This window comes from Allosphingosinicella sp., from assembly GCF_036403745.1.
GTDB lineage: Bacteria > Pseudomonadota > Alphaproteobacteria > Sphingomonadales > Sphingomonadaceae > Allosphingosinicella.
On the sequence record NZ_DASWQI010000043.1, the window covers coordinates 114,475 to 172,145 of the forward strand.

At 62.0% G+C, this 57,671-nt stretch carries 47 protein-coding genes and 1 pseudogene (2 of these 48 only partly in view); 27 read left to right on the forward strand and 21 right to left on the reverse strand.

Annotated elements, in window-relative coordinates:
- Positions 1-143, forward strand: the final stretch of a protein-coding gene (locus tag VGC56_RS07215) for a hypothetical protein (protein ID WP_464124209.1). The gene continues 925 nt to the left of window position 1, outside the view; 143 of the gene's 1,068 nt are visible here — the last part of the coding sequence; the start codon falls outside the window, past its left edge; the stop codon is at positions 141-143.
- Here VGC56_RS07215 and VGC56_RS07220 read toward each other — a convergent pair.
- The 6 genes from VGC56_RS07220 to VGC56_RS07245 all read right to left on the reverse strand — a co-directional run bounded on the left by VGC56_RS07220 (position 140) and on the right by VGC56_RS07245 (position 7,996).
- Positions 140-706: a hypothetical protein gene (locus tag VGC56_RS07220; RefSeq protein ID WP_464124210.1), complete on the reverse strand. Its 567-nt coding sequence runs from the start codon at positions 704-706 to the stop codon at positions 140-142. The two genes, VGC56_RS07215 and VGC56_RS07220, sit on opposite strands and share 4 nt — an antisense overlap.
- 1,308 nt (positions 707-2,014) lie before the next feature.
- Positions 2,015-2,524, reverse strand: a complete 510-nt coding sequence (locus tag VGC56_RS07225; protein ID WP_464124211.1) for a Ros/MucR family transcriptional regulator — start codon at positions 2,522-2,524, stop codon at positions 2,015-2,017.
- Between the two features lie 286 nt (positions 2,525-2,810).
- Entirely contained in the window at positions 2,811-5,552 is a 2,742-nt protein-coding gene (locus VGC56_RS07230) for a hypothetical protein (protein ID WP_464124212.1), read from the reverse strand.
- On the reverse strand, positions 5,545-6,549 hold the full coding sequence (locus VGC56_RS07235) for a hypothetical protein (RefSeq protein ID WP_464124213.1): 1,005 nt from the start codon (positions 6,547-6,549) through the stop codon (positions 5,545-5,547). Before VGC56_RS07235 ends, VGC56_RS07230 begins: the two co-directional genes overlap by 8 nt.
- Positions 6,507-7,508 (reverse strand): hypothetical protein, encoded by a 1,002-nt coding sequence (locus VGC56_RS07240; protein ID WP_464124214.1) that lies wholly within the window; start codon positions 7,506-7,508, stop codon positions 6,507-6,509. The genes VGC56_RS07235 and VGC56_RS07240 overlap by 43 nt, the downstream gene beginning before the upstream one ends.
- A gap of 182 nt (positions 7,509-7,690) precedes the next feature.
- Positions 7,691-7,996, reverse strand: a complete 306-nt coding sequence (locus VGC56_RS07245) for a hypothetical protein (protein ID WP_464124215.1) — start codon at positions 7,994-7,996, stop codon at positions 7,691-7,693.
- Between the two features lie 278 nt (positions 7,997-8,274).
- Here VGC56_RS07245 and drmA point away from each other — a divergent pair, with 278 nt between their 5' ends.
- From drmA to VGC56_RS07275, 6 genes and pseudogenes are all read left to right on the forward strand, one after another.
- Positions 8,275-12,267 carry a DISARM system helicase DrmA gene (gene drmA, locus VGC56_RS07250; RefSeq protein WP_464124216.1) on the forward strand — a complete coding sequence of 1,331 codons (3,993 nt, stop codon included), beginning with the start codon at positions 8,275-8,277 and terminating at the stop codon, positions 12,265-12,267.
- An 8-nt stretch (positions 12,268-12,275) separates the two neighbouring features.
- Positions 12,276-14,027, forward strand: coding sequence for a DrmB family protein (gene drmB, locus VGC56_RS07255; RefSeq protein WP_464124217.1), 1,752 nt, complete (start codon positions 12,276-12,278; stop codon positions 14,025-14,027).
- Positions 14,024-14,518, forward strand: a complete 495-nt coding sequence (locus VGC56_RS07260) for a phospholipase D-like domain-containing protein (protein WP_464124218.1) — start codon at positions 14,024-14,026, stop codon at positions 14,516-14,518. Before drmB ends, VGC56_RS07260 begins: the two co-directional genes overlap by 4 nt.
- 10 nt (positions 14,519-14,528) lie before the next feature.
- Positions 14,529-15,053: pseudogene (locus VGC56_RS07265) on the forward strand (hypothetical protein); the annotation flags it as partial.
- A gap of 132 nt (positions 15,054-15,185) precedes the next feature.
- Entirely contained in the window at positions 15,186-16,580 is a 1,395-nt protein-coding gene (locus VGC56_RS07270) for an AIPR family protein (protein WP_464124373.1), read from the forward strand.
- A 192-nt stretch (positions 16,581-16,772) separates the two neighbouring features.
- On the forward strand, positions 16,773-18,491 hold the full coding sequence (locus tag VGC56_RS07275; RefSeq protein WP_464124219.1) for a peroxidase family protein: 1,719 nt from the start codon (positions 16,773-16,775) through the stop codon (positions 18,489-18,491).
- 70 nt (positions 18,492-18,561) lie between these two features.
- Here the strand turns inward: VGC56_RS07275 and VGC56_RS07280 are convergent, their stop codons facing one another.
- The 5 genes from VGC56_RS07280 to VGC56_RS07300 form a co-directional block, all read right to left on the reverse strand.
- Entirely contained in the window at positions 18,562-19,245 is a 684-nt protein-coding gene (locus tag VGC56_RS07280; protein WP_464124220.1) for a hypothetical protein, read from the reverse strand.
- Between the two features lie 153 nt (positions 19,246-19,398).
- Positions 19,399-19,887 carry a very short patch repair endonuclease gene (locus tag VGC56_RS07285; RefSeq protein ID WP_464124374.1) on the reverse strand — a complete coding sequence of 163 codons (489 nt, stop codon included), beginning with the start codon at positions 19,885-19,887 and terminating at the stop codon, positions 19,399-19,401.
- A 2-nt stretch (positions 19,888-19,889) separates the two neighbouring features.
- Complete coding sequence (locus tag VGC56_RS07290) at positions 19,890-21,182, reverse strand: hypothetical protein (RefSeq protein ID WP_464124221.1); 1,293 nt, start codon at positions 21,180-21,182, stop codon at positions 19,890-19,892.
- Positions 21,182-23,335, reverse strand: a complete 2,154-nt coding sequence (locus VGC56_RS07295; RefSeq protein WP_464124222.1) for an ATP-binding protein — start codon at positions 23,333-23,335, stop codon at positions 21,182-21,184. Before VGC56_RS07295 ends, VGC56_RS07290 begins: the two co-directional genes overlap by 1 nt.
- 123 nt (positions 23,336-23,458) lie before the next feature.
- On the reverse strand, positions 23,459-25,783 hold the full coding sequence (locus VGC56_RS07300) for a DNA cytosine methyltransferase (RefSeq protein ID WP_464124223.1): 2,325 nt from the start codon (positions 25,781-25,783) through the stop codon (positions 23,459-23,461).
- Positions 25,784-26,190: 407 nt separating this feature from the next.
- Between VGC56_RS07300 and VGC56_RS07305 the strand changes: the two genes are divergently transcribed.
- Positions 26,191-26,946 carry a hypothetical protein gene (locus VGC56_RS07305; RefSeq protein ID WP_464124224.1) on the forward strand — a complete coding sequence of 252 codons (756 nt, stop codon included), beginning with the start codon at positions 26,191-26,193 and terminating at the stop codon, positions 26,944-26,946.
- Positions 26,946-29,705, forward strand: coding sequence for a hypothetical protein (locus VGC56_RS07310; RefSeq protein ID WP_464124225.1), 2,760 nt, complete (start codon positions 26,946-26,948; stop codon positions 29,703-29,705). The genes VGC56_RS07305 and VGC56_RS07310 overlap by 1 nt, the downstream gene beginning before the upstream one ends.
- Before the next feature lie 181 nt (positions 29,706-29,886).
- Here the strand turns inward: VGC56_RS07310 and VGC56_RS07315 are convergent, their stop codons facing one another.
- The 4 genes from VGC56_RS07315 to VGC56_RS07330 form a co-directional block, all read right to left on the reverse strand.
- Positions 29,887-30,429, reverse strand: coding sequence for a hypothetical protein (locus VGC56_RS07315; protein ID WP_464124226.1), 543 nt, complete (start codon positions 30,427-30,429; stop codon positions 29,887-29,889).
- On the reverse strand, positions 30,429-31,025 hold the full coding sequence (locus VGC56_RS07320; RefSeq protein ID WP_464124227.1) for a C39 family peptidase: 597 nt from the start codon (positions 31,023-31,025) through the stop codon (positions 30,429-30,431). Before VGC56_RS07320 ends, VGC56_RS07315 begins: the two co-directional genes overlap by 1 nt.
- 124 nt (positions 31,026-31,149) lie before the next feature.
- Positions 31,150-32,430, reverse strand: a complete 1,281-nt coding sequence (locus tag VGC56_RS07325; RefSeq protein WP_464124228.1) for a hypothetical protein — start codon at positions 32,428-32,430, stop codon at positions 31,150-31,152.
- A 1,032-nt stretch (positions 32,431-33,462) separates the two neighbouring features.
- A complete protein-coding gene (locus VGC56_RS07330; protein ID WP_464124229.1) occupies positions 33,463-34,377 on the reverse strand; it encodes a tyrosine-type recombinase/integrase in 915 nt (304 codons plus the stop codon).
- 424 nt (positions 34,378-34,801) lie between these two features.
- Between VGC56_RS07330 and VGC56_RS07335 the strand changes: the two genes are divergently transcribed.
- Positions 34,802-35,686 carry a hypothetical protein gene (locus VGC56_RS07335; RefSeq protein ID WP_464124230.1) on the forward strand — a complete coding sequence of 295 codons (885 nt, stop codon included), beginning with the start codon at positions 34,802-34,804 and terminating at the stop codon, positions 35,684-35,686.
- On the opposite strand, the gene VGC56_RS07340 is transcribed toward VGC56_RS07335, so the two are convergent.
- The gene (locus tag VGC56_RS07340) at positions 35,655-36,221 is read right to left on the reverse strand and encodes a CDP-alcohol phosphatidyltransferase family protein (RefSeq protein WP_464124231.1); all 567 of its coding nucleotides are present in this window, start codon (positions 36,219-36,221) and stop codon (positions 35,655-35,657) included. The genes VGC56_RS07335 and VGC56_RS07340 overlap by 32 nt on opposite strands.
- A gap of 92 nt (positions 36,222-36,313) precedes the next feature.
- Between VGC56_RS07340 and VGC56_RS07345 the strand changes: the two genes are divergently transcribed.
- From VGC56_RS07345 to VGC56_RS07360, 4 genes are all read left to right on the forward strand, one after another.
- On the forward strand, positions 36,314-36,859 hold the full coding sequence (locus VGC56_RS07345; protein WP_464124232.1) for a P-loop nucleotide/nucleoside kinase family protein: 546 nt from the start codon (positions 36,314-36,316) through the stop codon (positions 36,857-36,859).
- A gap of 301 nt (positions 36,860-37,160) precedes the next feature.
- On the forward strand, positions 37,161-37,985 hold the full coding sequence (locus VGC56_RS07350) for a hypothetical protein (protein ID WP_464124233.1): 825 nt from the start codon (positions 37,161-37,163) through the stop codon (positions 37,983-37,985).
- Positions 37,986-38,394: 409 nt separating this feature from the next.
- Positions 38,395-39,585 (forward strand): SHOCT domain-containing protein, encoded by a 1,191-nt coding sequence (locus VGC56_RS07355; RefSeq protein WP_464124234.1) that lies wholly within the window; start codon positions 38,395-38,397, stop codon positions 39,583-39,585.
- A 142-nt stretch (positions 39,586-39,727) separates the two neighbouring features.
- Positions 39,728-40,663, forward strand: coding sequence for a hypothetical protein (locus VGC56_RS07360; protein WP_464124235.1), 936 nt, complete (start codon positions 39,728-39,730; stop codon positions 40,661-40,663).
- Between the two features lie 384 nt (positions 40,664-41,047).
- Here the strand turns inward: VGC56_RS07360 and VGC56_RS07365 are convergent, their stop codons facing one another.
- Complete coding sequence (locus VGC56_RS07365) at positions 41,048-41,326, reverse strand: ArsR/SmtB family transcription factor (RefSeq protein WP_464124375.1); 279 nt, start codon at positions 41,324-41,326, stop codon at positions 41,048-41,050.
- A gap of 116 nt (positions 41,327-41,442) precedes the next feature.
- Between VGC56_RS07365 and VGC56_RS07370 the strand changes: the two genes are divergently transcribed.
- The 3 genes from VGC56_RS07370 (at position 41,443) to VGC56_RS07380 (ending at position 43,960) form a co-directional block, all read left to right on the forward strand.
- Positions 41,443-42,252, forward strand: a complete 810-nt coding sequence (locus tag VGC56_RS07370; RefSeq protein WP_464124236.1) for a hypothetical protein — start codon at positions 41,443-41,445, stop codon at positions 42,250-42,252.
- 69 nt (positions 42,253-42,321) lie between these two features.
- Positions 42,322-43,206, forward strand: a complete 885-nt coding sequence (locus VGC56_RS07375) for a 3'-5' exonuclease (protein WP_464124237.1) — start codon at positions 42,322-42,324, stop codon at positions 43,204-43,206.
- Positions 43,207-43,315: 109 nt separating this feature from the next.
- Positions 43,316-43,960 (forward strand): hypothetical protein, encoded by a 645-nt coding sequence (locus VGC56_RS07380; protein ID WP_464124238.1) that lies wholly within the window; start codon positions 43,316-43,318, stop codon positions 43,958-43,960.
- A 515-nt stretch (positions 43,961-44,475) separates the two neighbouring features.
- Here the strand turns inward: VGC56_RS07380 and VGC56_RS07385 are convergent.
- Positions 44,476-44,682, reverse strand: coding sequence for a hypothetical protein (locus VGC56_RS07385; RefSeq protein ID WP_464124239.1), 207 nt, complete (start codon positions 44,680-44,682; stop codon positions 44,476-44,478).
- A 374-nt stretch (positions 44,683-45,056) separates the two neighbouring features.
- On the opposite strand from VGC56_RS07385, the gene VGC56_RS07390 reads away from it, so the two are divergent.
- Together VGC56_RS07390 and VGC56_RS07395 are read left to right on the forward strand one after the other, a co-directional pair.
- On the forward strand, positions 45,057-45,632 hold the full coding sequence (locus VGC56_RS07390) for an SOS response-associated peptidase (RefSeq protein ID WP_464124240.1): 576 nt from the start codon (positions 45,057-45,059) through the stop codon (positions 45,630-45,632).
- 36 nt (positions 45,633-45,668) lie between these two features.
- Entirely contained in the window at positions 45,669-45,929 is a 261-nt protein-coding gene (locus VGC56_RS07395; RefSeq protein WP_464124241.1) for a hypothetical protein, read from the forward strand.
- A gap of 76 nt (positions 45,930-46,005) precedes the next feature.
- On the opposite strand, the gene VGC56_RS07400 is transcribed toward VGC56_RS07395, so the two are convergent.
- The 3 genes from VGC56_RS07400 to VGC56_RS07410 all read right to left on the reverse strand — a co-directional run bounded on the left by VGC56_RS07400 (position 46,006) and on the right by VGC56_RS07410 (position 50,118).
- A complete protein-coding gene (locus VGC56_RS07400) occupies positions 46,006-46,506 on the reverse strand; it encodes a hypothetical protein (RefSeq protein WP_464124242.1) in 501 nt (166 codons plus the stop codon).
- Between the two features lie 778 nt (positions 46,507-47,284).
- Positions 47,285-48,586: a heme-binding protein gene (locus tag VGC56_RS07405; protein ID WP_464124243.1), complete on the reverse strand. Its 1,302-nt coding sequence runs from the start codon at positions 48,584-48,586 to the stop codon at positions 47,285-47,287.
- Positions 48,587-49,023: 437 nt separating this feature from the next.
- A complete protein-coding gene (locus VGC56_RS07410) occupies positions 49,024-50,118 on the reverse strand; it encodes a Vgb family protein (protein ID WP_464124244.1) in 1,095 nt (364 codons plus the stop codon).
- 304 nt (positions 50,119-50,422) lie between these two features.
- Between VGC56_RS07410 and VGC56_RS07415 the strand changes: the two genes are divergently transcribed.
- The 8 genes from VGC56_RS07415 to VGC56_RS07450 all read left to right on the forward strand — a co-directional run.
- Positions 50,423-51,871: an FAD-binding oxidoreductase gene (locus VGC56_RS07415; protein ID WP_464124245.1), complete on the forward strand. Its 1,449-nt coding sequence runs from the start codon at positions 50,423-50,425 to the stop codon at positions 51,869-51,871.
- 3 nt (positions 51,872-51,874) lie between these two features.
- Positions 51,875-52,255, forward strand: a complete 381-nt coding sequence (locus tag VGC56_RS07420) for a putative quinol monooxygenase (protein WP_464124246.1) — start codon at positions 51,875-51,877, stop codon at positions 52,253-52,255.
- On the forward strand, positions 52,252-53,643 hold the full coding sequence (locus tag VGC56_RS07425) for a hypothetical protein (RefSeq protein ID WP_464124247.1): 1,392 nt from the start codon (positions 52,252-52,254) through the stop codon (positions 53,641-53,643). Before VGC56_RS07420 ends, VGC56_RS07425 begins: the two co-directional genes overlap by 4 nt.
- Before the next feature lie 12 nt (positions 53,644-53,655).
- Positions 53,656-54,189, forward strand: coding sequence for a hypothetical protein (locus tag VGC56_RS07430; protein ID WP_464124248.1), 534 nt, complete (start codon positions 53,656-53,658; stop codon positions 54,187-54,189).
- Positions 54,189-56,087, forward strand: a complete 1,899-nt coding sequence (locus tag VGC56_RS07435; RefSeq protein WP_464124249.1) for a GMC family oxidoreductase — start codon at positions 54,189-54,191, stop codon at positions 56,085-56,087. The genes VGC56_RS07430 and VGC56_RS07435 overlap by 1 nt, the downstream gene beginning before the upstream one ends.
- 148 nt (positions 56,088-56,235) lie before the next feature.
- Positions 56,236-56,595, forward strand: coding sequence for a hypothetical protein (locus VGC56_RS07440; protein WP_464124250.1), 360 nt, complete (start codon positions 56,236-56,238; stop codon positions 56,593-56,595).
- An 81-nt stretch (positions 56,596-56,676) separates the two neighbouring features.
- Positions 56,677-57,090, forward strand: a complete 414-nt coding sequence (locus VGC56_RS07445; protein WP_464124376.1) for a phosphatase PAP2 family protein — start codon at positions 56,677-56,679, stop codon at positions 57,088-57,090.
- Between the two features lie 448 nt (positions 57,091-57,538).
- Positions 57,539-57,671: the beginning of a hypothetical protein gene (locus VGC56_RS07450; RefSeq protein ID WP_464124251.1), read on the forward strand. It continues 440 nt past the right edge of the window; 133 of the gene's 573 nt are visible here — the first part of the coding sequence; it begins with the start codon at positions 57,539-57,541; its stop codon lies off the right edge, out of view.

Here is a 57,671-nt window from a genome sequence, read left to right on the forward strand (position 1 = left end):
CTCCCACGTCGGATCAAGTTGCCCGATTGAGGGTCGAAGTCGACCGTCATAATTCCGGTCGGACTGGGGCCTTCTCGGATCCTGTGAGGAGCACGCCGCCGGCCGATTTGCACCGCATGCTCGCGCTGCTCGCCAGAGGCTAACCTTCCCAGTTCACGATCGGTGGCGGCGCTCCACGGGCGGCGTTGTGCGTGGTGAGTTGCTCCAGGATCACCTGACGTGCGTCTCGTGGGCTGAGCGCTTTGTCCTTCCGCGATCGGAGCAGCCGTTTCGGATCGATTGCACGACTGATCTGGTAGGTGACGTCGACCGATCCGAACCCCCGACCAAGAGCGCGAGCAGTAGCCGTGCGGGCGGCGCTTGGTCGAACAGCCACGTGCGCGGGAAGCTTGCCACCACTCAACTCCTTCGCGATGTCCTGATCCACGATGATCCGCCGAGCGATCGATAGCTGCGTTAGAGGTGGCACGATTGAGTCGAAGCTTGCGCCGTCCTGATTCATGGCTGCCGCAATAATGGCGCCGTTTTGGCCGTCCACCACGAGCATGATCAACGGAAAGACGACTTCGTCTTCGTGTTCCATCGGCAGTTTCACGTGGCAGCGCGAGATCACGACGTCATCGCTCCCGTGCTTTTGGCCAAGGTCACGGCGCGAGCTCATGACGATATTCCAGATTGTGCTCCTTGATGGTGCCTTCACGCCCAAGGAGACACATCGCGCCTTGACGGCACGGACGGCCTCAACATGAGGAACATCAGGTCCGAGCGCTGTCACGACCTCTCGAGCAGCATCCTTTGAGACCGTGGGTAACGTTCGGGGGGTGGGGGAACGAGGCGCTCCACGTGCGGTGCCTGCGCCCGCGATGGCGGTAGCCTGACCATGTTCCTTCCACGCTCGAACGAGCGCCAAGAACTGATTGACGCTTAGCCCTAGTGTGCGCGCGTGGCGGCGGCGATCGCTATCCATCGGTTGAGGAATTTGGACGTAAGATTTTACAGCGGCGACACGTCTCCTGACTTCCTCGATCCGCAACGGATCGACCCCCGTCATATCGACATCATCAAGGCTGCTCGCCGGGAAGATGGGCGCCGAGCCGGCTGTGGCACGGTAAGTCCGCGCGCCAACGGGACGTCGCGCTCGTAGCGGGCGCAGAGGGTCAATGCCCGAAATTTCGGGTTCTTGCATCTTCACTTCCTTTGTTGTTGTGATGGTCGCAGGAGGTCTTGCTTCTTGAGCGTACCGCTTTGCGAAGGCGATGCGCCGGGTGGTATGCGCGCAGCTCTGGCTAAATCGGGAGGCCGCGACGACGGGCTCAGCAAGTGAGCGCCAGATCTACTGGCCGAGTTGGGGTCTGCGTTGCCTCAGCCGAGACCTTCGCTCGTGCTCACGTCCATGGACGGCCATGGCCGCTCAGCCTTCTTGTGACCTTCCATGAGCGGCTCGCCGTCCGATCAGCACCGGTGTGCCCTCCAGAACCGGTCCCACCGGGCGACGGTGCCGCTTGCCATCATTGCGCAGGAGATGTCGACGCCGTCCGGCCGGTAGCACCAGGCGGCGATACGATTATAGGAAGTTCCGTTGGCGCTGCACCTCAATGTTCGCCCCTGAACCAGGCGGCGTAGAGCGGAAGTAGCGGCGCCGGCGGACGCTCGGGTGCAGGGATGCCCCGGTGCGCATGACCCGTCTGTCTCTCGCGCATCAATGCCAGCAACGCGGATTCGAGCACCATTGGTGCATCGGAAAGTGTCCCCGTCGTGCACGTAGCCGACCGTGCAATAGAACGCTCCAGGCGGTGGTGAGGCAAGGTGTGTTCGGGCGCTCACCTCCGGAGTTCCGGTGAGTGCCCAAGCCAGCGTGAACATCGCTGCAGAGTAAGGCACCCACGGCCTCCTTCGCGCCGCCCCGATCTGATCGACTTCGGAAGGCTCCGCGAGGCGCGCCTGAGGACGCGGAGCCGCGTTGGACCGTCGTCGCGGCTCGCGCCGCGGTCGCTGATCCAGCCGCGCCAGGCCTTTAGCCTTTCTTCGCAGTGCCGCCGCGGCCGCGCCGCGGCGGTGCCTCTCCGCCTCCCGCGGCGGCTCCTTTGGCGGCGCGTCCTTTTTGACCAAGGCCGATCTTGTGAGCCATTGCTCTGCGAGCAGCCGAATAGCTTTCAGAGACCATCGGGTAATCGGCACGAAGATTGTAGCGCTGGCGGTATTCCGCCGGCGTAAGGCCGTGGCGGGACAGGTGCCGCTTCAGCGTCTTGTACGGCTTTCCGTCGACCATCGAGATGATGTGATCCTTGGAGGCAAGCGACTTCCGGACAGAAACGGCCGGCGTAAACTCTTGCGTTGGCGGCGCCTCATCGACGGTCGCTTCCGGGATCGAAGATCCGCCAGCGAGCTCCGTCACCGTGGCATGCATCGTGCGCAAGAACTGGGGCACATCCTCAGCTTGTGCGCGATTGTTCTGATTTCCCAACCAGGCAATCGTCAACTCGGTCGCGAGCTCCACGGCATCCAGGTTTCGTTCGTCGGCCATTTGCTACTCCTGAGGCATTTCCCGCGCCGCATGCGCGACCCCGATGACTACGTCAATGGTAACAGCAGTATTCGAGCAGCAGAATTGGCACTGGTCATCGGCCATTCCCGGAGCAGCAGCCCGGCGCACGGCGCCAGCGCGGGAGCCACTCCGGGAACGGTAGGAGGTCTCCTAAGAGATTGTTCCTGGCGACGCCTTCCGCCTGCAAGCTCTGCTCCTACCGCCGAACGGAGATCCAAGTAATCGTCGAAATAGCCAACCCCGTTCAAAGATAGCGCATGCGTAATCAGCGACCGGCTACGTCTGCCGGTCCCAGAAGTCCCTCCAAGAATGTCGCCACTCTCTGATCGACCGGGAGGGTCAGATCGGGTCCAACGGCTTGCGAGGGAGGCGGCCCCCACCCGCGAACGAACCGTGCCCACCCGAAGAGGGTGAATCCGATAGCCGGCCGCCACCCTGGCGCCTTTTCCCACTCGTCGACCATCGCGCTGAGCAACGGCTCGTCCAGAATCCCGCCAATCTCATTCCTGCATTCCGAGGCGACCCTCTCCCATCCCAAGGTCGCGAACTTCGCGGCGAAGCATTCTGCGGCCGCGAAATTGATCGCGGCATGGCGCCGAAGTTGCACGATGCCGTCATCCTGAGCACGGGCTACGTGTGGCCAGAGGCTCGCGAGCAACTTGCATGCCGCTGTGAGCCGGGAGGCGCCAAATTCCAGGTCGAAACCGGCTGGCTGCCGTGCATCGGTGGCCCCATTGGCTCCGGCAAGCGCCCACGCGCAGGAAAACAGCTGAAGCGAGCTCAGTTCGGCAGCCGCCCGCAAGGTAGTGAAGCTTGCAAGGCCGCTCTCCACTTCCGTCTTGAGTATCTGCTCAACTTTGAGAAACTCCCGAGCTGTGACGTCGGACTGGCCGGCGTCGCGGATCGGCCCCGCGCCGAGGCGAAAGCGAATCGAAAGAGCGAGCAGATAATCTAGTTCGTCATGCTCGGATTTGGATGCGGTGCGCGCGCGTCGCCGAGCGTTGACTGCGCAACGGTAGGCGGTGTCCCACTTCTCTAAGTACAGCGCGATACAGGAATAGAGCGCAAAAAGGCGGTAGCCGCCTGAGTGAATGGCCCAGTCTCTTTCTTGTTCGAACGTCGGGGTCTTCGCCTCGTGCGCGGCACCGGATCCAGCCACGTTGATCCGCTCGAGAGCCTCGATAGCAAGGTTGACGCGCACACCGTCTCTTTCAAAAAACAGCTGCAACAGGAGCGGGACCCGCCTGCGAGCGGCGCGCCGCTGCTTTTCCGCCACACTTTCCAGCTCTGCAGTTATGTCGAAGAATCTTACGCGCACTGTGAGACTGGCATCGTCGAATTCCTCCACCATATCAGCCACGAACCGTGCCAAGGCCGATTCGTCGCCGGCGGCAACCTTGCGCTGAAGCTCCTGAATCGGCCGCAGGGAGTTTAGGCGAGCTGAGAGCCATGGCGAACCAAAGCCGATTGCAGCACGTTCAATAGCTCGGCCAAGCTCAGATATTTCCTCGAGCTCACGGTCGATTGCCGCGAGGTTCGGGGATGGATCTGTAAAGATGCTGAGGTTTACCACCTCGCTCAGGAGCTCCTCCCGAGACATAACGGGACCGCCCGCCTCTCCCGTTGCCTCTCGCTCAAGACGCGCGAGTACCTGCCGCAAGCGCAACGAGAAATGCTCGCGAGTGCGCCTGACGGTGTCGCCCTGAACGTGTGGTGGCGTCCCGCTTCGCTTGTTCAGCTGGCGGTTCCCTTCAGACGCCGCAGACAGATTCAGCTTCAGCAGCAATGGCTCGATCGCATCGCGAAGGCGCTTGAAAATATCTTCCTTGAGTGCAGCTTCCGAGCTGCCGTCCCCTTCTGCCATGTCGTGGATGTTCAGCAACGGAGCGTATTGCCGAGTGCTGCGGACAACAAAGTGCTCCCCATCGAGTGCAGCTGTGCAGTGCCACTCGCGGTAGGCCTCGATCAAAACAACATCAGACGTCACGAAGACGAACCGCCGGTCCTTGGAGTAAGACGCAGCGTTCGCGAATGCCTGCACAAGGGCTAAGGTCTGGGCATCGTTCCTAAGTGCCGCATCGGACCTTTTGTGGTTACGCTCCTGCGCCAGGGTCCGTATGCTCTTCAGCCAGAAAGCGGGCGTTTCCGACCGTCGAACATTGCTGTCCCCTTCAGGCTCATCCAGTTCCGCAGCGGTGTGCAAAAACTCCAATCGAGGAGACAGCTCGGAGTGGATTCGCTTCAGCTGACCAAACGGCTGCGTGACCCTGAGCTTCGCGAGCTCGTCGGCAAGGCGGCGGCTGAAGGCATAGCTCCAGAAGTCCCGCCCCGGCGCTTCGTATGAACCCGCAGACGGGGTTCGAACCTGTGACAACGCTCTTCGCAATTTCTCGAGGTCTTCTCTCAACACGGGAGGCTGTGATCGAAGATATGTGTCGACATCCTCGGTGGTCACGGGGGCCTCAGGAGCAGTGAGCGCCTTGAACGCCATGTCTTCGTCCAGTGCCAGGATTCTTTCTAGTTCCTCTGGACACCCGCCGCGCTGAAGTATCAGCGAACGGTAATATTCTACCAAGTAATCCCACCGCCTGTCCAATTCAGACAGGTGCTGACGGGACATATAGATTCGACCATCTTTCATCCCGGGAAGCGGGCTGCTGATGAGGTACTCTCCGGTGAGAATCATCGACTGCCGATTTATGAGAGCTCGCGTGTCCTCTTCGACTCGTGAAATTTGTTTTTTCCGCCAAAGACGGGTGTTGAACACTCCGACAGACTGCCGCCTGTCGCGGTAAATTTGTACCCTGTCCGCTCCTGTGCCCTGGTACTCATTCCACCCGCTGACAAAGAGTTCGAACACGTCCTCGTCGAAAACGTACACAATTTCCCCGCCAGAGGCGGCAAAGGCCCCGTCAGCTTCGTTCCGTTCCATGTCGAGGCAAAGGTCCAGCGCTGCCAGAGTCCAGGCGAGCTGCCGCTGCAGGAGATCGCGTTCGATGTCAGCCACAGGCCATCGCAGCCTCGAGTCCGGCGGGTTCGATTTCAGTCGAAAGACCACGCTTCCGACTCAAGGTAAGCGGTAACCGGCCCTCCGCCCTCTGGAGGTGCCCTCGCAGCCCCATGCGCCGATCTCCGGTCGGATAGCAATGCTCCAGGCGCATCGCGGGAACGAGTGCGTCCACTCCCTCGGCTGACAAGCCGGGCCGGTTTGAGACGATGCGCCTCAACTCTGCAGCGACGCGCTCTTTCCCGAAATGGCGGTTCAACTCATCAGCGATGGCCTCCCATATGTCGGGCGTGCTGAACGCCGTGTCCGCTCTCCAGAGACGCTCAAACGTCGCCAGTGCGGAACGGACGTCCTCTCGCGAAACGGCAATGCCATAGATCAGTGGGGCATCGTGACCTGTTTGTTGTGCGAGCACAGACTCGAAGTGAAGCCGCACGTCTTCGAGAAGGGTGATATCCACAAACTCGAGAATGGCATACGTCAGGGCTGGAACGAGTTCGTCGTCAGCCTCCGGGTCGAGCCACTGTTTTCCTAGAGCCGCGAGAATCGAGTGTACGATCTGCTCCGATGACCGGCACGGCAGCACTGAGAAAATGCGAAGTGCGAGCATTGGGACTTCAGCGGATTCCATAAAATGACGATCATTGAGCAGTCGTAGTATTCCTCGTTCCAGCGCCCTCTGAGTGGCGATCGCTTCTGCTGCGTTCCGCGTAGTTGGCTCATCGTAGAAACGGCCGAGTTCGTCCGGCAGTCTTTCCTCTGGCAGATCCCGCTCCACATCCAGCAGGATCGGTGCGAATGCCTCTCGCCGATCTGCCGGCCGAAAGTCAGAGTGCCAGATCCGCACGCCATCGGCCCACCATTCGGCCCAGCCAGCTTCAGACCAAGATGCCATGGCGGAGAGGGGCAGCGAACGGCGGGCGCTCCACTCAGGGAATTCAGGTGATGACTCCGTCACGAGATCGTCGCGTCCAACTCGCGGATGATGGTGCGCCATGACCTCCCGGCTCGGGTCGTGTCGGCGTAGTTCACGTGAGCGGTGACGTTCGCCGAGCGAGATTTCGGGATGGGAGCCGGGATTCCGCAGGCTATCGTATCAAGAACCTGATCCATGGCCACTCCCACAGCGACCAGTTCGCAGGAACCTGGGTAGCGTCGAGCGAGAGTGCAGTCCAGGTTGTATGTCAGTCCTGCCATGGGAGCCGCCGCCATGCGCCGACGCGGACGGTGGCGAAAGCGCTCATAGCCTCTCGCAGTGATGACATTCGGCGCATAGAGCGGAGTGTGTTCGCACCGGAATAACGCCAACGGCCGCGCGACTCGGCCGTTCTCGGCCCACAGCCCGAGAAGGTCCCTCAGCTGTTTAGTGGCCGACGGGGGAAGGCGAGCGCCGGATTGCGCATCGACGAGCGCCGCGACACGCTCCAGTTCGGGAGCCAACCACACGATGTGATCCCTCGCGCCTTTCAGGAACGCGCGTCGTGCTTCCGGTAGTTTCAGCCCTTCATTCAGGCTGAGCGCGCATCTCTCAAGGAAGGGCAAGTCAGCTCGGCGGTTCAGGATCTTCGTTTGGGAGACGAACCGCAAACTCGGATCAACAATCAAGGCGCCTGCGCGGATGAGGTCGATGTGGTAATGAAGCGGCCCCAGCGTCACGAAGATCGAGTCTTCGTAAACTGCGGTGGGTGTCCGCGTGTCTGAGAGCTTGTGCGCCCGCCCAGTAGCCGCATTTATGACGTCTCCCGCCGTGATGATCGCTGCACCAAGGGCTGCCCATGCGTCTCGTGGCGTGAACGGGCTGCCGGTCGCTATGGTTGACGCATCTAAAAAACCGCGGCCTTGGAGTTCGCTCTCTAGACAATCTCGGACTGCACTCGCCGCTTCGGCATCCACGTGCCCTAGTTGGACCGCGTCGAGCAGCGAGGCGAGGTGCGCTTGGACCAGGCAGAAAGCCATTGTGTTGTCAGCGCGATCCCACGCTGAAGAGGCCGCGGTGGTTATTCTCAAGAAATGCGAGAAGGTCGATGATCTCCCCACTGCAAAGTCCCCCGGCAAAACCCTGTGAGCCGCAGTCTGCCCAGGAAAGCAGCAACTGGCAATCGGCTTCGGGGCAATTCTTAGAAGCCGTTTGCTGAGGCTCACGAAAGAGTCGCGCGGGACCTTCTGGCACTAATTGGCGATCGATGCCTGGCCCGCTGGCGAGCTTCAGCCAACAACGCTGCTGCCGTGTAGCTCATGATATTCCGCTTCGCCCCGTTCATATCCCTCCAGGCAGCACTTCCGCCCATGCCCTCGACGATCAACTGCGCGATGTGCGGGACCATCTGTTGGAGCTCGGGCGAGAGTGTGCGCCATTTCTCAAGAATGCGCGACGCGTACGGGTCCAATGCGACGTTCGAACCAGCAAGAGCCTCGATGGGGGGAAATTCGCCACTCTCAGCCATGTCTAGGTTCGAACTCCTTTGTCGGTCGGATAGCGGGCTCGTGCCGCCAGACCCTTAGTGAACGAGCATCGACGAGGAAGCTGCGATCAACCTTCTGAGCTCCACGTCGAAAGCGCCAATTTCGCCGCCGCCGGTCCCGAAACGGGCGCGGGGACAGTCCGCCGGGGATGACCGAGTTTCGCCTGTTGAGCCCGTTTGCCCGCCTCGCAGCAAAACCGCTGGAAAGTCGCGTGGTTGTCCTTAGACTTGCCCGCAGGGGATGAACGTAGGGGGCACGCTTGGGTCTGCGCGCGAGGACACTGGTGGATCTGTGTGGGGAGGTGCTGGGCCCGAGGGAGGGGCCCTTGGAACTCTTGGCGGATGATCCCCGAACCGAATATGTCACTGGCGTCCTGCGCCCGGAGCCGATCGGAGGCACCTCTCATTCAGACGTGGATGGGGAAGCTCCAGAGCTGCTAGGCGATGCGGCCGGTGGCGAAGAGGATTCGAATGAGGAGTCGTTCGTTGGGACGGCGCCGCCGTCGCCGTCGATTGACCCAAGTCAGCCACCGAGATCCTTGGGGCTCTCCTTCGTCGTCGATGGTCCCTCTCCGCGGGTACGGGTGTGTGCGACCTGGGCACGCTACGCGGCGGAGGACGGTGGCTGGCGTCGTAGACCGGATGCCCTCGTAACGGACTGGCTCGACCTGGCCGTGCTCCAGAGGTCGTTTGAGCGGGACGGTGCCGAGCTGAGGGTTGAAACCAGCCTCCTTCGCAGCGGCGATCGGCGCGTGAGCGTCTGGTTGCTGAACATCAGGCGCGAGACGGAGCGGGGGCGTCAGGGTCCGACGGAGCACGTATTTCAGCCTCAAATCCGCGTCCTGTTGAGCGATGGTTCATCCCTGCTGCCGATGCGCAGTGCGACCGCTCGCGGCACGCGGGAGGAGGAGGATCTTGACCTGCTTTACGCCGGCCGGGAGGCTTTCGCGCGGGGCCACATGTGCGGTGCTACCTGGCGCGCCATCGATCCGGAGCGCCATGCACAAAACCTGGAGGCGGAGCGACCTAGTCAGGCTCCTTTTGCCTTTACCGACGCGCACGTCCTCCCACCGGATGAAGCGGCGGCTTTCTCGCCGCCCGATTTGCGAACCGAATATCTGCCTCTCCACTCCGTGCAAGCTCCGGAGACTGCATGGTTGGGCCGTCGAGGTGCTCCAGTGCTTGATGCGGGCACGCTCGCCGTCACTTGGGAGCCGCAAGCTGTTGAAGCAGCCCTCTCGCCCCTAGCGACGGGGTACCGCGAGTGGGTGGACGAACTCGGTCGGCGGGCTGATGCGCTGCCGGATCACTTGCGCGAAGCGGGCCGTGCGAACGCTCGTCTTTGCCAGACACTGGCAGATCGCCTGCAGGACGCGATCACATTGCTCCTGAACGATGAGGATGTCCGTCTGGCATTTTGTTTCGCGAACCGCGCGATGGCGATGCAGGGGCAATGGTCCCGTCACGAGCCTCTCGTGTGGAGACCTTTTCAGCTCGCGTTCCTTTTGATCACCCTACGCTCCACGGCGAATGCGGATGATGCGGGTCGTGAAGTCTGTGACCTCCTTTGGTTTCCGACGGGCGGTGGAAAGACGGAGGCCTATCTCGCGCTTGCGGCATTCACGCTGGCACATCGGCGTCTCCGCTCGACATCAGGCGGTGGAACGGGTGTGATCTCGCGCTACACGCTGCGCCTCCTTACGATTCAGCAGTTTCGGCGGGCGCTCGCGACTGTGACCGCGTGCGAGATGCTGCGCGTGGACGGCCTCGCCGATCCAGGCGGCGTAGTCGGCTGGCGTCCCCAAGGTTGTCCTCGCGTAGAGACCTTCCTTTGGGGAGGAAGTCGATTTTCAGCGGGTCTGTGGGTGGGCGGCAACGTCACGCCAAATCGTATGGATACGATCGCAGCACGCATCGACAACAGGATCCACATTTACCTCGGCGCGATCGACGTTCTTCGGGGTGCCAGACCAGGGTATCAGGGGCCGGACCAGTCGATAGTTCGCCAGCTGCAGGGTGGCCGGGTTCATCTCGGCGGCGAGCCGGCACAGGTAGTAAACTGCCCTTGCTGTCGGACCATCCTGGCAGTTCCGCAGGCGACCGGCGCCGGCGGTGGTCTCCGGGAAGGCGAGCACCGCCTTCATATTCCTCATGCTCTTGCGGGCCGAGCCGTGGACGCCTCGCGGCTTGTCGCCCCCGGCCAGGGGGTTGAGCTCGTCGGGGTCGAGACGACGGAACTGGGCGACGCCTTTGCAACCGCCCTTACCCTTCGTGTTTCTGAGGGCGCTGCCATCACTGCGGAGCGATTTGACGAATGGTGGGAAGCCGTGATCGTACCGTCACTGGTTCCGGGGGACCTCTTGTGCGCCCGGCCGGCTCGACCGGGCTATGCGCTGGTAAGAAGAGACGGCATTGCTTCTGCGGTGACGGGCTTCGAAGTGCTTTGTCCCCACCCCGGATGTGAGCTGAACCAGTGCGCGTGGGCCGAGAATGTGCCAGTGTTGCGCTCCGCCACCCGAGCAGCTGCGGCCTCGGATCGGTCATTCCGGTCAGCCGAGCACGCGATGCTACCTACGCTCTCCGGCTGGTGGCAGGACCCGCCGCTTCCTCTCGGGCGCATTTCCACCAGGGTTTTCGGCCGCATCCCGATCCCTGCGTGCACCGTGGACGAGCAGGTATATGCTCAATGTCCAGGGCTGGTGGTTGCAACGGCTGACAAGTTCGCGCGCCTCGCCTTCGAACCGCGCGCAGCGGGCATTTTCGGCAATGTTGAACGCTATCATTCGATTGAGGGCTATTATCGACCTGGCGGCTGGCAGCCGAACCAGCAGCAGAGTTTCCGGCCCGATCCCCCAGGAGGCCCAGGTGGCCACGCTGCGTTGTACGTCAACGTTCCGGGGTTCGATCCGCCCGACTTGATAATCCAAGACGAGCTCCACCTTATCGAAGGCCCGCTGGGGAGCATGGTGGGCCTCTACGAGGCTGCAATCGAGTCGCTGTGCAGCAGAACTGACGGAAGGGGGCCCAAGTACGTCGCATCTACCGCGACCGTTCGCCAGGCTGCGCCGCAGGTCCGCGCCTTGTTCGATCGGGAAGTGGCCCAGTTCCCCGCACCCGGTCTCTCCGCAGACGACTCTTTCTTCGCGCGGACATCGGAGCCGCACCCGCTGGACGAGGCCGGAGCGGGTCGCCTCTACGTCGGAGTCGCCTCTCCTGGAAAGGGCGCACAAACTCCGATCGTGCGGATCTGGTCGAGCCTTCTTCAGTCGGCGGTCACGACGAGCCAAGCCCCGCCCGAGGAGGACCCAGATCGGCTCTGGACGCTTGCTGGTTATTTCAACGCGGTCCGCGAACTCGCTGGCGCGGCGACTCTGTACCGTCAGGACATTCCCGACCGCATGCGCCGCCGCTACGGCGCCTCGACCCGAGCCACGGAGCCCAACGGATATATGGAGCTCTCCAGTCGGGTTGATTCCGTTGAGCTGCCTGGAATGCTCGATGCGCTGGAGATCCCGTTCGGCGTCGACGTCGTCTGCGCTACATCCATGTTCGGCACCGGTGTCGATATTGATCGCCTCGGGCTGATGGTTGTTCACGGGCAGCCGAAAACCACCTCAAGCTACATCCAGGCGACGGGCCGCGTTGGCCGACGCTCAGGCGCGCTGGTGGTAACTTTCTTGCGTGCCTCGCGTCCACGTGACCTCGATCATTATGAGTTTTTCTGCGGCTATCACCGGGCGCTGTATCGGCACGTGGAGGCGATCACAGTGTCGCCGTTCGCACCTAAAGCGCGTGATCGCTGCCTCGGACCGCTCGCGGTCGCGCTGCTGCGCCAGGCGGCCACCCTTGACGATCAGCCGGTGCATCCGAACTGGCGGGTCGAGCAGCGGCTTTCCGGCCAGCGGTACCACAGCGAGGCGATCAGGATGGCAGCGCATCGACGCGATGCTGATGTCAGGGCCATTGCCGCGATTCTAGAGCGGCGATCCCAGACGCAGCCGAACGACGTAAGGCCCGTTCCGGGTATCACCGCAATCGAGACTGAAGCCGAGTTGGATCGATGGCAGATGCTCGCGCGACGGGCGAACGGCCGCGATCAGCTGGTTTATTGGGAATCCGCGATGGTCAGGACTCCAGTCCGCGAGGTGGTGTTGGGGGATCCGCAGCATGCCGGAGCGGCGCTGGCTCAGGCATTCGAGAGCGCGCCGCAGAGTCTGCGCGCGATCGAGGAAACCACCACGTTCAAGATTTAGGTGCAGAGTTGGCCGGCCAATCAATTCGACGTTCGCAATTCATCACCACCTACGGTCCCGGAGCGATTCTGGAGAGCGTCGAGGGCCCACGGATCATTCTCGGCCTGGAATGGTCGGGTATCTTCGACGACGTAAGCCCGGACGATCACGAGATCGTCGAGCGCCGCCTTTCAGACGGCCTCTTGGACGGAGCCAAGATCGTGGCCGTGCCCTCCAACGCGGAACTCGGCGTGGAGGACAGCCGCGGCGTTTACCGCACCTCGCCTTTCCCGAAGTGGTCGCTGTGTGTTCGGCACTCTGTTCTCTATCGCAAGACCACTGGCGACGCTCGGACGTGCCCACAGTGCCGTGCAAGCGCTAATCAATTTGACGCCTGGCGTAAGGCCGGAGCGGAGAAGACGCGCTTCATTCAGGTCTGCCCATCAGGGCACATGCAGGATGTGGACTGGAACTTTGTGGTGTCGTCGATGGGTGGGCGGTGCAATGGGAGTTGCAGGCCGGATTATTTCGAATGGGAGGGCGGAGGCGGCGCACTCGGCTCAGTGCTCATCCGATGCCCGAACTGCCGGCAGGCCGCCAATCTTGGTCTGGCTTATGCCAGGGAATGGCGCTGTTCCGGTGACTTTCCCGAAGAATCGGGTGCGGCGCGTCCACCTTGTCAATCCCGAGGGCGAATCGTGCAGCGGGGGGCTTCGAACGTCTTCATCCCGGAGACGGTGACTGCGCTTACAATTCCGCCAGCGGCGCTGGAGCTTCACCGCCTGCTGGACAAGCGGCCTCTGCGGCTGCTCTTTTCGGTGATGCGGCCTTCATCCTTTGAAGCGCTTCGCGATTTGCTCGAGCAGGCGTCGCAAACGGGAAACCTCAGCCGGCATACGGTCGACGCCATCCTTGCACACCCGCCGGGTGAGGTGATGCGCGCTCTTGAGGAAGTCATGCGGCCCAACGATGCCCGCACAGAAGCAGAGATGCGGCTCGACGAGTATCATCGACTTCGTGATGCCGCGGCCGAGGGCTACCCGTTGCGTCCAGGTTCGGCGACGGCGCAGTTCGAGGTGGTCCGGGACGACGTCAGGATTTTCGATATCACAGATGTAGCGCGGTTCCGGGTGACGCCCGTGAGCCGCCTCCGAGTAGTCATGGCCCAGACGGGGTATCGGCGTCTCGACGGCGCGGCGGTCGATCGCCGCGCCTGGTTCGATCGTGACGCCTGGTATCCTGGCGCCGAACTTTTTGGTGAGGGGATTTTCATCGATCTCGTCGACGCCTCCGGCGTCCCGGCGCCGGTGCCGACAAGCGGGGATGCGGCCGCCGCCTGGTCCGCGGCGCCAGCCGCAGGTTGGGCGGCCGATCCTCTTCAGCTCGATCCGGCGTTCGTGTGGTTGCACACGCTCTCGCACCGGCTGATCGGCTCGCTTTCCCTGAGTTGCGGTTATTCGTCCGCAGCCCTTCGCGAGCGGGTATTTCTCGAACGAGCCCCTGGAATGCGGCCTCTTGGCGGCGTTCTCCTCTACACGGTTCAGCCGGGCGGCGACGGTACTCTCGGTGGGCTGGTGTCGCTTGTACCTGCCTTCCGCGCGATACTCGAAGGGGCGCTGAGCAATCTCGACTCCTGCTCGAACGATCCACTCTGCGGGCGCGAGCGGTTCGGGCGCGATCGGGTAAACGGCGCGGCCTGCTACGCATGCCTTTTTCAATCCGAAACCTCGTGTGAGCACCGGAACATGTCGCTGGACCGCAACGTGCTGCTTGCACGATGACGGCTGCGCTCTTCGCCTCTGGTTCGGAGTGGGTGGGCGCCGGTGTTCGCTCGATCGAAACGGGTTTGCACGACCTGTTCGCCGGCGCGGAGCGGCGCATTGTGGCCTCCGCGTACGCACTCGGAGGCGCCGCCTTCGATCTGCCGGAGGCGTGGGTGGCCGATGCGCTCTCAAGAGAGGTCAGCGTGCTCCTCGTGGCAAACCGCTGGGACGAGCAACCGCGCGCTGCTACGGGCCCCATCGAGCGCCTCGCTCGCTCTGATGCCCGTCTGGAGATATGGAGCTGGGACGGCCCTGAGTGGCACGAACTCCACGCCAAGGTGGTGGTGGCAGACGAGCGAAGGGCACTTATCGGCTCTCCAAACTGGTCGGGTAATGGCCTGCTGCGTAACCACGAGCTAGCGGTTCTCGTTGAGGGCGAGGCAGCGCGAGCGGCATCGCGCCTCGTCACAGTGCTGACCGGCTCGACATGGGCACATCGGCGGCCATAGGCTCATTTCCATGGCTGAGGACCTGACGGACGATCTGCGTCGGCTGCACGACGCGCTTGGAGAAGGCGCTGATGCGCCGACTGGCGATCGGTTGGCCGAGCGTTTCACGCGTCTCGTCGTCGATCATCTGATCGAGATTGGCAGGATTGACGACGGTCAGGTCGCGCTCTGGGAAGGACCAGCAGGCCGTGGACTTGGGCGGGTCACGGGCTATGGAATTGGAGGCGAGCGCGACACGTTGGACCTGATCGCGACGGAGCTAGGCTCGGCCGACGACCTCCGCACGCTCCGGGCAGAGGATCTCGATCGATTGGCAGGACAGGCCGGTCGGTTCGCGTAATTGGCTCTTAAGTCAGATGTCAGCGGCGATGCCAGCGGCGAAGCAGCGGCGATGCTGGCGGCGATCTACGCAGTTCGAGGCAGGCTCCGCCGGGTCCGCATCTTCATCGCAACGGATGCGGTCTCTGCTGCTAGGAGGATGCCGCGACGCACCGTCGCCGAACTTCCCGCGGAGATTGAGGTGTGGGATCTGCCCCGCCTCACCCGAAGCCTGTCGGTCGAAGGCCACGGAGAGCCGATCGACGTTGACTTCGAGAACTCTTCATTCGGCAGTCAGCCGTTTCTGCGCCTCGACGCCGGTACGGAACACTCCACGCTGCTCATGATGATGCCCGGCCAAATTCTGGCGGATCTGTATGAGGAGCACGGGGCGGGGCTGCTTGAGTTCAACGTGCGCTCCTTCCTGTCGGTCAGAGGCAAGGTAAACAAGGGCATCAGGGAAACGGCCCTCAGCGAACCTGATCGCTTCCTCGCCTACAACAACGGGATCGTGATCACTGCGGAATCGATTTACGAGCAGTTCGTGCCCGGTGTGGGCAAGGCAATCGCCAAGCTCGTCAACGTGCAGATTGTGAACGGCGGTCAAACGACAGCGACGATACACGATGCCGCTCGTCGCCTGGGTGCTGATATTTCCCGCCTCGCCGTGGCAGCGAAGGTGGTCATAGTCGGCTCCGGTGTGCGCGAGGAGATGGTCAAGCGCATCTCGCGCTTCGCAAACACGCAGAACCCGATGCAGCAAGCAGACCTCTCTGCCAACGAGCCGTTCCACATAGCTGTCGAGCGCTTGTCGCGCTCTACTTGGTGCCCGGGCGGTGATCGCCGCTGGTTCTACGAGCGGGCGCGAGGCCAGTATGAGGTCGAACTCAATCGTGAGGGCGACACGCCAGCCCGGCGGGCCAGGTTTCAAAGGCAGACCCCGAAGGAACTTCGATTCTCGAAGGTCGACGTGGCCAGATTCCTGAACGCCTGGGGCAGGAGGCCCCATCATGTCAGCCTTGGGGGGCAGAAAAATTTCACTCACCTGATGGAGGACCTTCGGCGGCGCAACGGCCTTGCCTGGGAGCCCGATCAGCAGTGGTATCAGGACGTGGTCGCGGTCGCCATTTTATGGCAGGCCGCGGAAAGAGTGGTTCGCTGGGAGGGGATTCCGGCCTTCCGCGCCAACGTCGTAGCGTATCTGGTCTCTTTGCTGTCTGCGCGATCATCGGGCCGTCTGGACCTGAAACGGGTCTGGAATGCTCAGGCTGTGTCGCCCGAGCTGGAGGCGATGATGAGAGGCTGGGCAGTTCCGGTTCGCGATGCGCTTACCCGCGGCGCGGACTCACGGCAGCGAAATCCCACGGAGTGGTTCAAGCGGGAGGAGTGCTGGACCGAGATGTCGGGAATAGAGTTGACGATGCCCATGCCGTTGCCGGCCGAGTTCGGTGCGGGCGCTCGAGCCGTGGACCTGATGCCGGATGCCGCCGGCGCGGCACCTTCGGCGGATCTCCTCGGGGCGATTCGTGTGAAGACTCTCGACGCCGGCCGGTGGACGTCGATCGCCGAATGGGGTTCACGCACTGGGCTGCTGCACTGGCGACAGTCAGGCATCGCGACGACGCTTTCCGGGATGGCAGCCCAGCAGTGGCGCAAGGAGCCCTCCGCGAAGCAGGTCGAGGCGGCCATCAGTATTCTGAACTTGGTCGAGCAGCATGCGCCGGAGTTGGTGCGTCGTCCGTAGTCCGGAGTAAGAGGAACCGCAGCCGCACTGAGAGTGGCCAAGACGGATCGGAAAGAACCCGGCGACGTTAGAGAGTGAAGTCGGATTGCAGGAGGCCTGCAATCTCTACTCCCGTCTCATGACCATGCATGTGACGCGAACGTTTTCTTATGGTAGAATACCCTTGCGTCGCAGATCTCGAGGAGGAACCAGATGTCCGGTCTGGAGAGCTTCGCGAAAAAATACATTCTACCGCTGATCGAGCGGATCGCGCCTCATTGGGCGGAGGGGCTAAAGGTCAATTTCGCCGTCAGCGCAGAGAAAGAGCGAAGGCCGCATCCTTTCAGCCTCTTCACCGGTATCGGCATGGGACCCCCCGATCCAGGTGCCACGGCACCAGTGGCGAAGCCCTTGGGACCCAATGCACCGGCCGCTGCGCCCTCGCTCCGGACCGCATCGAGAATACCGTTCGCTCCGTCGGGGTATGTGAGTTGGCCCGGCCTTGCCGACCGTCGGTATACGGGGCGGCACCTTCCACCTGCCCAACCCGGCTACGTGTCGAGCCTCCCGCGCGCCAAAGAGGTCGTGCGCACCGTCCTATTGCGGCGCCCAGGGACTTTCACGCCTTGCAGGAGCACGTCGGCGCTATTCTGCTTTTTTGCGCAGTGGTTCACCGACAGCTTTCTACGTACAGATCCGAATGACCGACGGAGGACTACGTCCAACCACGAGATCGATTACTGTCAAATCTATGGGCTGGACGAACGCACGACCTTGGCCCTCCGGAAGCGAAAAGGCGGCCGCTTGCGGCTGGAGAGGAACATGCTTCCTCGGCTTACGGACGAAGATGGAGTTGTGCGCAGCGACTTCCTCGACCTTAGTTATCTGCGCGATGAGGGAGGCGGGACTGGAGGGCCAGATCGCGGGGAGCGCCTCCGTCAGGCCCTGCAGGGTAGCTTGCCGGTGGCGGGTACGCCTGAGCGCTGGCGGTTCATGTACGCCTCGGGCCTTGAACGCGGAAACTCCACGATCCTTTACACGGCGCTGTCGACGATGTGCGTCCGCGAGCATAACCGCGTGGCAGGCGAACTGGCGCGGCTGCACCCTCAGTGGGATGATGATCGGCTATTCGAGACGGCCCGCGTCGTCATGATACGAAATGTCCTGCAGATTGTCGTCGAGGATTACATAAATCACCTCGCCAGAGGCTTCGACTTCAAGCTTGATCAGCACTTCGCGGAGCGGCAGTCGTGGTATCGCAGCAACCGCATCTCTCTTGAGTTCAATCTGCTGTACAGGTGGCACAGCCTCGTTCCCGAGAAGCTCGACTTGGATGGGCGGAGCTACTCACACGAGGAGTATCGATTCAACAACGCGCTGCTGGAAGCCCACGGTGTCGAACGGTGCATCAACGCGGCATCTACCCAGCACGCTGGCCGTATTCAGCTCTACAACACCCCTGAGTGGCTGTGGAAAGCGGAGATGGCGTCTCTCGATATGGCGAGGACTTTCGAGCTGCAGCCGTTTGTCGCCTACTGCGAGCATTTCAGCCGAAAGCCACCGGAGAGCATAGCGGAGTTGGTCGGCGGGGATGAACGAGCCACCGCCGACCTGACAAGGCTCTATGGCAGCATCGAACGCATCGAACTCCCTGTCGGCCTCATCGCCCAGGCGCGAGACCGCGGCGACGAGGATTCAGTTCTTCCTCCCCTAGTGCGCACGATGGTCGCCGTTGACGCGTTCACTCATATTTTCACCAATCCCCTGCTGGCGGAGCATGTCTATGATGCCGCCTTCGGAGGCGCAGCGGCAGATGTCGGAAAGCTCACGGAGGGAACCCGTGGAGTTGCCGGGCTGATGGCGCGCGCTGCGGCTCCGGACAAAACAGTGATCCCGTCTTTTGATGTCCGTGCGCCGCTTCCCACAGACTGAAAACGGCAGCCTCCGCCGCGAATTTTGGGATGCGGCGTAGCAAATTTGGTGCTTTAACTTCGGACGGCCTTCAGGACGGACGCGCGTCTCCTCTCCCTCCCGTGTAAAGGGCGAAGCAGACGACGAGCAGGATCACGCCGCCGATGATCTCGAAGGTCGAGAGCAACTGCGGCAGCCAGTGCGTCAACGTGAAGCCTCCACTACCGCTGGTGGTGATCGTAGAGGCGCTGATCCAGAGCACTTCAGTGACCTTGGTAGGCGCGTCCTTCCACATGTGGCCCGGAAGCAAAGCGTAGAGCAGCGCGTAATCGATGATCAGCTCCAAGTAGCTGTTCAGGGCCAACCACACGCGCCACGAGGCCGTCAGATCGCTGGCCGCGGGCTTTCCGGTCAGTCGATCCATCGCGTCTCGATAGAAGGCGATGAGCACTTCGGCACACCGCGACCAGAGGTACCATGCCCAGAGCAAAAGAGGACTCCAAGCGTGCACTTTCACGGCGCACAAGCTGTTCCCCAGGTAAATAAGCACAGCCACCGTGGATAATGAAATGATCAAGAACAATAGATTCAGTGCGACTAGAATAATAGAACGCCATTCCTTGTCGATGGGTTTCACGCGGTGCGCAATGAGGAAGGTTGGCGACACTAAGATCAGCAGCACGAGCAGTAACGCTCTTCCAATGCGGAGCGTGTGCGGATAGCGGGCCGCGACGTCCTTGATCAGCCTGTCGAGTTTAGATGTTTCCTGCGGCATCTCCCTCTCATTGCCACGGTCGGAAGCGCGACACGAGTGCGTTGCCCGCCATGCCCGCTTTCACGATGGACAAGGCGATACGTGTAGGCGCGGCCGGAGGGAGCCGGCCTCGGACCGACCGGGAGTGATTCACGGACGAGGGATGCCTTGAATTCACAAGCGGCCGCGCACTTCCAAATGTGCTTCCTCGCCCGCCAGCCAGCTCCCCAGCTCGTACAAGAGTTCGGCGGCTGACCATTGCCCACGCCCGACAATCGCGCATTCCCACACCGTCCCGACGCGCCATCCGCCATCGAGGAGGAGGCGAGCCTGCTCATGATCCCGGGACCGAGTCGCGCTGAGCTTACGAGTCCAGAACTCCCTCCGCGTGGCGGGGAGCACTCCATTCGGACAGTCGTGCGCGTGCCAAAAGCAACCATGGACGAACAAGACCGCCCGCCATCGCGGCAACACGAGATCTGGTCTGCCAGGCAGCGTCCGCTGGTGCAGCCGATAGCGAAATCCAGCACGGTGCAATAATCGCCGCACCAGCAGTTCTGGCTTTGTGTCCCGGCCGCGAATCCGGGACATGTTGCGGCTTCGCGCCTCACGGGTGAGCCGATCCGGTTCGGTAGCCCTGCGTAGGGCAGGGAGGCTTCGCATGCTCACTCTGGGAGCTTCACCACGCCCGGCCTGGTCTGGTACTCGCCCGCGTGCGCGATAATTGTCGTGAGTAGCTGCTCGCGGACGCGGAACAGCGGCGTGAACTTGGCGGGTGGCGACACGAGCGAGATTTGGAACCGCGCGTTGACCAAGAGTCGAACGGGGCCATCGGCCTCCTTGAGCAGGAGCAACGGCGAGGCGATCTCCGACTTTAGCTGCACGATGTCCTTGTGGGCGATGTCTGCAGGGACGATCAGCCCAAGGAGGTAAGGGAGGGGGCCGGGCTTCCTCTGCGCGAAATCGCAGACGGCGCCGACACGCACCAGCACGGGTGTGCATCGCACCCTGTCCGCCTTCTGGACGCGGAACACCTGACTCAACAACTCAGGGTACTTCATACCGAAGCGCTCGAGCATCGGACCGTCTGCACGTTCGTCGCCTGGCAGAAGGAGCGCCGCGCCCCAGTCGGTCGAGGAAACTGGTTCGGCCGGCGGAATGGCTACGTGGAGCATGCGGTTCATTCGACCGGCCTGAACGTCGTCAATCGCCGGGAGGGCCTGGTGTTTGGTTATTGCCGCGCCCCAAATTCCCGCCAACTCGGGTCTCGCCGGCGCATTCGCGATACGATCGGCGAGAATAGGGACCAAGGCCCCGTTAATGGCGCCGCGCCGATCCGGCTCCACGTTCGGCCTGCCGGCATACGCGACCGCCAGACGAGACAGCACGCCATCGAGCAGAGCGGAAAATCCATCCACGTCACGCTGCTCAGCCGGGATCAGGTCCGTAACGGCGGCCAGCGTCGCGCCTGCGGCCGCGAGCACATCTGCTTCCCACGCCACCAGCGCCCGAACCTGGGGCGAGGAATTCACGCGTTCGTGGACCGCCGCTGCAAGGCCGGGCTGCCCATCCAGGAAGTCGTTCTTGTCCAGGGTCAGGACCGCTAAAGGACGGAGGGCGGGATCGAGCCTCTCACGCAGATAATCTCGCAGCCCCTCGACCTTCTCGTCATGGGTTGTCCAGATGATGAGGAGGTACGGGCCTCCCGTCGCCGGATCGACATTCGCCCGCAGCATGCCCTCCAAAGCGGCATACTGGAGCATCGGCTGCGTGACGCCCTGGAGCAGGAAGAGGTCTGAGAACAGCACCCGTACGCCTGCGAACGCCGCACGGTCGAGGGGTTTGCCGGTATAATGAACACCGACGCACGGCGCCCCGATTGCGTGGAGGGAATCGACCAGCAGTCGCAGCTGGTCCCGTTCGTCGTCGACAATGACGTAGCGTCCCGAGGTGAACATCAGCCGACGCCTTTGAACACCAGGGCGGCAGCCGCCCCGTCGAACCCCTCTGGAGCGTCGATCTCGCTGGCGGGCAGCAGATCCAGACGGCCGTCGTTTATCTGCATGACCATGTTGGCGTAGTATAGCCCCAGGCCCATCCCGTCGGGTCTGCGGCTGAAGAATGGCTGCACGACCTCCTCGGGAGAGTCTCGAAAGCCGGTGCCGTTATCGGCGATTACAATCGCCGGCTGGCCGTCCCAGTCGGCGACTACATCCAGATAAATGGATCGACGCTCTTCGCCGCTCTCCTCCGGATGGGCGACCTTCAGCCAGTGGATGGCATTGTCGATCAGGTTTGTGAGAGCGCCTAGTGCCAGGTTGAAGGCGAAGACGCCCTTCACCTCATTGCTCTCGTCATGCAGCACCGGGCAGTCCAACCGGATCCGGTGATGGCGGAACCGCGGCAACAGGAGATCGCGCGCGCCGACCACTAGGTCGCGCAGCTTGTGAACGTCTCGCTCGTTCTTCCGGAGCAGGCGGGTGGACTGCTCGAGGACGGCCTGCAGCTGGCCCGACTGGGACCTCACCTGCTCCACTGAGCCGCCCGACGTGATCGTGCGGTGGAGCACTGCCACTCCTCGCTCCACCTCGTGGAAGACTACTGCGAGGCCGACATTGGACATGCCCGCGCGTAAGAAGCTGTCGCGAAGCTCGTCGTAATCGCGCTCGATGCGCCGGATGGACGGCTCGAGCTGATCGGCAACGCCGTGTTTCCGCGCCTGGCGGCGGAGCTGCTCGATCGGCTTCGTGATTCCCTTAGGACCGGTCGGCGCAGCGCCGATGCGTTGGCGCATTTTGACTTTGTCCTTCTGGCGCTCAGTCTCCGCTATCGCGACGGCGCCGAGCACCACCTGCTTGAGGCGCTGGTACGCGTCGTTCAGGACGAAACCCTCGCGGTTGGTCTTCTCGCGCAGCTCCGTGCTCTGCGAGAGCTGCAGGTCTACGGCTCCTACCACGATGTTACGGCTGATGTTCCGCGTCGGCACGTTGACGCGTCGTATGTCGAGGCCGAGCCAGTCGTCGTCCTCCTCGCCGTAGTTATAGACCCGGATGTCGTCCCGGTAGACGCGTACTCCGCCGTTCTGGTCGAGAAAGCGTTCGATCAGCCTCGTGTTCGGGTACTGCGACATCGTGGCTTTGTCCCGATCCCAGATATGGAACGTGCCCGACACGGGGCCGATACCGCTGAGTGTCGACTGGTCGGCGACAACCTTCGTCAACCGACGTCTGGGGCGTATGTCCGCTGGATCGAGGTCATCGGGCTGAGCTGGCGCGAGCACCTGAAGATGCTCGTTGCCGCAGGCTGTGCGCGCTTCGATCGCTGATCCCGCCAAGCCTCGGAACTCGTAGTTCCAGTCAACCCTGTTGCCGTCGAAGCTGAACGTGAATCGCCAGGGCGCCTGCTTCATCAGAGCGCGGGCGTCGGGCAGGTCTTCCAGCCAGTCCCGCCGGTCCGGCGCCTTTAATTTGATTTCGAAGACGTCATCGCGATCCCGGAACGGCGATGTGATCGACGTAAGCTGTCGCCACAGTTCTCGCAGGTCCCGGCGCGTCCACTCTGGCTCCCGCAGATCCTTGATTCGGATCCGCGTCCCTGTCCGGTCCCCCGTAAACACTTCCGGGTCGCGCTCGGTTACGGTGACCAGAGCGTCTTCGAGGAGTCGGTTCCGCATCAGTTCGCGCCAGTCGATTCTGACGACGCACTCCTTCTGGCCGGCGGCGCGCGTGACGAGTTCGATCCATTCGCCGAGTTTATGCACCGCGAAGCGGCCGACTCCCTTTTCGCCCAGAGGCAGCCGATGATATTTCGGGGAGCGACGGCCCTCGGCCCTTTGCCGCTCCCTGTGATCATCGGCTGGTACCAGCCAGATGTCACGAATGGTCTCGAAGGACATGCCTGAGCCGTCGTCTTTGACCTCGATCCGCGTGCTGCCAGCTTCCAGATCCAGGATGCGCACAGTGACCTTGCTGGCATCCGCATCGTAGGCATTCTTTACGAGCTCGAAGACGGCGAGGCGCGGTGAGCCGATGAGTTGGTCGCCGAGGATCTGAAGCAGGCGCGCGCGCGGTCGGAACGCTTCCGTCGCCGACCGTGGTTCTTGATCCGACAAATCCATACCCCTAGCGCGCCGCGATCGCGCAGTTCCTATTTCGCGGTCGCGAGGGTCGGGTGCAAGGGGCGCGCAATGTCTTTGCCGGCGAATGCCTGCGCACGGACCGCCGTGAACGCGGTCTCACGCCCGTATCGGTCGAACGGTTGCGCTTGCCTCGCGTCTGCGCAGCGTATGTGCAACTCGGCTCGCAATCAGCCGACTGAGCATGGGCGGCACCGCGTTGCCGATCATTTTGTATGCTTCGGTGAGTGCCGCGTCTCCGAACGCGAACCAGTCCGGGAACGCCTGAATGCGTGCCGCCTCGCGAACGGAGATCGTGCGGGCAGCCCAGGGGTGCACGTAGGCGTAGGTGTCCTTGCCCATATGGCTGACCATCGTTTTTGCCGGACGAGTGGGATCCATCCTGGCGACCCAATCCCCATGGTTCCCGTCGCGTTTTGCGAGATAGTTCGGGCCAAGGAGATGGTGAGGGGCACCGAGCCGCGTACCAATTTGCTCGAGCAGGAGCCTGAGTGGAAGCGCGCCATCGAGCCGCGCGTACAGCATAAGGAGGTCGCGCCGGGCGGGCAGATCAGCTCCATCGGCCCGAATGCGTTCGAGTAGCTCATCCGGAATTTCCAGCAGGGCCTCCAGCGTGCCGCGGAGCGCGCCCAGTGTGTCAGACTCGTCGGCCCGATAGTCCATCCAGCGCCGTCCTGGGCCCATCAGCGCGAACAAGGCGGCATCGTCGCGCCGCGGCACCCTGCACGCGTGACCGTCGACGGTAGTGGGTGGATGCGTGCTTCCCGGCTGGATCTGCCTGATCCAGGCGACGTAAGGATGTCTTGCCTCAACATCCGCTTCAAGAACGTGGGGCGAGCTCATCGCCGTCTTGGCGTTCAACTCGCCGCCCACCACAGAAGGGGAGGGTAATGCGGCTAGTGCCAACGACAGCGGCGCTTCCAGCGCCCGCGGTAGCTGCAGACATGTGGCAGCGTCCCCTTGTAAAGAATCGCCGCCGTCGCGCCGTCGGACACCGGCCATGAAATAGCGTTGCCGGTTTTGGGGGACCCCGTGCCGTGATGCGTCGATCACCTTCGTGGACACGTCATAGCTCACTGCGCCGTTTGAGATGCCGCTGATGGCGTCGACCAAGAGATCAGTCGCAAGGAAAGCTTCGTCGCCCACTTTTACTACAGACTTGAAGTGGGCGACGTTCTCAAACAGGAACACCTCCGGGTGAAGCGCGCCGAGCACCATCACGTACTGTTCGAACAACCTATTACGCGCGTCGCCAGCGGCGTCGTCGGAATGAGCATGGACGCGGGCATCGCGAAGGCTCCGAATTTTGCCGCGGCCGATGCGGCTGAAGCCCTGGCACGGGGGGCCGCCGACCAGAACAGAGACAGGTGCTGAGCCGGCGTAGAGGCAGTTAAGATCCTCCGCGAACCGCTCGTCGCCGAACAACTCCGTCCTCGCTTCCAGGCGATGAGCTCTCCAGCAGATCCACGCCTCTCGCACGTCACCCATAACCGGGAGTTCAAGAAACGCTGCGAATGAAGCCAGCCGACGAGACGAGGACGAGAGTTGGCCCCGGGCAGGGACATGCTCGCGGCCCAGTATTGCCTCGGCCTGCGCGTCCCACTCCGCTGCGGCGAGTGCAGTCCACTCGGATGGTTCCGAAGTCTTCTGTCTTGGTGTTGCCGCGCGCTCCGCCGCCGGCTCACTCCATATTACGCGCAACAGCGATGCCAGGGTAGAAGATGGGCGCGGCAGTCGCAGCCTGTCGTGAAAGGCGAGCACTGACGTCTGGTTCATCGCGCGCCGGTCCAGGCGTTCCACTGCCCCGGTCCACTCGGGTTGAGACCGGATTCGGTTCAACTGATCCAAGAACTGTCGGTCGATCGCCTGGACCGCATCGAGAAACAGCGGGAACCTGCCTCCCCGCAACCCGTGCAGCTCCTTACGAAGCTTACGATTGTCCATCGTGTCGGCAACGTGCTGAAGGTAAAAGGCGAGGAACTCTGGTCCGTTCAGAAACTCGGTCAGATCGGTGACGCGCCCCACACGCCCATCTCCGTGCCGGAGCAGCGCGGCGTTCCGATTGAGGGTGGCGATCGGCGCCGGCTGGTTGTCCAACGCGAGGATGGTGCGAAACTGCCGCCCGTTGTCCAAGAGGTCAAACCCCAAGCTCAGGCCGCCGCATCCGGAGAAAATATCGACGACGAGGCGAGGCATGGCCGGAGGAGGGGGAAGCGCTTCCTCATCAACGTCGACCGCGGTCTGCCGCTCCGCGGTCGGCAAGGCAAACACGTTGGAGGAGTAGGTTCGTCCGGCAAGCCAGTCCACGTACTTGCGTGCGGAATCGCTGCGGACGTGTTCACCTTTCAGGTGGTCCTGAAGCGTGGCGGCTCCGATCCCAATGAGCGTTGCTGCCGCCTTGGCGGACAGGCCGAGGGTCGCCATTCGCTCCCGGACTCGCGCCATGAGCTCGTTCTGCTCGGCGGCTGTGGCCTTAGCCATCAGTTGCTCGACCAGAGACCGGTGCGCGAGACCGCCATGAGTTTCCTCCCCTTCGTCTCGAGTCATAGCGGATGGACCTCTTCTCTGGAACCGGCAGCGTGCAAGCTGCTGACGTTCTTGCTGATGTGGATCGGACGCCGGAGGTTGCGCACGCCCACAGCTGTCCGGGCGGAGCGGGACTCCGAGTCCCTGGAGGATGTGGCCTATCTGCTCTACCTTGGGGGAGCGGAGCCGCCGTGGCGCGTAGTGAAGGAGAGCTGAAGGTGGGAGGAGGCGGTGGTCGGGGGCCGGGGATGCGGAGGAGAAAGGCCGGAACTGGCGATCGTCAGCTGCGCGAGCGAGCCTCTGGAATGCAAGCGCAGGACGGGCTGCCGCTTGTCCACGCCACGGCTGTCTTCACTGCGGGCGAGATTCTGAAGGCTGGTAAGCTGGAGACGAGCAGGTGCGACACTTTCGCACGCCAGATGCTGTATTTTTTCGCCCTACTGCCGCTCTACCGAAGCCCGCGCGGCGCGGACAAGTCGCACCAGCTCAATCGGTTTCCTGCGGTTTTCGTTCTGCGCCCCGAGGCGGCAGACCCACCATTTCACGTGTACCCGTTTGACACCGGCGCTGCCGCCAGAGGGTTCTTCGCGGATCAGGCCGACCCCCTTGTTCCGCTGGAGGACTACGAGCTTGAGCCGACGCTCTCCGCTGCCTCGCGGCACGTCGAGTGGGCCTTTGGCACACGCGAGGCATATTTCGACGGCCGGCTGCGCGGTGACATCCTCAAAGATGTGCCGCTGCACGAGGGCGTCACCCGAGGCTACGTCGACGTCGCGCGCATGGGTCGCGCTGGGAGCAACCAGCACGACAAGCGTGCTTCGGCCGTAGAGGTGGCCGTCGATCACGATATTGACCTGCAGGGCAACGTGCTCCTCGCAATTCTCCCGAAGCAGTTTCTCGAGGATCAGGCTGGTCCGAACGGCCGGGTGATGAGGCGACTGGCAGATCTCGGGATTCCCTTCGAAACGTACGATTGGCAGCCGAATACGACTCCTGATCAGTTCCAAGATGTCATCGCGACGATCGCTCGGGAGTGGTTCCGGGGAAGGGGCTGGCTGTAATGGCGGACGACTCGCTCGAAGAGTTGCTCGTCGCCGGCTACGTGCCGCTTTGTCGGTCGGGGTTCGCTCTACCATGCTACATGGTCCGCCCGCGGGCGAACACGTGGCACGTTGCCAGATGCTCCATCGAGGGCGATCACACGGGTAGCGTCTCGGGGTTCGAGCAGTATGACGCTCCTGGTGTCCTGTCGCTCCCGGAGGCGCTGCAGCAGTGGGTTCGCATCGGCGATCCGTGGTTGGATGTATTTATCTGGGGGGGTAAACCTTGGGTCGGCACGCCGTCTGAGCTGTGGGAAGAACTGCGCCCGAGCCTCAGTCACCTCGTGGACGCTATACCATTGTCCGTCCTCGACCTTGCACTCTCGGCCAATGAGGACGGGGTGCCCGAACTCGCCGAGGCGGCTCGTCGGCACGTTGAAGGTGTGCACGGCCCGGACGTCGCCCGCAGGTGGCGTCGGGATTTTCTTGTGTCCCAGTCGCGACTGGCGGTGCGGCGTCAGCTCGCATCAACCCTCGTCACACCAGCATTGGCGATGGAAGCTCACAACGTAGACGTCGTTCAGACACCCGAGCGCCTCAGCGTGTCACTCCCGGCGACCCTTCGCAGTTCCCTTGCTCCGGAGGAAATCGATCTGTTGCGGGAGCAGATCCGCCGGCTGGGCCGCCGCCTCGCGATGCCGATGGATCTCGCCGTCACGCAGATCGAAGCGGGAGCGTCGCCGCAGGAGCGGGATATCAGCTCGTCTACCGGCGATGGCGTTAGGCCGAAGGGTGAGGGAAGCGCGCCTGAACTCAAACTCTTGATCATTTCCTCGGGCCCTCGAGCTCGGGCGATCGCGCGTCATATCTCCCGGCCTGACTGGGCACCAGTCATCGGGCCGGGGATGGTTGCGCGGAAGTGGATTGTGCGGAGTGGGGGCGGACTTCTGTCAGATGCGCCGCACGGAGCATCAGTGATCGACGTGATGAGTGACGACCAGCTGGACGTCTCAGCTGCCGGCTATGGAGCCGTCGTCTGGCTCTTGGATGACGAAGTCGTTATGCAGGGGCGCCTCGAGGCTTTCGCGGCAGAGGTGATACATCACAAGGGGGCTGACGCGGCGGTCCATCTGCTTGCTCCGGCGCTGCCCACGCTCGAGCCTTCACGAGTTCTGGCTGACTTGGCGGCTGTGGCCCCAGTATCCTTCCCATGTCATGCCGTTATAGACACCTCGCTTGCTCGTTCGCCGTTTTGGACCGGGAACCCTTGGCGCGCGATCGATCGCCGGATTGCAGACACGATCGTCGGTTCGGCTCTGCTTTGCGCTACTCACTCGCGGCTCAGAGCGAAGCTTCTCCAGCTCAAGCCCGGCGGCGATTTGCAGGTAATTTCGCACGCGCTGGGGAAGGGGGACCTCAAAGGACGTGACCCGGAGCTGGGGCTCGTCTCCGAAGTTTCCCGGTTTGGGCTGGCCGCCCAAGGTTTCGACGCGTTGACGATGCAGTTTAACCTGGAGCCGCTCGCAAAAGCCCAGGACGGAGTATCCCGCGGGTACGCAGCTTTGCGGCCGTTCGACAGCTATTTCGCCAGCTTCGCAGAGGCGGTCGTGTCCAATATCGGATTGGCCGGGAATTCGGTACCGGCCGCCAGGCCGATTCGGCGATCCGACGTTCGGCTGGGCCCGGCTTCTCGGGCACGAGCTCCCTACCCGGAGAGGGTTGCACGCTCACTCCGGGCGCGGACCTTGGCGGCTCGTCTTAACGTGGGTGGCAGGGACAGCCTTATCATAACGGCCGAGGCGCCATCGCTGAAGGGGGTGCGGGCTGCTCTAGAGGAAGATTACACGATCGTGCGCTACACTGACCGGGAGACGATTTCCGAATTCATATCCGGAAAGGCATTCGGGCTGCCCCGTGAGCTACGGCTGCCGCGTCTGAAGCGACTGCCTGCCAATCGTGGCCTTGCAGTTCGCGGGGTAGATCCTCGCGATGTCGTTCGCTTCCCGGCAGAGGAAGTGGATGCGCTGCATTCCCTTTATGATACATCACAGTTATCAGGCTTGGTCCGCGGATATCGGCCCCGGATCGACGGCGGCCAGATCGCGGAAGTTGCGTTCCCGAGGGTCGCGGTTTCGTCGGAGATCGACTCAGCTGGTCCATGGGCTGCGAGGATCGCTTTTCTGCTTGAGGAGGCAGGAGAACGATTGGCCGTCGGCGGTCAGAAACGCCCGTCCGACCTTCGGATCGCGTGGACGGAACCGGGTCCGGGTGTGAGGCGATTCGTTCTTGAGGATGGGCGGCTGCCTACGCAGCTTGCAGAGCTTGAGCCCGGCACGGTTCCTGCGCAGCGGATGTTCATTCTTGACGGAGACGCAGCCGTCCCCATTCTCTTCGGTTCGCGACTTTTCACAATTTGGGCGCGCGCGACCATGTCTCGTTCCACGAGTTGGCTGTCGCGATTCTCGGTCAGCGGCACGTTCGAGACCATGCCGCTCCCAGATGCATTCCAGATCCATCGTGACGACGCCACCGGGTTGGCTCAACTCAGGCTGAGCAATCGGAACACCGAGCTGGAGCGCCTTGCGGAGCGGCATTCGAACCTCGATCTGATGCGGCGGGGTGGAGATCCCCAGAGGCCGATCGAAGAACGTCGGTCCATCCGTCAGGACTTCGACAGGGCTTTGTTCAAGGCAATTGACCTTCCAGCCGACGCCCGCGACGTGGACATCTTGGATCGCATGCTCACCCTGAACAGGAACCAGTCTGACTCGATCGCCTGATCTGCAGCGTCGAGAGAAGTGAACCCACGCCCCTAACCCCAAATCAAAGAAGGTCGTCGCAGAGTAGGAAGGATATGTGGACGCCAGGACCAGGGCCGGATCACTGCTTTGTTGCTGCCAATTATCCGTCGCGGAAGCCGTGGCAGATTACGCACGTGAATTGCTCAATCTTCAAAGCGATTTAATCTCGGCTTTGTTGCTCGGCACGAGAAGACTTGAGGAGGGCTGCGTTCATTGTGGCTCCGGCCCAGAACTCGCGCGCTGTTTGCGGTGAGGGCATTCCAGTCCAGACATCGAATACAAGGTCATCGATCGCGCGGCCTCTCAGGTACAGGGCGTTGATGCCAAGCTCGCGCCAGTCGAGGATCATAGCTTCGTATTCACCCTCCGGGTGGCTTGTCGCTTCCGCCGCGCAGCTGGCGCGAGCCAAAGCTGAAGCGGGTTCCCCCGTGGCAAACCGCATGACCAGCCAATGGTCACCATCCTCGTGGACGTCGGCTACTCCCATGAGTTCGCCGCTTCGGACCAAGTAGCGCCAGCCGTAGACTGACAGGCGGTCCGGGAGCTCCCCTCGCGATTCTGTCGCCGCCTCGAGCGGGACCGTGCACAGGGGAAGCGGCTTGTAGGCGTACCATGTGTCGGCGACGGAACCAGGAGCCGTCTGGAGGAACGCCGTCAGCGTCGCATCAGCAGACGATGGCGGAGAAGACATCGAAATCGACATTAAGAGTTCCTGATCGCCCAAGCATGAGTGTTGCGGCCGACGGAAGTGCCGGAATGATACTGCGCGATAAACTGGTCGTGGGCCACCCACTCCGCGCTTACGCTGTGTCCAGCTCGAGCAGACCAGGGGTCATACACGAGAACGTAGCGGGTGCCGTTCGGCGCCGCCCAGGCGCCCGCTAGACAAACGAAGTGACCGACGCCGCCGAAAGACATGCGGCAGATCACCGGGCGAGCTGCCGCAACTTCAGGCCGGACACTGTCGAAGGAGACGCCCGCGTTATTGGAGAGCAGCGACGTTCGAGTACCGCGTTCGGCAAGAACCACGGTCACGTCATGAGTGTTGTTGCATTCGGCTGAGCAATTGCCGGGCCCGATGCAGTGGCCACCTCCCGTGCGCCTCCTGTCAGGCGGAGCACAAGTAGCTCCGGGCCGGCTGGTGGCCACGTGTTCGGTCGCGATGGTCTCTTGCTCCGGTCGCCTCCCGTGCAGATGCGCTTCGATAGCCTGCGTCGTAGCCGACCAGCACCAGTTCGTTTCCTCCTGTCCCGCCATATCGAGCGCGAAAGCGTCCGGGTCAGCCTGAGCCGGTGCCATCCCTACCAGACTGAGAAAGTACCGGACCCTTGATCGTGGCGCTACGGTAGTAGCGGGGCCCAGGAAATGTGCGACCTCTTCCGGCAAGGCATGATCTCCGAATTTTAGAGGTACTCGACCTCAGCTATTCAAGCACCGAGGGGGTGCAAATGTCTGCCTCGCGGCGCGCCTGCCGCCGCACGCGCGCGTTCTGAATATCGCGCATGTTGGTGAGGGCGGTCCGGCAGACAAGAGTGCCGCTCTGAAGGAGGTCACCGCCCCGCGGATCGGTTAGGGTATAGCTTATGATCAGTGCGCCAGTTATGCCGACTGCGGGTGCTCCAAGGGCGGTCCATATGTTGGACCGTTTCAGAATACTCCCACCACCCTTCTCCACGGCCACGCGGAGAACCCATGGATTCCCTTGCAGGAGCGCGTCGGCGCGCACCGCTTCCGCGAGAGGTGTCTGACCTTTGTCGTCCCGTTTGAGCAACTTGGCTTCGAGAGCGTCTCCGGCAGCGAGAGCGGCGTCAAAGGCGGCTAATTTCTTGGTCAGCCATGGTGTCTTCTTTTCCTTTGCGAACCGCTCGCGGCATGCCTTTGCGGACGTGCGCGCGGACACCAGATCCGCCCAAGCCTCGGCAAGCGGGCTTCGCTGGGGTGTTGCAATGGATGCCGCAGGGAGAATGACGTTGTAGCCGGCGTCGACAAGGCGGCGCCCCGTCGATGCGACGAGCATGCGATGAGCGACAGGGATATCGACGCCGCTGATCTCCGTATCCGTCTTCAGGAGGCTGACCGCTGCACCGATTGCTGCGAGGGGGATAGCGCCGCCGCTGGTCCCGGTGTCTCCTGTACGTCCGGTGGAGCAGTATTGCGGCTGCGCCTTATCGATCAGTTTCTTGGTATCGGCGATCTGCAGAGCGATGTCGTCGGAGACATCAAGAGCCAGCACTTCATCCACCGGCACCAACAGAATTGGGTGGCGGTTAGAGCCGTAGGATGACGTCGAATGTCCTGCTGGAAGGGACGGCGGAGGCGGCGGAAGATTCGGGTCTCTCGGTGCGGGGTGTGTGCCTTGCGGGGAGGAGCGGGAATTTCCCTGCACCTTCGTGAGGTCCTCCGCAATCCACTGCGCCGCGGAGTCGAGCGTGGAGCTTGAGAGCATCCAGGCTTCGACAACGCCTGCATTCGTTCCGAGACTGGTCTTTCCTTCCGCGGTCGGCAAACCAAGCGCATCGGCCTGCGCCTTGAGGCGGGCTGTAGCCGCAGTGGTCGCCGCCGCCGCCGCGGTGTCCCGCGCCGCTTGAGCGTTGAGCTTCGCTGTTTCCTGCGCGAGCTGATCCGCGGCTGATGTCGATCCTGCGTCCTGGGCGGCGACGGAAGAGCCGCCGAGCAGCAGCGCTGCAAACACCAAACTTTTCATTCTGCGCCTCCCCCGATGGATCGCCGATCTCGTCGCCCAGGCCCTAATACGCGCGTTTGCCAGCGCGCTTACGACTCGCGACTGCCAACTGAAGATGCATCAAAACCAAGTTATCCGGAAGTCAGCATTTACACATCTTCGAAGGAGTGAAGCGTCTTTTGAACTAAAACGAGACGGTGGTGTCCCTCTTGCAGGCCGAACCATACCTCGGTCTGCTGGAACTGGCGGTGTCGACGACTGGGCCACATCTGCTCCATCGACTCCAGCCGAGTGCGGCCTGGTTCTGCCCCTTGTCTTGGTAAATGAGCAGCGTGTAACGACTCGCTTGTCCGAACCTGGGACCTCCGCTCACAAGAATCAGATCCCCGAGGCTACTCTTGGGCTGCGTCGGCCACGTCGTTAAGGAGAAGGTGGATTGCGCCGATCGGTTCGGCATGGCGGATCGTAGCAACGAGGAGCCGACGCTAGTGGCTCAGAGGTGCTCGTGCTGCGAATCGCATCCTACGGCTGGAGCTCTGTCCACGATTTTTCGGGCCTAAGTGGTGTCCTCGGCTACCTAAGTGCGCCAATGGCGCGTTCCTAAGCGGTGCGATCAACCAGAACGCACAGTGTCAGGTAGACCACCGCCACGGCGATGAGGCGCAAAAAGATTGGTTGGGCAAGGCTACTCAGCACGGCAAGCAGTGATTTCCCTGCTATCCGGATAGCAAAGGTCAGGCAACGAAGAGCCAGAGGCCAACCGCAATTTCCCGAGGCGTGAAGTGCATAAGGCCCACCTAAGCCGCTTTTGGCCGGAGTGAACAACCGACCTCGGCGCGCCGGCAAGTCGCAGACGTTCGGGTCTTAGCTAGCTGGCCGTATCCAATCCGAGGGGGAGTGCACGGCATCGGTTCGGCTTTCGAGGGCACCTTGCACGAACTCGGTGAAACCCGCGTTCGCCCGATTGCTCATTACCATCTCCACGGTCGTCGGAGCGAGCTTTCAGGAAATGCTTGAAAGCCGCCGGCAAACTTTCCGATACGGATGAATGCGCTACCTCCGTCTCGCCCCAGAGGAGGAGAGAACTGAGAGCAACTCAGCATTTTCCAGCGCCCGTCGCAAGCCATCGTCACCCGCATATGCATAGATGGCCGTGGTGGCGATATTCTCATGCCCGAGCAGCCGCTGCAGGAACCGCAGATCGACACCTTCCTCAAGCAACAGCGTTGCGCAGGTATGCCGCAGCATGTGCGGAGTCACGCGTGATGCGACGCCTGCTTCGAACGCGAAGGTGCGCAAGCTGCGCCGCACCGCCTGCGTCGACCAGACATCCCCGGGCGGCCCGAGCAGCGAGCCGGTCTCCTGGCGAGTAGCGAAGCGATCGAGGAGGGCGCGAAGCCGAGCATCGACCACGAAGACCCGCCGCTCTTTGCGGCCCTTGCCATGCACCAGCAGTGCGCCACTCTCCGCATCGAAATCACAGCGCCGCAAGCGGACGAGCTCGCCGACGCGGATGCCCGTCGCCATCACGAGCAAGACGGCAGCCGCAAACCGTTTGGTCTCTACTTCGACATATCGGCCGGAACAGGCGGTCCAAGCGGCTCGGGCCAAGCGCGATGCATCCGCTCGAGTGAGCGCCCGGGGCAGCGACTTCGCCCGTGGCAGTTGGAGCTCAAGCCGTGCAAAGGGTGACCGCCTCATCGCGCCCGTGCGCACGAGATCCTTATAGAAGCCGCGCAGGCAAGCCATACGGCGGCGTATCGTTCGCGGCGCGGCCGCCCGCTCGGTGCGCATAAAATCTGCGTAGGCGAGGACGGTCGCCTCCCGCTTCGGACACAGGCGTCGCGCGCTGAGAAAACGAGAATAGCTCCGCAAATCGCACTCATAGGCACGGAGCGTATGCTCAGAGGGGTCGCGCGTGGCCTTGAGCCGGCCCACATAGGCCACCGCTGCATCCTGGACGATCAATCTTGCTTCCTCGCCACGAGCATCATTGCCGTGCCCAACGGCGGGACTTCGCTCCGTAATGGAGGATGTTTGATAAACGCTTGACGGCTTTGCGCCGTGCGAAAGCTAGGGTACTCAGCTAACCGGTACGGACGGATAACTCCTGATTATGAGCACGACCCGAGCGGTGTCCCGTGCATTCTACAGGCACCCTGCATTTCTTCCACACCGCTTCCTGAAATCGGCGGGGATTCGCCGTTTTGGGAGCGCGAATGCGCTCCTCGTTCTGCTTACAGCGGCATGCCTCACTCTTTGCTCCGCTGCCGATCACTCGCTCACTTTGCCAAACGGCGGCTACGGGCTTCTCGAGCATCCGGGCATCTTCGGGTGGCTTCTAATCCAAGCGACGCTTCCAGTTACGATCTATCGGACTGTAAGGAAGGCGATGCGAACCCGCGGCAATTATCGGCGGCTATCTCGGGTTTCAGGTGATCTCGGTTTCCAAAAAGATTTGCTTGAGCCGCTCATAAGTTTCATCGCGATCGAGACGGAGCGCAGCAGAGTACTGTATTCTACCTTATTTACGTTTGGTTTCGCAGCTTTTGCCTGGACCATGTTCCAGAATCTTTGGCCCGGTAAACTCGCCCCACACGACTTCTGGGACTCAATCCATTACACTCGGGGATATACAGGGGCATGCGTCTACAAGTTTTATATGCATACGCTGCTCATCCCGAGTGTGCTACATATCTTTTTTGGAGTTGTATGGTTTCACGCATCCTTCCTAAAAGGTCTGGTGAGACGACGTTGCATTCGCATTCTCCCCTTCGCCACAGACCGATGCGGGGGCATCGCATTCCTTTCAGAGCTTATCTTGTCCCCTGCTATCACGGCCCTAGGTTTATCAGGCCTGGCATTCTTCGGAGTCGTCTATACACACCGGCAGGTAGATGCTTCGACGCTGATAGGCGTTCTAGCGCAATCAGCCGTCCTAATCCTATTTTATGCCATTCCCACGGTTCTGCTGCGCGGAGCCATAACGCGACTCAAATCCGACGAAATAGCTGAGATTAAGGAGCGGCAACGGTCGTATTACGCGGAGATCTGCGCCGGAAAACTCCGCGGTGCTGCGCTAAGGGACGCGCATGCTTACACCACTTACTTTGATGATGTGGTAAAAAAGGTCGAGAAAATCCCACGCTGGCCGCACCTTTACCGAATATTTGGCACTTTTGGTGCGACACTCACTCCAGCATTGGTGTTGTCGAGCCTCAACCTACTGACTCAAGCTTATAAGCTTATTGAAGGTCATCCTTTACCGAAACCATGATAGTGCCCCGTGATCGTAAAATAGTCCATGGTAAATACACCAGATAAAAAGATGCGATCACAGCGAATGGAACCTGGTCCAGAGTACTCACTGCCGTATAAGGTCGGCAGAGTAGGTTGATCGTCCCGCCACCTAGTATCAAATGAACTACCCCTCCCACCTTCGGATTGGACATCATCACACCACGGCCGTTGACCAGCACCATACGCATTGCGACTGAATAAAGCTCCCTCAGGAGAATGATCCCAAGGACTGGCAGGGCGACACCTCGGACCCCTGCATAGAGAAGGGAGAGCACTGTGATGTAGCGATCGCCGAAGACGTCCATCGCGCCACCAAAGCGGGACGCAACCTTATGCGCGCGCGCCAGGCGGCCATCGATAAAATCCGTTGCCCATGCGGCTGTATAGGCTCCTGCTACCAGATACCTAAGATCGGGAAATGGGCTGAGGGACACGAACAGAAAGGCCAGCACGACCCGCGCGGCCGTAAGGCCCTGTACTGTCCAGAACCAAGTTAGTCGACGCCATGCCATAATCAGGAGTTATGCATCGTATGGCAGAGGGTCCTCGGCGCGCCTCCTGGGAAGGCGCCGCAGAAGGCGCTATCGGATGCGACGAGGGCAGCATGCTGCGCCTGACGCGTCCGACGCTAATTGCTCTTATGGGTTACCCGGGAGCGGGAAAATCCACGCTCGCACGATGGCTGGCCGGTCGGTCTGCGGGGCTTCAAATAGTCTCCCGCGACACGATCCGAGCGGCGATGTTCGACCCATGCTCCTATTCGGACGCTGAGGAGCAAGCAGCCTTTGAGGCGACAGCCTTGGCCGTGTCGGCAGTGATCCAGCGCGGCCAGTCGGCGATCGCTGACGGGATGTGCTTCTACGACGTCGGCACTCTTGAAGTTCTAAGGGGAATCGCCGCTGCCAACAGAGTCCTGTTTTGGCCAGTCTACTGCTCAATTCGACTCGAGACGGCGATCACGAGGGTCGAAGAAGACCATCGGATGCGCCGACACCCTGTGGCGCACCGGAATGGCGAACTGGTGCGAAAGATCGCCGCAGAGTTCCGGACACTGCCGCCAGACGGGATGTTAATCGACATGGAGGAAGGCGCAGAAAAGGCGGGCAATCAATTGGTTTCCCTCCTGAAGGAGAGGATGGAAGCTCGCTAGTGGGCTGCGATGTCTATCGCGGCACCGTGTCTGCGGTCACGGAGTTGCGAGTCTTGGAAGTCGTTGGCCAGCTCACCTAGCCGGAGGCGACAACAAGCTCGCGGACGCGGTCGAGTTTTGGCCAATCCAGGCTAGTGACCGTGCATATGACCGAGCCGACAGAGGCGATCTCGAGCGAGGCGCACAGCGGCCTGCCCGTTTCATTGATCATCGGTTTCGGTGCGTCCACGGCTCTTCTCGACTCTGACCATGGAAAGGAAATATCAGTGCCTGTCTAGGACCTCACACGACAAGGCCGACGATGATGCTGCCGCCCGCCGGATTATTTTCTAGATCGTTAGTGCGCTTTATCAGGCTTGTCCGGGCACTGAACTCGGAGACAAGGCTGATGCTCATCGTGGCGCTGAGTGGGACAGCTTTCGTTGTGGTGAGCACCACAACCTCCTTCTTAGGAAGTAAGGAATTTGCAGAGGAGCAGCAGTCCCACAATGCCGGCTACGCAACTGGCGCAGCCGATACCTCTAGTGCGGCGAGTCTTCCCGCCAGTCGCAATCAGGCCGCCGCAATAGATAAGAATCGGGGGGCCAACGCTGATGATGCAGGTAATCGCGTAGGCGAGAAGCTTCGTAACCGCGTCAGCAATGCTCTCTTTGACAAGGGCGGCCTTCTGGCCGCCAGCGCCTTCTTCTTCCTGGCGCTGGGTACAGCTTTGGCAGTCTCCAGCGCGAACCGCGGGCGGCAGTCGTCCAGATGCCATTTGCTCGCCCAGTGCACCGCTGGTGCCTCTGGCAAGTTGAAATTCGCCGTTCGCAATCTCGGGCCCACTCTCGCGTTCCTGCGGGGTTACCGAGTGCTGACCGTAGAGGACGGGTTTGACCCGCGTAAGTTCGGGCGGTGCGCCGCAGTGGAACTCACGGCGCTCAGCCGCACGGTGGAGGTCGGGACAGAGGTAGAGCTCGAAGTCCCTTCCACCGCCTCCTCCGAGCAGAAGCCCTGGTTGCTGGTGGAGATTTCGTTCGAGGACGTTTTTCATACCTCCCGCCGCAGCTGGCGCCTCTTTTTCAAGGAGGGAGCAAGTTACGAGGAGGGAGACGACGGCGAGCTGCCGACGTGGTGGTCGGATTAGGTTCATTTTTGTTCTCCAAGAGGAATGTCGGCCGGGCGAGCGAGCCGAGCATCCTTGTGACGCGGCTATGCGTGTCGGAGCGGAGCGGCTCGCTCTAAGAATGGACTGGCCGAGTTCGTGATCTCAGCTGCCGGCAGCCATCATGGGTCAGCCGTGTCTCTGGCACGTGTGGGGAAAGTGCCGGCGATGGCTACTGTCAGCCTGGGGGTGGGAAGGACCCAGGAGGTTTGAGGGTATGCGCCGAGAAACGCGCTTCGATCGCCGGCACTGCCTCATCCTTGACGACGTCCAATCTCGTCCAACGGCGTTGACAAAATCCGCCTTTGGACTCGATGAAGGCACGGGGTTCGATTGAAAGTGGGGGAACGCGGTGCTTGCACGTTTCGGTTTGGCTGCAACCGCAGTGGGTATGATCTTGATGACCCTCCCGGCGTCCTCTCTCGCGCAGGACAAGGACGCTTTTCGAACAGAGGCTTCCGCGGCTGCGGCAAAGCTGCGCGCCTTGGGCGAACCGAAGGACCGCTGCTCGCTCGGAGCGGTTGTTGGTGAGGGCGCTGTAGTGACGCGTACGTTCGCTCCAACACCCCTTGTTCCCGGGGACCGGCTGACGTCGCTAAACGGCACAGAGCTGGCTGGAAAAAGCGTCGATGAGATCGTCACTGTGCTACGCGCGATTGGCCCGGCGGCGGTCATCCCAGCGCGTATCGACCGAGGCGGCAAAATCCTCGATGCCCAAGTCACATGCTCGAACTCGCGGTCGATGATGACTGCTCTGGTCGAGGGGCTGGACGACGCCGCCACCGGGAAGTTCGACGACTGCGTCAGCGTGTTTGCACAACGACCGGATCTCGGCACCTACGGCGCTGGCGTTAGGGCGAGATGCGCATCTTTGTCCAAGGACCGTAAGCGGTATAACCTCCCGCAGCTCGCCTACGATGCGATGCGGATGATGCTGGAGGACGCTCAGTGGGTGCCCAAGCCGCGGGCGGATCTTATAGGGCGCCTCCATTCGATAGAGGGTTTCATCACCCAAGGCCTCGGATCGTCGCGATACACGGAGCTGGTCGAGATCACTAAGCGCTGGCCGGGTGGAGAGGGAGTCTATGAGGCAGGCGCGCCTGACTGGCGATTGTTTCGGCGCAACGCCGAGGCGGCGCTGAGGGGGAAGCTCATCGATCCGGATTCTGCCAGGATCGAATGGCCGCACGGCTTTTTGTACGGAACGTGGAAGCCTCTCCTGAGCAAGCGCATCGACGGCTACTGGTCGTGCGGTTTGATCAACGCTCGAAACCGCATGGGTGGCTACACCGGTAGCACCTCCTTCGTAGTCGTGCTCGACCGTAGCGGCTGGGTGCAGTTCACCGACATCGGCACAGGCCGCGATTTCGACATCCTGTCCGCTCAATGCGCTAAGTCGGGTAATATGCTGCCCAGTCCGCCGCCGGAGTTGGCGGGCGCCGCGACAGCGGCGGCAACGACACCCTTGTCGATCGCCGATGAGTTGAAAAAGCTCGCCGAGTTGCGGGCGAGCGGCGCGATCACCGAGGCGGAGTTTCAGGCTGCAAAGCAAAAGCTGCTCGGGACACCGCGCCAGCCTTAACCGTTGGTGAGCGTTGAGGGCCACCAACCGAATCGCTACCTGGACGCCCTGCATGGCCGGTTGTGACCGCCGGGTCCGCATCAACCTTTTTTGCTGCCGACCCTGCCTGCGGCCGCCGACCTACTTTCGAAGGATCGAGTAAATGAAGATCATCCTTGCGTGCGACGAATCCGGCGCAAAGGGGTATGCGGACCAAGACGAGCAATTCCCCGGCCAAGTGGGCGTCTTCGCCGGCGTTTTCGTGCCCGAAGAACGGCTTGCGGCCGCCGAAGAGCGGCTCGAGGACGCTATCTCACCGTATCGAGGCAACGACGGCAAGCTCCACATCACGGACCTGCCTTCGGCACAGCAGGGCGGATTGCGGGCCGACCTGTTTGCCGCGATCCTCGATCTGAACCTCCCATGCTTCTGGTACGCAATCCATGTCGCCGGCTTTCACGATTTCCACCGAGCGAGCCAGGACGTCATCTCCCAAGCGCGGAATGACGTGGCGGCATTGGATTCCAATCCCAGGGTGAAGAGGGGCAGCCCGCGGGAGAAGCCGGAGTCGCTTCACGCCATGTTGTTCACTGGCCTCTACGCCCACGTCGTCGCCTATCTCGAGGAGCGGCGGCCTGGTCCGGTTGAGATCGAGGTGCGAACAGACAATGTCGATGCGCCGATAGCGATGCTCTTCCGGGAAAAGGCCGCGGGCCTCCTCAATACGGGCCCCCAGACGACCACCACCACCGGTTTCGACGTGCTCACAAAGACGGTGGTGCGGGGTGAGATTCGCTCGGAGGCGGGGATACCGCCCAGCTTACAGGTCGCAACCTCTGTCGACAGTCTGACCGTCACGCCGGTTGGCGATGAAGATCCCATCGTCGTTGCGGCCGACGTGCTGGCTAACAGCCTGTGCCACCTGTTTCACAATCGCTCCCCCGAGGAGCTCTACGGGGATCTTAACCGACCGTTGGCGGTCGAAAGCCATCCGCTCCGACAGGTGCTTGCCACGTTCCTGAACTGGGGTGGCCCCGACATCAGCGACCGGTTATTTCGCCATCCCGCGGCGCCACCACTCGAGGCCGACGAAGCGTAGGTCCGATGGCCAGGAAGATCGCCAACGGCCCCCGCCGCGGATCGCTGCATCGCCATTCGCTTGTATGTTCCCCGGCGACCAAGCGGGCGAGTGTTCGAGAGGAGACGATTTGGTCTGTCTTGGTGGGGTGTTGAGGCCGTTTATGCACGACGAAAAGAAAAGCCAAGCACTCGGATCACCTGGCCCTCCAGCCCGACGCCACTTCGCGTTAACCCTTGCTAGATGGATGCCACCCTGCCGACTCAATAAGTGCAGTCCGGCGGCCGTGATATGCTCCCTCAGGTTACGCAGCCTCTTGGTGCTGTGATCGCCGTCAGATCGACTGCCGCTGCGGCGGCTGGATCGGACGCACATAACCCGTTCGGCGTTCGAGGCTTAGAAAGCCTACGCTTGCGCAGCTTTAGCGCTGCATGTTTTCTCCAGAAATGCACAGAGGTCGGCGATCGCACCCGGACAAGCCGAATAGGTCACGACACGGCCCTGCTTCGAGGAAGTGAGAAGGCCAGCTCTCGAGAGGATGGCAAGGTGCGCAGACATCGTGTTTGGCGGTGTCCTTGTTCGCTCGGCTATCTCGCCTGCGGCGAGGCCCTCGGGCTGCTCGCCTGCTAGGATGGTAAAGACGCTCAGACGGGTCGGTTGCGCGAGTGCGCTCATCATCTGCATGGCTGCCGTCTTTTCCACGCCTCTAGAATAATAGAATTGTAGCGAGGATCAAGAAGCCTCTGCAAAATCTATTTTGTGCCAAATCCGGACACATATATTCCATACTTCGAGAACTGTTGAAATGGCTGTGGGGAGTGCATATCTGGATCGCCGCCGCGCTGCTCCCGTCGCCAGCGCGCGGACTCAATCAACAGGCGACAATGGAGTTCGCTATGGATGCGATGACCATTTGTCCTACTCAAGCCAGGGCGTCTGCCCGGCTAGCCAAGCATAGCCTCGTCGACCCGCTGGACCCCGACACCCCCTTTGACGAGGTGGTGATCACGACGACCCGGTCCTTGTGTCGGCTGGTGCTCGTCGCGGCTGAAACCGGAGGCCGATTCCAGCGAGAGGGCCAGGCGCACGACCCAATGGCCTGGCTCCTGGCACCACGCCGGATGTTCGGCGGCTCGCCAGCTTTCGAGGCTTGCCTCCAACGCGAGCATTTCATGCGCGCCCTTCTGTTACATGGATTGTCGCTCGGGCTGGATGCCGATCCTGACGAGATCGACACCCTCTTGGAGGATCCGACAGAAGTCCGGACTGGCGGTGGACGTAGCCGCGGCCGCGTCAGGTCCCGATCGGCAGCCCGCTTGAGCCTATACACGGCGAGCGTGCTTAGCTCGAACTCTGGAAGCATGTTTCAGGCGTTCCACGCCTCCGTCGCGCAGTCCTCAGAGGAGTTCCGCGCCAGGCTTAGACGAGAATTTGGTGCCCCCGCCGCGGAGCGTGCGGAGATCCGCGTCGGCTTTGATGCTGCAGCTCCGATGGCGATTGCCCTAGTGCCCGCGCCTGTTGCGGAAGTGCTTCGGAAGGTGGAGCGGAATGGCGCCTCGGGCGAGCATCGACGCTTCGCCGTGACCATCGAGCACCGCCTCGACGCCTGAATCCATCAGCTGACCAGAAGAGAAGCCCGGTGTTCCCGATGGGAGCGCCGGGGCGAGGGAGCTTGCGACATGAGCAACGGAAAAACGAACGGGCATATCCCGCCGTCCCTTACGCAGGACTGCCGGCTCCTAAGGCGGGTCGAGGTGCGCGACGGGTTCACAGGCGAGGGTAACCACGACGACGCCCCGTTTGTCGGCGTCGCTGTCGACGTTGAGACCACCGGATTGGACCATTCTGCCGATCGCATCATCGAGCTCGCGTTGAGGCGGTTTCGCTACGACCGTCAGGGCGTCATCCTGAACATTGACCGCCCCTACAGCTGGCTCGAAGACCCCGGGAGAGACATCCCGCCGGAAATATCTCGGCTCACAGGGCTCACCGACTCTGATCTCAAGGGGCGCGCAATTGACGATGAGGAGGCCGTACGCCTTCTGAGTGCGGGGACGCTCATCGTCGCCCACCATGCTCGGTTTGACCGGCGCTGGGTTGAGGCCCGGCTTCCCGGTGCGGCGGGTCTCGCCTGGGCTTGCACAATGGAGGGGATCGACTGGCGTGCCAAGGGCCTTGAGGGAGGCAAGCTCGGCTTCCTCCTGATGCAAGCAGGGTGGTTCCACGATGGCCATCGTGCCGGTGCGGACGTGGACGCCCTAATTCAGCTCCTGCGGCATCGTTTCGATGATGGGCGGACAGCCCTGGCCGTGTTGACTGAGAAGGCTGCCGAGCCAAGCTGGGTCGTCCGAGCCGTCGGCGCAGACTTTAGCGTCAAGGACCTGCTTCGCGGCCGTGGCTACCGCTGGGACGCGGCTCGGAAGGTGTGGTGGCGAGAGGTGGCGGACCAGCATCGCACGCCGGAGGAGTTCTGGCTGGCGGCGAACGTTTACTCTCCGCACGCGAATCCGAAGGCGCTGGGGCCGAGTTTCGAAGAGGTATCTGCGTTCACGAGGTTTCAATGACCCTCATGACCTTAACCGGACGGCGCTTGCCGGTAGCCTTCCCAGCCTCGAGCGTTGGTGCCCCTGCGGCACTTGTGGACGTAACGTGCTGTACGGGGAGTGCTTCGTCATGAAGCACCCTTTGCGTCTGATCATCCACGTGCCGCTCCGCGAAAAGCGGGACTACAGGCAGACGCTTGTTGGGTTCAAACCCGCGCTCTGCGTGACTCAAATCGGCCGAGTGATGGCTTACGACCTTCTGCCATCGTTCAAACCGCGGAAGGGGCAGGAGCATCGCCTTGTTCTCCATCTAGCTGAGCAGCTGAAGCAAGGTTGGACCCTAGCCGTGTGGGACGTGGAGAGGCTCTGGCGAGAGCTGGCGCTCGTCGTCGAGGACGTCAGCATCAACCGCCGGACGTTGAAGGCTGCTATCGATGAAGCCTGGCTCCTGATCTCGAAAACCGACGAAGACCAGATCGTTGATCTGAAGGTCATTGAAAAACTGCCGGGTGGCCATTTCGTGGCGATGGTCGCGTTCCGGAAAAACGTTGATTTCGACGCATACCCACCTCGGCGCCGCCGGCGGTTGATAGCTTACAGCAGGCCGAGTCGGCCAGTTTGCGAGGACTTCTGGGGAGTCCTGCTTTCGTTCCTGATGAGCAAGTCCGACGCGGAGCGTGCATGGGGAGCGTATCAGCGGTGGGTCAGGAACAATCGGCCCCGCCCCCCTCGTGCCGATGCAGGGCACCTACCGTCACGAAGTCCGAGCGAATAGCGGATGCTGCCGGTACCCACCAAACGAAGTGCAGGAGCGCGCTGGAGCGAGGACGTCCCATTCGCAGCAGGGGAGTAGCGGGCAATGGTCTGATGATGGACCACGAACATCGAGCACGCACCTAACTTGCGCGGCCTTGCGAACTCACGTCCGCCATACCCTACCAAGCACGCCGGCAACCCCGCCTCTCCCTGTATCGCGATGCATGATCAGAGTGATCCTCGCCAGCGTGGCAGCGCTGGCGCTTTCGACCTCAGCAACGGCTGCACCGAAAGCCGCTCCAAAACCTTCGGCAAAGCCGGCTGCGACGAAGGCAGCTGCGGCGGGCCCCGCGATGCCGGGAGAAGGGGAAGTTTGTGAAGTGCCCGGCTGCGACGGCTGCGGCGGCTACAGGCGGCGTGACGAAGGACAAAAAACGGCAGATGCCATCGCAAGCGACCCAAGAAAGGCCAGTTCACCAAGTGCCCCTAGAGTGATCGAGGCGGGGTAGTGCGAGCCCCGCTCATTCCGTGATCCTATCCGCCGCACAGCTTCTGAGAGGCTGTGGGCTCCTGCGGCTGCGCCGGCCAGGGCGCCGGCCAGAAATAAAGACGAAAGAAGGCGTCCCACACCTGGTCGGCGGTGAGGTCCCTTCCGATCCGCTCCACATCGTATAGCCCGGCACGACTGCCGCGGCTGACCGTGAAGCCATTGCGGGTAAGAAAGTCCGGAGCGTTCTCCATGTGTAGGTCTCGACTTTGTTAAGATTGAAGAGCAGTCTTACCTAAGGCCGCGAGAGTCGGCCGCAAACAGGGAGTGGGATATGTTCAAGAAATTAGTGGTCGGGCTCGCTGCAGTGTCTTTCGCCTTCTCGCCGACCTTAGCTCGCGGAGGTCATCACGGTGGCGGCGGCCGGCATCACTATTCCGGGTCGCACCACACGAGCAGCCACGGCGGACATTACGCTGGCGGGCATGGTTCCTCCCACAAGGGCGGGCACTACAGAAACGCCCGTACCGGCAATCATTACGGCTGTCATAAGTGCTGATGCTTCCGCGGGGGATTTGGATCCCCCGCATCGTTGCCTACTGGTCCCTCGCCTGCCAGACTGTTTGGCATGTGCAACCGTTATCGCATGAGTGAGAAGGAGCGGGAGGTCGCGTCGCACTTCGGCATACTGGTGCCGCCGGATCTCTCATGGCCGCAGCCGGAGCTCTTCCCCAAATGCGAGGGGCTAGTCGTGCGCCGCTCTGACGGCGGCGAACTGATGCTTGATCGGATGGTGTGGGGCTTCCCCCCGCCCGCCGCCGGTCGAGCCCCCGTGACGAACGTCCGCAACCTCTCGAGCCCGTTTTGGCGGGGGGCTCTTTCGCGGCCGGACCGCCGCTGTCTCGTGCCGGCGACGGACTTCTGCGAATGGAGCGGCGAGAAAGGGGCAAAACGCGAGCATTGGTTCAGCGTACATGAGGCGCCGATCTTTGCATTCGCTGGCGTTTGGCGCGCGATCGAGGATGGCCGCCGCGCCTATGCTTTCCTCACCTGCGAACCCAATCCGTTGGTAGCGCCCATCCACCCGAAGGCCATGCCGGTGATGTTGCAGCCGGAGGATTACGAGCGGTGGCTGGACGGGGAGGTAGTCGACGCTTGCTCCCTGGCGCAGCCGTTTCCGTCGCAGCTGATGAAGGTGGCCTAACACCGCCATTCCTCTCAGAGTCCTTGAGGTGTCCACATGACGAAGATCGAGCAAATCGCCCTGGCCATCTACGACAAGCTCATCAGCGCCGGCGGCGAAAGCCGTTGGGAGGATCTGACGGAGGAGGAGCGGCAGGATGCGCTGGAATGGGCACGCTCCGCGATGATCGCAGCACGGGAGCGCAGCGCCGAACTGGTGATCGCGTGCGCTGACCTCTTCGGAAGTCAGACAGAGATTTGGGAGACGTCCATCGACGCGATCCTCGGCAATGTGCCGCCCGGCCGTATCGTTCATTAGCCGCGGAATTCGCCGCCCCCCACGGACGCGACGCAGAGGGTAGCGATCTCAGCTCCCGCGAGTGACGCCTCCTCGCTTAGAAGCTCGGTTTTTTCCCGCCATGCTCTTGAAGAAGGCGCTTCTGCTCGTCACGAAGGCGGGCGTTCTCCGTGTGCATCGACACACCATTTGGGCTTTCGTTCACCGACATGAAGGATTGTTTGAGGCAATCCTGCGGAGATCGCGCGCCAGCGGAGCACCATTGCGCCCAATGTCCTGCCGGTTTCGTAAACGAGCTTTTGCCGTACCTCTTCGTCATCTCGTTGACGGCGTCGCTGAAGGAAACGACGGCTGGACCAGCCGAATAGTGCACGCTCCAGGCGAGATACCCCTGCGGCATCGCCAAGTAGCTAACGCTGATGCTTTCGCCCCCTTTCGTGAATTCCTGCCCGGCGATGCCTTTCAGCGCTTCCCCGAAGTGTGGGCCCGGTCCGCTCATTGCATTCTTGAGCTGCAGTGCCCAGTCCAGGCCGGCAGTCTCACTGGACAGGCGGTAGCCCGCCTTAAACGCGGCGGACTTCACCTGTTCGGCCGTCATCCCAAGCTCGACGCCAGCGATCGAATAGGGCCTGTTGGTGCTCGCGGCTGCCTCGTTCGGGTCTCTGGCGGTGGCACCCGATGCTCCACAGGCGGAGAGAAGCGCAGAACTGAGAAGGAGCTGACCGAGCCATCTGTGGCTGCGCCGATCTGCTCGCCCGAGTGGCCTCCTGGAAGGGGCGGTGTTTTTGGTGATAATAGTCACGCAGTCGTTCTCCTGACAGGCCGACGGCAGACAGCCGGCGGCATCTCCCCGTTTCCGAGGCGATGCCGGTCCGTTAGGAACCGGATGTTGGAAACCTGCTATTAGACAGGCGCGGACGCCTTTAGCCGGATGGCCTGGACATACGCGTCCGCCACCCGGTCGACCTAAGGTCAATGACCGGCTCTAATAGCGAGGTTTCCACGCCTCGACCCACATGCGAGTGGGCGGACGCAGGCTAAGCGGCTCACCCGGAAAAGGGAAGGGCCTAGTTCCGACCGCGGCTCGCAGCGCCCATTCCCGATCTGCGCCGGTTTGGCGAGGTACCCAGCGCAGTCGTTGCCTCAGTCATACCGCACGAGAAGGCAATTCTGTCGCAAAGCCACACTCACTCTCCGCCAGTACGCAGTTCGTGGAGAGGATTCGTGAAGAACCGGCCGTCACGCGGGTCTGCGTTGGCCTCCCTCCGCCGGTGGGTCGGCTGAGCACGGGTTCGCTAAGCCGGGCGCACATTTCACCCGCGCCCGGTGCTGATTCCCGGGTCGGCCCTGCGTCTGCGATTGCGTAGGAACGTCCTTTACTTCGTGATAGCCGAGCGAACGGCTTCCCAGATCGATGTGGGCGGTACGATGGGCGCCGTCGAATGGAGGGTGGCCACCGACACATGCGGCCAGCTCAGGGGGCCGAAGTTCAGCAGGACCACCTGTGAATATTGGATCTGCGTCGAGTGGACGGTGATCGTGATCGGCTTCGGGATCGGGAATGGCGGGTGGATCAGGAAACTCTGAGCAGGGATGCCAAGCTTGGGGTCGGGGGCCGTTGGAACGACCAGCGGGGGCTGCCCCTCGCGGAAGATCGGGATCGTGATCTTGTGCTCGACCGTCTCGATCCAGAAGGTAGACTTTGCACCCGCGAACATCTTGGGAGGCGCTCCCGCCTGGTGGGCGGGGATATTGGCATTCGCCGTCAGGAAGGCGATGTTTGCATTGCCGCCGCCCTGCGACGGGATGGACAGCACGGGCGGGACCTCCGGTGCGCTCGCCACCTCGATCGTGACGGTGTGGACGATATTTTGGTGAGCGATGGCGTTTCGCAGGAAGCTGTTCGGGTCGTCCAGCAGTGCCTGCGTGATTTGCCCGCCGGCAATGAACGGTCCGAGATCCTGCGGAATTCGAAAAGTGTGAGGGTCGCTTGCAGTCTGGCTTGGGAAGCGGAATGGCGCGCCGCCGGCCGTGGAAAAAGGCGTGGGATCAACCGGCGGGATGTTCGGCGGTCCGGCGGTGCTGGTGCTGCTGCCCTGGAGGTTGATGGTGGTCCCGTGCGGAATCGAAGCCATCCTGACGACCGTTACGCCCACCGGGGGAATGGTACTCGCCGGCACCTGGAGCCAGACCCCGGGCTCGAAATGGATGCCGACGGGCGTTCCCTGAGTGACGTCATTGACCGCCTGCACGTAAGGGACGCCGTTAAGAAACAGATCCGATTGATGGCCGAAACCCCGGTTCGGAATATTGCCGAGCGTACCTTGCGTGAAGGAAAGCGTCTCCTCAGTGAGGTTTATCTCGAGAACATTGTCGTTTGGTCCATGGGGCGGACTCGGGAAAGTTGTCGGGGTTGCCGTGCTGTTGGGTCTGAAGATGAGGTTGAAGCCGCGGCCGGAGAACGTGCCCCGGAACGAATCGAGCGGTCCCACCGGCGCCGGGAAATGGAACGGCGCCAGAAGCCGCTCTTTGGGATTGGACCGAACTTCGTCCCAGTGAAACCCTGGCGAAAGCTCAATCTGGGCGCCGCGCTGCAAGGCGATGGTGGGGCGTAGGAGCTCCTGAATACGCGGGTTGTTTAGCAGCCTCTCTTGGTCGTCGTCGCGATGATCGGTCATCTCGGTTTTCCTCCCCACTCGCTACTGCCGGCGAGATTGTAACAAGCATGCGTAGGGCTGCGGTACGGCCCCTCCGCTGCCGACGAGGCAAGAGTCTTGGAAAACGCGTACATCTGGTCATCATTTCGCATCACCGCGAAACCACGTGATTGCCCCGACGACTCGATTTACCACGTTACGTAGCTCTGTTCAATTGCTGCTCGTCCCAAAGACACTGCTGGCGCAATGGCTGACAAGGATTGAGCACAAAAAGTGTCTTAAGACCTGCTGAACTGTTGTTTATTATCAAGGTGCAGAAGCCTTCCTTTTGGGCTTCTCTTCGAGACTGCGATGGCTTGGCTGCCGTAAGTCGACCGGCTCTCCACTGGCACTAGAGCCTAGGTCAGGTTTACAAAAGAGGGCGGCGGGAGCCCCTCCCTCCGTGGAGACGAGGGGAATCACAGGGTGATGCGTCCAATCTGGTTGAGGCCAAGTTCGCTGAACCAGATATTGCCGTCGGGGCCCAGGGTGATCCGGTGCATGACCGTACGTTGGGAGGGAGCTCTGAAATAGCTGATGTCGATACCAGAGAGGTCACCTGGAGCAGCGTCATTTATCGCCTTGTCGAACCGAATTATGTAGTCGTCGCCCGTCGAACCGAACTCGGGCGGACTAATATACTGCTGGACCCAGAGATTCCCGGCCCGATCGAATGTGTGGCCGGCAAGGATGGCATCCCGTCGGGTCAGGGGCACCGGGAACTCGATGATGTTATGGGGGGCGGCCCTGTCGATGCGGCCCAGCTTGCCGCCCGCCTCCTGAGTAAACCACATTGAGTTACCGTCCGGGCCGGCCTTGATCGTTATCGGGCGGCTATTCGGGGTCGGGATAGGGTGTTCGCTCACCGACCCGTCCGCGCCGACTCTCGCGATCCTCGATCCGCCAAGCTCGGTGCACCAGATGGCGCCTTCGGCGTCGGGTGCGACATAGATTGGAACCGCGCCGATGGTAGGAAGTAGAAAATGCTCTACCTGCCCGTCCGGACTGACACGCCCTACGGTATTAGTGAGTTTTCCTGTGAACCACAGCGCACCGTCTGAGGCAACAGTCAGCCCGTGGGGGCGGGTATTGAAACGCTCGCGCCTCATTTTCGATTTAATCGCAACATCCACGGTGTCGACTATGTTTCCGTCACGGTCGATGCAGGCCAGTTGCCCGAGCCCTTCGAACGTGACCCACAGCCGCCCTTGATGATCGAATACTGATCCGTGCGGCAGGCTACCGGGCGGCATCGCGAAGAAGGTGGGCACGCCTTCCAAGGTGACGCGCGCGATGTGATCGTAGTTTTGACCGGAAACCCAGAATTCAGTGCCTCCGTTTGGATCGAAGACAAGCTCGTGCGTTGATCCACCGCCCGGCAGGCAGCATGCGAAGGGATCCTCCGGCTCGCTGGGCATCGGCATCATCACCGCGGCTGCGCCCGGCCATGCCAGCTTGTATTCATCGATCGGCTTCTCGGTCCGGAGCCCAGCATCCGTCATACGGTCGCGCATCCTAACTCTCCCTCGTTGCTGCCGAGCACTCGGGGACCGGCGGCGCCCACGAGCGGGTGACTAGCACCGGAACACGCGGGCTTGCAAAAGGTCGAAAACAGGCTGTCTTAACAACGATCGCGTTCCTAGTAGGGACGCCGAGTTTTCATTTGACAACGGGACCAATATCGCGTGCACTGCAAACGGGCACTTTTGTACTGGTGGGTAAACGAAAACTAGTTCTGTCATTAGTCGCGACCGGGAAGGTCCGCGCGAGCGTACGGCTGCGGGGTGAAGCATGACGCTTTCAGGTGGGGACACAGACTTGGCGCGCATTGCTGCCGACCTGCAGCGCGCCTTAAGTGGTTATGTGCTTCCACCCGGTGATCCGCGGTATGTCGAGCAGACGCAGATCGACAATGGACGGATCCAGCTTCTGCCAGCCCTCATCGTCATGGTCGACTCGGTCGCCGATGTAGTCAAGACGATGAAGTTCGCACGCCAGCACCGTCTGAAGATCACAGCTAAAGCTGGCGGACACAGCGCCACGGGCTACTGTCTCAACAGTGGCGGCTTAGTCATCGACTTTTCCCTGATGAAGGCGATTCGGCTTGAAGGCGACACTCTGAGGGTTCAGGCCGGCACCCGCTGGATCGATATCTACAACTATCTAGGTGACAAGGGGAACGGCCTGATCCCGGTCGGCGGGGGCTGCGCGCCGGTCGGCGTGTCCGGGTTCGTGCTCGGCGGCGGCTATAGCTTCGCTTCGCGCAGCTACGGCCTTAGCATCGATAACCTCATAGCGCTGACGATCGTGGATGCTGACGGCAACGTACGGGTCATTTCGGAGGACAGCAGCGACCGCACCGACATCGATCTGTTCTGGGCTTGCCGCGGCGGCGGCGGCGGGAATTTCGGGATCGTCGTCGACCTGCACCTGCAACTGCGCAAACCTCGCAGTGAAACCATGCTGGTATCGCAGATCCGATATCGCTCCGACCACGCGCAAGATGTGATTGGCTTCTACAACGACTGGGTTGAAACGCTTCCGAACGAACTCGCCTGCTACGGCATATGGGGTCCGTATACAGACCCGGCGTCCAGCAAGATCATATCAGCCTTCGGCTTTACGTGTGTCTACAACGGTGACGCCGCGGAGGGCATGGACTTGCTCAACCCGCTGTTCAAGCGGGACCCATTTTTCGCGCAGATCAACAACATGACTCTGCCGCAGTTCGAGACGATGGTCGGGCGCAACACCTTGGTCGGCGGCCGTTACGCCTACATCCGCTCGGGCGAAGTGCCGCCCAGGGGCCTCACCATGGATTTCATAGCCACGCTCGACAGGTTCATGTCGAGCGCCCCGAGCCTCGATACCTTCATGGTATGGACCCACGCGGGCGGCGCGATCGACGAGGTGACGAAGGACGCTACGGCCTTCGCGCACCGCGGGGCGCGTTTCATGCCGGAGGTCAAGGCGGTGTGGCCGCGCAACGATGTCGGGCAGACACGCGCCAACGTCGAATGGGCCCACGACTTTTTCGAGCAACTACGGCCTCATTTCAGCGGGGCCTATGTCAATTATATCGACGCCCTCCAGAGCGACTGGAAGCGGATGTATTACGGCGACAATTACGCGCGCCTCCGATCGATCAAGGAGCAGGTGGATCCCGACGGAATCTTCACCTTCCAGCAGGGCATCGCCTCCGATTTCGAGCCCGACATGACGAAGCCGCTCGACCTGGCACCGCTCAATCGCACTTTCGTGGAGTAGCCCATGCTGCCGATCATCGCCCGCTGGAGTATCGCCAAAGGCCACCGCGCGGAGGCGCTGCGCGCGCTCGACGAATTGGTCGCACTGGTGGAGGAGAACGAGCCTTTCGTGCCGATGTACACGGTGAACGTGCCGAACATGTCGCCCGAGCTTACCTCTTTCCCCACTCCGTCTGAGCACGAGGTCGTCTTCCTGTCGGTGTTCGACGATGCGGCCGCGTTCAAGCGGCACATGGACGGCGTGTTCAAGCAGTGGCTGGACGCCAACAAGCAGCATTTCCTGCTCAACAACGGCAACCTGTTTGTCGTGTCCGAATGGCTGGAGCGCCATGCCGGCTTCATCCGCCAGGCGATGGTAACGACCGGCTCGGAGGCCTCCTCATGAAAATCGCTTCGAGCGTCCTCGCCCTGACGGTTGCAGTTCTGCCCCTGGCAGCGGTTGCTGTGTCCGCGAATGATGGCCGCGAGGCCTTGTCCCCGCGGATGATGCCGACAGCCGCAGGTTCGCCCTCGTCGCTTTCGACGGGATCGGCTGCGGCCGGAGCGTGCAACCAGATTCTTCCGCCCAATGCGCCGGGTGTCGTCACCCCCGCGATCGCGAGGAGCGGCTTGCCGTGCGCGATCGCCTTCGACAGCCGACTGCCGTTCAACCTCGTCAATGCCCAGCAAGCCTTCGACTTCAATTCCTGGCTGACTTTCGTTGCGCTGAGCGCGCCGCCGGGCGGCTCCGGCGGGGACGCCCCGGGCGCGTGGGAGGGGTGGCAGGACCTTTCGAGCCTTATGCTGCCCGGAGGGGCTGTGCCGCCTCCCTTCGGCACGTCCGTAGCTCCGCCTGCGATTTGCTCGGGCGCCGGGCGGGGAGCGCCGGTCTTGCGCATGATCAGCAAGACTCCAGTGACCCCGACGGTAAGCGTCGCCGGCCAGCCGCTCAACACCGGTCCGCTGATCGACCAGAACGGCAATTATGCGCGCTACCAGATCCTGGTGAACAAGCCGATGTACGACTACGTCGTCGCCAACCGGCTCTACAGCCGAGCCGGCCAAAGCGCGTTCAAGGGACCAATCCAGTTTCCGGGTGGAAACGATGGCACGGGCTCCGTCGGTGCGATCGTCGTCAAGGCCGCGTGGAAGATCATGGGTCAAAACGACAACCAGGCCCGGTTTCATGTCGTCCGCGGCTATGTGTACACGCCCGCATCTCAGGGCATACGCGCGAACTGCAACATCCGGTCGCTCGGCTTGGTGGGACTCCACATCGTCCACAAAACCACGAACGAGCCGCAATGGAATTGGGCAACCTTTGAGCAGGTCGACAACGTGCCGAGTTCGCCCGGACCTTCGGGCCATTTCAACTTCTACAATCCCGGGTGCACGGCCGCTTGTCGGGTCAATCTGCAGCCGCCGCAGCCTTGGAATCCCGCCGTCCAGCCCTTTCCCGGAGGGTTTCGCAGTCAGATCGCGCGCACGACGCGCTATCCGACGGAGGCCTTGCGCAGCGTCGCGCGCTGGAACCCGCAGTTCCGAGCGGCGCTGAGAGGCAGCGTCCTAGCGAACTATCAGCTGATCACCACCCAGTGGCCGACGGCACCGACCAGCAAGACGGACCCCAACGGCGCTCCTTTCCCCCTATTCGCCGCCAATACCACGATGGAGACCTACGTTCAGGGCAACGTGCCGCAGGCATCTTCCAGCTGCATGGCGTGCCACGGCAACGCGACCGCCGCCAGCGGCCGGACATCGGACTTCAGCTTCATCCTTGAAAAAGCGCAGTAGGAGCAGCCGACGATGATTAGCACGGCCTCGGTCGATCCGCTTGATGATTTCGTCGCGCTGTCGGCGATCCTGACCGGGATCGACGCGAAGCAGCTCCATCCCGACCTCGACACGCACGGCACGGCTGAGGCCTATCTGACCTATGCCTTGCGAAAGGCGGGCGCGTCCCCGGCGGCGCCTTTCTCCAAGCTGATGGCTCTCTACGCGCAGATTAGGCAACGCCCCCCCGCAGAGGTGGCGCAGACAATCCTTTCGAGCGCGGATCGCGACATCGCATACGTCGCGAAGACCGTTATGCTGATGTGGTATCTCGGCGCCTGGTATGAGCCGGCCGCGCTCGACGCCTACATCAGGGCGGTCGGGAACCTCCGGCCGACCGATCCGCCGCCGTTCCTGCCCGCTGCCGTGATCATCTCGAGCGACGCCTACACCCAGGGATGGGCATGGCGGATCGGACAGACTCACCCGATGGGCTACAGCGACTTGCGCTTCGGCTATTGGAACGCGGCGCCGCTGCCGCTCAGCGACTTCGTGGGAGCCCCCTGATGGCCTTGAACGCGCATTATGACGTGGTGATCGTCGGCGCCGGCATTTCCGGGGCGCTTATCGCGAAACGGCTCGGCGCCGCGGGTAAGACGGTGTTGATCCTCGAAGCGGGGCTGGACGGGCAGGGCTCCTATGCCGACTACCTCGAGCGCTTCTATCTCGCCCAGGCCAAGGTTCCCGAGTCGCCCTACGATCCGCCGATCGCGGTTGCCAACAAAGACGGCATCCAGGCTCCGAGCGATCCTTCTGGAATGGCGGTCGGGCGTCCCACCACCTTGATGCTGGGGAGCAATTGGAAGGATCCGACGCAAGCGTACCTGGACCAGCAGGGGCCGCTGGCGTTCGCGAGCACGTATGAGCGGGGCGGCGGCGGTACGATGCGGCACTGGCTCGGTACCAGCCTCCGCTTCGTGCCCAACGATTTCAAGGTTAAGTCGACCTACGGAGTCGAAGAAGACTGGCCGATCCGCTACGAGGACCTGGAGCCTTGGTATTGCCAGGCGGAAGCCGAGATCGGCGTCGCCGCCGCTGTGGACGACCAAGGCTATCACGGGATTCACTTCACGCCGGGTTACCAATATCCGATGCCGCCGATCCCCAACTCGCTGGTCGACCAGGCCGTGACCGTCGGCCTCGCAGGCCTACCGCCGATCGAAGGCATCAAACTCGAAGTCAGCAACACGCCGGCGGGCCGCAATTCCATACCTTATCAGAACCGCCGCCAATGCGCGGGCAACACAAACTGCATTCCCATTTGCCCGATTCAGGCCAAGTACGACCCGACAGTTACGTTGGCCGACGCGCTCCAATTTCCCACCGTCACGATCCAGTACCAGACGGTCGCCAGCGAAATCCTCGTCGGGAGCGGTGACCAGGTGAGCGCGATCAACTTCCTTACCTATGTCGATCCTGACGGACCGGCGACGGGTCGGGGCAGCGTCAGCGCCACGCGCTATGTGATTGCGGCCCACGCGATCGAGACGCCGCGCCTGTTGCTGATGTCGACGAACCAGGGGCGCACTCCGAACGGCGTTGCCAACAGCAGCGGCCATGTCGGCCAGCATCTGATGGACCACCCGATCTATCTTTCATGGGCGCGAACCAAGGAGCCGGTGTTCGGATACCGCGGGCCGCTTTCGACTGCCGGGATCGAGAGCATGCGTGACGGAGCGTTCCGCAGCAAACACGCCGCGTTTCGGATCGAGATCGGCAATGAAGGGTGGAACTTCCCGATCGGCGATCCCTACACAACGACCATCGACATGGTTCTCGGGACCAATGTCAGCCGGCTCAATCCGGACGGGAAGCCGTTGTTCGGTGCGGACCTTGTCAACGATCTTAACGGTGCGCTCACGCGTCAGTTCAGGCTCGGATTCCTGATGGAGCAAACGCCCGATGATGACTGCGACGTGACGCTCTCGCCGAGGTTCAAAGATCGCCTCGGCCTGCCCCGGCCGCGCATCTCCTACAACTTCTCTGATTACACGAAGATGGGATTCGTCGCAGCGCGGCGTGTGGCGACCCAGATTTACGCCGCCATGGGGGCCGAGGAATTCACCCAGGCCGCCGACAAGAGCTGGCTTGGCGAAATCCCGACGTCCTTCTCCGTCACATATGATGCCAATGACGTGCCGGTACCCTCAGGTACGGCGCCACCCAACGGCTCGACGACCGAATATTTCCAATATTTCGGCGCGGGTCACGTCGTTGGCACATACAGGATGGGGACGGACAAAACCTCTTCGGTCGTCAACGCTGAACAGCGATCCTGGGATCATGCCAACCTGTTCTTGGTCGGCAGCGGCGTTTTTCCAACCGTCGCCACTGGCAATCCCACGCTCACGCTGGCGGCGCTGGCACTCTGGGCATCCAAAACAATTCTTGCTGAACTGAAGTAGAGGATCGCCTCGTCGGAACTTTAGGATTCTACTAGTAAAAATCCCCCGCGCCGCAGGCGCCGAGTTCACGAATTGGCGCCAAACGCTCGATCGGAGCACGGAACTAAGCAGAAGCATTCCCTCGAGCCAAGTGGTGAAAGGAGCCGTCATGACGAAGAGAACGTTCTTGGCGCTGACTAAGCGACGGCACGGGCTCCCGCTCGCGTTTGCGATGATTTCGCTGGTAGCCCCGACGCATCTTTCCAGCGCCCAGACCGCCGCCCCTGTCCACGCGCCGACGGCGCCGGCCAGCGTCGGCTTTCTCATCACGCCTCTCGACGTCACAATCTGGCTCCCCGCTGCACCAGCGGTCGGATCTTACCGCGACAACGAAGACACGATGCTCTTCCTCGAGACCCGTGGCCAAGTTGATTTGCCGCGGGGCGCCGAGGCTGCCGCAGACGATGTGTATGTGCCGGCGCAAGTCGCGCCTCGGTTTGCGGCGGCGCTCGGGGTGACACTTACCTAAGCCGACACGCCCCAGACGCTCGAGCTGATTGCGAGGACGGTCACCGACGCCGAGCACCTTGTTGCGCCCGTCAAGCAATCCCTGCCACCCGCCGGTACCGGGCGCGTTCGCCCTTTCGTTGCCCATCCAGCGGAGAAGCATTGCCCGCTGACACTAGAGGACGTGTCGCATCACCTGCCTGACACGGGATCTTATCCGTCAACTCACGCGGTGCTTGGCTGGATCTGGGCATCGATTCTTAGTGATCTCGCCCCCGACCGTTCAGATGCGCTGATCGCCCGTGGGATTGCATTCGGTGAGAGCCGCGCCATCTGCGGTTTCCATTATGAGTCTGATGTTACCGCAGGACGTCTCGCCGCCGCAGCGTTGATGGCGCGGGAGGAAGCAGATCCTGGCTTCCGGCTAGCGCTCGACAATGCGAGGGCCGAATTTAGGACATTCATCGCCCGACACCCGGTCCCCGCCTCGGTCCCGTCGGGGCAGCGCAACCGCTGAAGCGGGCCCCAGCCAACGAATACTGCGCGCTCTCTCAATCTTGGTGGTTGCCGGGCTGAAGATTGATGAGGCGAGCCTCACGCCGAGGTTGGCCGCCGTAAAGTTGCGACTCGATTTGAACATCGACTGCGCGGCCGCTCGGACTTGAATTTTGGAATAGGGGCAGACAATAAGGCCTCCGAGTGGCGATCCTTCACATAGTACCGCCTTCCTTGGGGGGACTCGACGCACGCACGACATTCCCCTCCCTCTGGAGGGCACCGACTTCATCGTCTGACGACCGATCCTCCACCTCTCGAACCTTCATCGACAGGAAGGACGAGGCACTTTTCTCTCTCGGCCTGCTTCGCTCCGGCTTAAGCTCAAATCGGTCCTCTTAGCCTGAGCACGAGGCACTTCCGATGATGCACGACGAAAGCTGTTGTCAAACATAGCAATTCCGTGGATTGTGTCGCTGGATTCTATTTGGACGCAGTGGGACAGCGGCATGGGGAAATGGGCTTTGTGCACGGGTATGTGCATCGCGGTATTGATGGCGTCGGGGGCTGCGGAGGGTAAGCCGGCGGCTCGCGTTCTCGACC

What these genes read in the sequence shown, in the direction of transcription:
- VGC56_RS07225 (WP_464124211.1), bottom strand. Translation starts at nt 2,524, where the DNA reads ATGGCCGACGAACGAAACCTGGATGCCGTGGAGCTCGCGACCGAGTTG.
- VGC56_RS07235 (WP_464124213.1), bottom strand. Translation starts at nt 6,549, where the DNA reads ATGGCGCACCATCATCCGCGAGTTGGACGCGACGATCTCGTGACGGAG.
- VGC56_RS07240 (WP_464124214.1), bottom strand. Translation starts at nt 7,508, where the DNA reads ATGGCTTTCTGCCTGGTCCAAGCGCACCTCGCCTCGCTGCTCGACGCG.
- VGC56_RS07245 (WP_464124215.1), bottom strand. Translation starts at nt 7,996, where the DNA reads ATGGCTGAGAGTGGCGAATTTCCCCCCATCGAGGCTCTTGCTGGTTCG.
- VGC56_RS07260 (WP_464124218.1), top strand. Translation starts at nt 14,024, where the DNA reads ATGACGGCTGCGCTCTTCGCCTCTGGTTCGGAGTGGGTGGGCGCCGGT.
- VGC56_RS07270 (WP_464124373.1), top strand. Translation starts at nt 15,186, where the DNA reads ATGCCCGGCCAAATTCTGGCGGATCTGTATGAGGAGCACGGGGCGGGG.
- VGC56_RS07275 (WP_464124219.1), top strand. Translation starts at nt 16,773, where the DNA reads ATGTCCGGTCTGGAGAGCTTCGCGAAAAAATACATTCTACCGCTGATC.
- VGC56_RS07280 (WP_464124220.1), bottom strand. Translation starts at nt 19,245, where the DNA reads ATGCCGCAGGAAACATCTAAACTCGACAGGCTGATCAAGGACGTCGCG.
- VGC56_RS07285 (WP_464124374.1), bottom strand. Translation starts at nt 19,887, where the DNA reads ATGCGAAGCCTCCCTGCCCTACGCAGGGCTACCGAACCGGATCGGCTC.
- VGC56_RS07290 (WP_464124221.1), bottom strand. Translation starts at nt 21,182, where the DNA reads ATGTTCACCTCGGGACGCTACGTCATTGTCGACGACGAACGGGACCAG.
- VGC56_RS07300 (WP_464124223.1), bottom strand. Translation starts at nt 25,783, where the DNA reads ATGGCGACCCTCGGCCTGTCCGCCAAGGCGGCAGCAACGCTCATTGGG.
- VGC56_RS07305 (WP_464124224.1), top strand. Translation starts at nt 26,191, where the DNA reads ATGCAAGCGCAGGACGGGCTGCCGCTTGTCCACGCCACGGCTGTCTTC.
- VGC56_RS07310 (WP_464124225.1), top strand. Translation starts at nt 26,946, where the DNA reads ATGGCGGACGACTCGCTCGAAGAGTTGCTCGTCGCCGGCTACGTGCCG.
- VGC56_RS07315 (WP_464124226.1), bottom strand. Translation starts at nt 30,429, where the DNA reads ATGTCGATTTCGATGTCTTCTCCGCCATCGTCTGCTGATGCGACGCTG.
- VGC56_RS07320 (WP_464124227.1), bottom strand. Translation starts at nt 31,025, where the DNA reads ATGGCACCGGCTCAGGCTGACCCGGACGCTTTCGCGCTCGATATGGCG.
- VGC56_RS07325 (WP_464124228.1), bottom strand. Translation starts at nt 32,430, where the DNA reads ATGAAAAGTTTGGTGTTTGCAGCGCTGCTGCTCGGCGGCTCTTCCGTC.
- VGC56_RS07335 (WP_464124230.1), top strand. Translation starts at nt 34,802, where the DNA reads ATGCGAACCCGCGGCAATTATCGGCGGCTATCTCGGGTTTCAGGTGAT.
- VGC56_RS07340 (WP_464124231.1), bottom strand. Translation starts at nt 36,221, where the DNA reads ATGGCATGGCGTCGACTAACTTGGTTCTGGACAGTACAGGGCCTTACG.
- VGC56_RS07345 (WP_464124232.1), top strand. Translation starts at nt 36,314, where the DNA reads ATGCTGCGCCTGACGCGTCCGACGCTAATTGCTCTTATGGGTTACCCG.
- VGC56_RS07350 (WP_464124233.1), top strand. Translation starts at nt 37,161, where the DNA reads ATGATGCTGCCGCCCGCCGGATTATTTTCTAGATCGTTAGTGCGCTTT.
- VGC56_RS07355 (WP_464124234.1), top strand. Translation starts at nt 38,395, where the DNA reads ATGATCTTGATGACCCTCCCGGCGTCCTCTCTCGCGCAGGACAAGGAC.
- VGC56_RS07360 (WP_464124235.1), top strand. Translation starts at nt 39,728, where the DNA reads ATGAAGATCATCCTTGCGTGCGACGAATCCGGCGCAAAGGGGTATGCG.
- VGC56_RS07365 (WP_464124375.1), bottom strand. Translation starts at nt 41,326, where the DNA reads ATGCAGATGATGAGCGCACTCGCGCAACCGACCCGTCTGAGCGTCTTT.
- VGC56_RS07375 (WP_464124237.1), top strand. Translation starts at nt 42,322, where the DNA reads ATGAGCAACGGAAAAACGAACGGGCATATCCCGCCGTCCCTTACGCAG.
- VGC56_RS07380 (WP_464124238.1), top strand. Translation starts at nt 43,316, where the DNA reads ATGAAGCACCCTTTGCGTCTGATCATCCACGTGCCGCTCCGCGAAAAG.
- VGC56_RS07385 (WP_464124239.1), bottom strand. Translation starts at nt 44,682, where the DNA reads ATGGAGAACGCTCCGGACTTTCTTACCCGCAATGGCTTCACGGTCAGC.
- VGC56_RS07390 (WP_464124240.1), top strand. Translation starts at nt 45,057, where the DNA reads ATGTGCAACCGTTATCGCATGAGTGAGAAGGAGCGGGAGGTCGCGTCG.
- VGC56_RS07395 (WP_464124241.1), top strand. Translation starts at nt 45,669, where the DNA reads ATGACGAAGATCGAGCAAATCGCCCTGGCCATCTACGACAAGCTCATC.
- VGC56_RS07400 (WP_464124242.1), bottom strand. Translation starts at nt 46,506, where the DNA reads ATGACGGCCGAACAGGTGAAGTCCGCCGCGTTTAAGGCGGGCTACCGC.
- VGC56_RS07405 (WP_464124243.1), bottom strand. Translation starts at nt 48,586, where the DNA reads ATGACCGATCATCGCGACGACGACCAAGAGAGGCTGCTAAACAACCCG.
- VGC56_RS07410 (WP_464124244.1), bottom strand. Translation starts at nt 50,118, where the DNA reads ATGCGCGACCGTATGACGGATGCTGGGCTCCGGACCGAGAAGCCGATC.
- VGC56_RS07420 (WP_464124246.1), top strand. Translation starts at nt 51,875, where the DNA reads ATGCTGCCGATCATCGCCCGCTGGAGTATCGCCAAAGGCCACCGCGCG.
- VGC56_RS07425 (WP_464124247.1), top strand. Translation starts at nt 52,252, where the DNA reads ATGAAAATCGCTTCGAGCGTCCTCGCCCTGACGGTTGCAGTTCTGCCC.
- VGC56_RS07430 (WP_464124248.1), top strand. Translation starts at nt 53,656, where the DNA reads ATGATTAGCACGGCCTCGGTCGATCCGCTTGATGATTTCGTCGCGCTG.
- VGC56_RS07435 (WP_464124249.1), top strand. Translation starts at nt 54,189, where the DNA reads ATGGCCTTGAACGCGCATTATGACGTGGTGATCGTCGGCGCCGGCATT.
- VGC56_RS07440 (WP_464124250.1), top strand. Translation starts at nt 56,236, where the DNA reads ATGACGAAGAGAACGTTCTTGGCGCTGACTAAGCGACGGCACGGGCTC.